The 57,671-nt window shown below is 59.2% G+C and carries 39 protein-coding genes and 3 pseudogenes (2 of these 42 cut by a window edge); 30 read left to right on the top strand and 12 right to left on the bottom strand.

Annotation, left to right across the window (positions count from 1 at the left end):
- A protein-coding gene (locus tag B5V03_RS32240) for an ABC transporter permease (RefSeq protein WP_129274425.1) crosses the window boundary here: on the bottom strand, positions 1-1,365 show its 5' portion. The gene continues 966 nt to the left of window position 1, outside the view; 1,365 of the gene's 2,331 nt are visible here — the first part of the coding sequence; the start codon lies at positions 1,363-1,365; its stop codon lies beyond the left edge, outside the window.
- Positions 1,362-2,420, bottom strand: coding sequence for an HlyD family secretion protein (locus B5V03_RS32235; protein WP_129274424.1), 1,059 nt, complete (start codon positions 2,418-2,420; stop codon positions 1,362-1,364). The genes B5V03_RS32240 and B5V03_RS32235 overlap by 4 nt, the downstream gene beginning before the upstream one ends.
- 451 nt (positions 2,421-2,871) lie before the next feature.
- Here B5V03_RS32235 and B5V03_RS32230 point away from each other — a divergent pair, with 451 nt between their 5' ends.
- The 7 genes from B5V03_RS32230 to B5V03_RS32200 all read left to right on the top strand — a co-directional run bounded on the left by B5V03_RS32230 (position 2,872) and on the right by B5V03_RS32200 (position 9,684).
- Entirely contained in the window at positions 2,872-3,795 is a 924-nt protein-coding gene (locus tag B5V03_RS32230; RefSeq protein WP_129274423.1) for a 3-hydroxyacyl-CoA dehydrogenase, read from the top strand.
- Position 3,796: 1 nt separating this feature from the next.
- Complete coding sequence (locus tag B5V03_RS32225; protein ID WP_129274422.1) at positions 3,797-4,771, top strand: 3-hydroxyacyl-CoA dehydrogenase NAD-binding domain-containing protein; 975 nt, start codon at positions 3,797-3,799, stop codon at positions 4,769-4,771.
- A gap of 85 nt (positions 4,772-4,856) precedes the next feature.
- Complete coding sequence (locus B5V03_RS32220; protein ID WP_129274421.1) at positions 4,857-6,077, top strand: acyl-CoA dehydrogenase family protein; 1,221 nt, start codon at positions 4,857-4,859, stop codon at positions 6,075-6,077.
- 55 nt (positions 6,078-6,132) lie between these two features.
- Positions 6,133-6,984, top strand: a complete 852-nt coding sequence (locus B5V03_RS32215) for an enoyl-CoA hydratase-related protein (RefSeq protein WP_129274420.1) — start codon at positions 6,133-6,135, stop codon at positions 6,982-6,984.
- A 39-nt stretch (positions 6,985-7,023) separates the two neighbouring features.
- Positions 7,024-8,250: a CaiB/BaiF CoA transferase family protein gene (locus tag B5V03_RS32210; protein WP_129274419.1), complete on the top strand. Its 1,227-nt coding sequence runs from the start codon at positions 7,024-7,026 to the stop codon at positions 8,248-8,250.
- An 82-nt stretch (positions 8,251-8,332) separates the two neighbouring features.
- Positions 8,333-9,118, top strand: coding sequence for an enoyl-CoA hydratase (locus tag B5V03_RS32205; RefSeq protein ID WP_129274418.1), 786 nt, complete (start codon positions 8,333-8,335; stop codon positions 9,116-9,118).
- Between the two features lie 2 nt (positions 9,119-9,120).
- The gene (locus tag B5V03_RS32200; protein ID WP_129274444.1) at positions 9,121-9,684 is read left to right on the top strand and encodes an NADPH-dependent FMN reductase; all 564 of its coding nucleotides are present in this window, start codon (positions 9,121-9,123) and stop codon (positions 9,682-9,684) included.
- A gap of 46 nt (positions 9,685-9,730) precedes the next feature.
- Here the strand turns inward: B5V03_RS32200 and B5V03_RS32195 are convergent, their stop codons facing one another.
- The 6 genes and pseudogenes from B5V03_RS32195 to B5V03_RS32170 all read right to left on the bottom strand — a co-directional run bounded on the left by B5V03_RS32195 (position 9,731) and on the right by B5V03_RS32170 (position 13,285).
- Positions 9,731-10,180, bottom strand: coding sequence for a hypothetical protein (locus B5V03_RS32195; protein ID WP_129274417.1), 450 nt, complete (start codon positions 10,178-10,180; stop codon positions 9,731-9,733).
- Positions 10,181-10,228: 48 nt separating this feature from the next.
- Positions 10,229-11,566: an NAD(P)/FAD-dependent oxidoreductase gene (locus tag B5V03_RS32190; RefSeq protein WP_129274416.1), complete on the bottom strand. Its 1,338-nt coding sequence runs from the start codon at positions 11,564-11,566 to the stop codon at positions 10,229-10,231.
- A 179-nt stretch (positions 11,567-11,745) separates the two neighbouring features.
- The gene (locus B5V03_RS32185) at positions 11,746-12,399 is read right to left on the bottom strand and encodes a threonine/serine exporter family protein (RefSeq protein ID WP_129274415.1); all 654 of its coding nucleotides are present in this window, start codon (positions 12,397-12,399) and stop codon (positions 11,746-11,748) included.
- Positions 12,396-12,626, bottom strand: a pseudogene (locus B5V03_RS43080) (hypothetical protein); the annotation flags it as partial. The pseudogene B5V03_RS43080 and the gene B5V03_RS32185, both read right to left, overlap by 4 nt.
- A 9-nt stretch (positions 12,627-12,635) precedes the next feature.
- Complete coding sequence (locus tag B5V03_RS32175) at positions 12,636-12,878, bottom strand: threonine/serine exporter family protein (protein WP_129274413.1); 243 nt, start codon at positions 12,876-12,878, stop codon at positions 12,636-12,638.
- A 53-nt stretch (positions 12,879-12,931) separates the two neighbouring features.
- A complete protein-coding gene (locus B5V03_RS32170) occupies positions 12,932-13,285 on the bottom strand; it encodes a hypothetical protein (protein WP_245502395.1) in 354 nt (117 codons plus the stop codon).
- A gap of 344 nt (positions 13,286-13,629) precedes the next feature.
- Between B5V03_RS32170 and B5V03_RS32165 the strand changes: the two genes are divergently transcribed.
- The 10 genes from B5V03_RS32165 to B5V03_RS32115 all read left to right on the top strand — a co-directional run bounded on the left by B5V03_RS32165 (position 13,630) and on the right by B5V03_RS32115 (position 27,950).
- Positions 13,630-14,673: a heme o synthase gene (locus B5V03_RS32165; RefSeq protein ID WP_129274412.1), complete on the top strand. Its 1,044-nt coding sequence runs from the start codon at positions 13,630-13,632 to the stop codon at positions 14,671-14,673.
- Positions 14,674-14,713: 40 nt separating this feature from the next.
- Complete coding sequence (cyoA, locus tag B5V03_RS32160; RefSeq protein WP_129274411.1) at positions 14,714-15,553, top strand: ubiquinol oxidase subunit II; 840 nt, start codon at positions 14,714-14,716, stop codon at positions 15,551-15,553.
- Positions 15,550-17,538: a cytochrome o ubiquinol oxidase subunit I gene (gene cyoB, locus B5V03_RS32155; protein WP_129274410.1), complete on the top strand. Its 1,989-nt coding sequence runs from the start codon at positions 15,550-15,552 to the stop codon at positions 17,536-17,538. Before cyoA ends, cyoB begins: the two co-directional genes overlap by 4 nt.
- Positions 17,535-18,167 (top strand): cytochrome o ubiquinol oxidase subunit III, encoded by a 633-nt coding sequence (cyoC, locus tag B5V03_RS32150; protein WP_129274409.1) that lies wholly within the window; start codon positions 17,535-17,537, stop codon positions 18,165-18,167. Before cyoB ends, cyoC begins: the two co-directional genes overlap by 4 nt.
- Entirely contained in the window at positions 18,164-18,559 is a 396-nt protein-coding gene (gene cyoD, locus B5V03_RS32145; RefSeq protein ID WP_129274408.1) for a cytochrome o ubiquinol oxidase subunit IV, read from the top strand. Before cyoC ends, cyoD begins: the two co-directional genes overlap by 4 nt.
- Positions 18,560-19,488: 929 nt before the next feature.
- Positions 19,489-20,289: an acetoacetate decarboxylase family protein gene (locus B5V03_RS32135; RefSeq protein ID WP_129274407.1), complete on the top strand. Its 801-nt coding sequence runs from the start codon at positions 19,489-19,491 to the stop codon at positions 20,287-20,289.
- 130 nt (positions 20,290-20,419) lie between these two features.
- Positions 20,420-21,229 (top strand): acetoacetate decarboxylase family protein, encoded by an 810-nt coding sequence (locus B5V03_RS32130; protein WP_129274406.1) that lies wholly within the window; start codon positions 20,420-20,422, stop codon positions 21,227-21,229.
- Between the two features lie 292 nt (positions 21,230-21,521).
- Entirely contained in the window at positions 21,522-22,109 is a 588-nt protein-coding gene (locus tag B5V03_RS32125) for a helix-turn-helix domain-containing protein (RefSeq protein WP_129274405.1), read from the top strand.
- Positions 22,106-24,955 (top strand): ATP-binding protein, encoded by a 2,850-nt coding sequence (locus tag B5V03_RS32120; protein ID WP_164988430.1) that lies wholly within the window; start codon positions 22,106-22,108, stop codon positions 24,953-24,955. The genes B5V03_RS32125 and B5V03_RS32120 overlap by 4 nt, the downstream gene beginning before the upstream one ends.
- A gap of 115 nt (positions 24,956-25,070) precedes the next feature.
- Positions 25,071-27,950: an ATP-binding protein gene (locus tag B5V03_RS32115; RefSeq protein ID WP_164988429.1), complete on the top strand. Its 2,880-nt coding sequence runs from the start codon at positions 25,071-25,073 to the stop codon at positions 27,948-27,950.
- A gap of 13 nt (positions 27,951-27,963) precedes the next feature.
- On the opposite strand, the gene B5V03_RS32110 is transcribed toward B5V03_RS32115, so the two are convergent.
- Positions 27,964-30,714, bottom strand: a complete 2,751-nt coding sequence (locus tag B5V03_RS32110; RefSeq protein WP_129274402.1) for a LuxR C-terminal-related transcriptional regulator — start codon at positions 30,712-30,714, stop codon at positions 27,964-27,966.
- A gap of 257 nt (positions 30,715-30,971) precedes the next feature.
- On the opposite strand from B5V03_RS32110, the gene B5V03_RS32105 reads away from it, so the two are divergent.
- Positions 30,972-32,486, top strand: a complete 1,515-nt coding sequence (locus tag B5V03_RS32105; protein WP_129274401.1) for an ATP-binding protein — start codon at positions 30,972-30,974, stop codon at positions 32,484-32,486.
- 961 nt (positions 32,487-33,447) lie between these two features.
- Here the strand turns inward: B5V03_RS32105 and B5V03_RS32100 are convergent.
- On the bottom strand, positions 33,448-34,023 hold the full coding sequence (locus tag B5V03_RS32100; RefSeq protein ID WP_129274400.1) for a PepSY domain-containing protein: 576 nt from the start codon (positions 34,021-34,023) through the stop codon (positions 33,448-33,450).
- Positions 34,024-35,467: 1,444 nt separating this feature from the next.
- Between B5V03_RS32100 and B5V03_RS42815 the strand changes: the two are divergent.
- From B5V03_RS42815 to B5V03_RS32095, 3 genes and pseudogenes are all read left to right on the top strand, one after another.
- Positions 35,468-35,911 (top strand): annotated as a pseudogene (locus B5V03_RS42815) (GAF domain-containing protein); the annotation flags it as partial.
- 81 nt (positions 35,912-35,992) lie between these two features.
- Positions 35,993-36,748: pseudogene (locus B5V03_RS42810) on the top strand (PAS domain-containing protein); the annotation flags it as partial.
- Positions 36,734-38,458 carry a PAS domain-containing sensor histidine kinase gene (locus tag B5V03_RS32095; protein ID WP_433995355.1) on the top strand — a complete coding sequence of 575 codons (1,725 nt, stop codon included), beginning with the start codon at positions 36,734-36,736 and terminating at the stop codon, positions 38,456-38,458. The pseudogene B5V03_RS42810 and the gene B5V03_RS32095, both read left to right, overlap by 15 nt.
- Here the strand turns inward: B5V03_RS32095 and B5V03_RS32090 are convergent.
- Positions 38,361-38,684 (bottom strand): response regulator transcription factor, encoded by a 324-nt coding sequence (locus B5V03_RS32090; protein WP_245502401.1) that lies wholly within the window; start codon positions 38,682-38,684, stop codon positions 38,361-38,363. The two genes, B5V03_RS32095 and B5V03_RS32090, sit on opposite strands and share 98 nt — an antisense overlap.
- Positions 38,685-39,120: 436 nt before the next feature.
- On the opposite strand from B5V03_RS32090, the gene B5V03_RS32085 reads away from it, so the two are divergent.
- The 7 genes from B5V03_RS32085 (at position 39,121) to B5V03_RS32050 (ending at position 47,001) form a co-directional block, all read left to right on the top strand.
- The gene (locus tag B5V03_RS32085; RefSeq protein ID WP_129274398.1) at positions 39,121-39,756 is read left to right on the top strand and encodes a response regulator transcription factor; all 636 of its coding nucleotides are present in this window, start codon (positions 39,121-39,123) and stop codon (positions 39,754-39,756) included.
- 322 nt (positions 39,757-40,078) lie between these two features.
- Positions 40,079-41,650, top strand: coding sequence for an ATP-binding protein (locus B5V03_RS32080; protein WP_129274397.1), 1,572 nt, complete (start codon positions 40,079-40,081; stop codon positions 41,648-41,650).
- Between the two features lie 210 nt (positions 41,651-41,860).
- Positions 41,861-42,223, top strand: a complete 363-nt coding sequence (locus B5V03_RS32075; protein WP_245502394.1) for a thiamine pyrophosphate-binding protein — start codon at positions 41,861-41,863, stop codon at positions 42,221-42,223.
- Between the two features lie 822 nt (positions 42,224-43,045).
- Positions 43,046-44,200, top strand: a complete 1,155-nt coding sequence (locus tag B5V03_RS32070; protein WP_129274396.1) for an OpgC domain-containing protein — start codon at positions 43,046-43,048, stop codon at positions 44,198-44,200.
- A 222-nt stretch (positions 44,201-44,422) separates the two neighbouring features.
- On the top strand, positions 44,423-45,490 hold the full coding sequence (locus tag B5V03_RS32065; RefSeq protein WP_129274395.1) for an adenylate/guanylate cyclase domain-containing protein: 1,068 nt from the start codon (positions 44,423-44,425) through the stop codon (positions 45,488-45,490).
- A gap of 1,113 nt (positions 45,491-46,603) precedes the next feature.
- Positions 46,604-46,795, top strand: a complete 192-nt coding sequence (locus B5V03_RS42545) for a hypothetical protein (protein ID WP_129274393.1) — start codon at positions 46,604-46,606, stop codon at positions 46,793-46,795.
- On the top strand, positions 46,792-47,001 hold the full coding sequence (locus tag B5V03_RS32050) for a hypothetical protein (RefSeq protein WP_129274392.1): 210 nt from the start codon (positions 46,792-46,794) through the stop codon (positions 46,999-47,001). The genes B5V03_RS42545 and B5V03_RS32050 overlap by 4 nt, the downstream gene beginning before the upstream one ends.
- Before the next feature lie 220 nt (positions 47,002-47,221).
- On the opposite strand, the gene B5V03_RS32045 is transcribed toward B5V03_RS32050, so the two are convergent.
- Positions 47,222-53,086, bottom strand: coding sequence for an AAA family ATPase (locus B5V03_RS32045; RefSeq protein WP_129274391.1), 5,865 nt, complete (start codon positions 53,084-53,086; stop codon positions 47,222-47,224).
- A 307-nt stretch (positions 53,087-53,393) separates the two neighbouring features.
- On the opposite strand from B5V03_RS32045, the gene B5V03_RS32040 reads away from it, so the two are divergent.
- Positions 53,394-54,680: a sensor histidine kinase gene (locus B5V03_RS32040; protein ID WP_206736214.1), complete on the top strand. Its 1,287-nt coding sequence runs from the start codon at positions 53,394-53,396 to the stop codon at positions 54,678-54,680.
- Between the two features lie 482 nt (positions 54,681-55,162).
- Positions 55,163-57,671 carry the 5' portion of a PAS domain S-box protein gene (locus B5V03_RS32035; protein ID WP_245502393.1) on the top strand. The gene runs 863 nt beyond the window's last position, so only the first 2,509 of its 3,372 coding nucleotides appear in the window; it begins with the start codon at positions 55,163-55,165; its stop codon lies beyond the right edge, outside the window.

The following is a 57,671-nucleotide window of genomic DNA, read 5'->3' as shown; positions in this document are numbered from 1 at the left end:
GAGATCATTGTCAACCACCGCGATCGGAAGCTTGCGCAGGATCTGGTTCAGATAGGGCTGCGGGTAATAGACGCCATAAACCAGCGGAGCCAGGAACAGCACGCTGAAGGCGCTCCGCGTTCCCAGCACGCGCCGCCACTCTGCCATGAAGACGCCGCCGATGCCGCGCGGCGTGCGCTCGGTCGCGCGGGGCTCCGCAGGTTGCGCCGTCTCGAACCAGCCCCTTCGCGTGAGGCTCGCCATGCGCAGCGATGCCAGACCAGCAAACAGCAGCGCCAGCCCTGCGAGCGCGGCGAAGGGGACGGCAGAGTCAGCAACCGGCAATCCCCGCGCCGCCTGTCCCAGCAGGACGGCCATGTACCAGCGCAGCGGAAGGATCGCGCTCCAGGCATGCGCAAACGCATTCATGCCGACCGTCGGGAAGCCGACGCCGGCATAGCCGAACGCGGGCGAGGCAAACAGGCCTGCAAGTCCGAGCCCGGTTGCGAGGTCGCGAACCAGGAGCTGGAGCAGGGCGCCGAGCGAAAGATAGGCAATGATCAGGACCGAGCCTGCGGCAACCACTAGCGGCAGGTCTCCCTTGAACGGGACTTGCAGCACACCCTCGAGGACAAGCGGCTCTGCCAGCATGATCAGGAAGAAGATGCAAAAGAGCGGCGCGAGCTTGCCGGCGAGCGCTGTGACCGGATCGCCTCCGGCGCTCGCGAGCCAAGCCCGCGCATCGCGGCGGCGGAATTCGGAGCCGACCGAATAGCCGGCGGCGAGCGTGATCACGACATGGATAATCGTCGGCAGCAGCGCCCGCAGCAGGAACTGCGCATAGTTCTTCTGCGGATTGACCAGCGCGATGGTCTCGGCGGAGAGCGTCCCGACCGATGCCGCAGCGGGGGCGGCGCGCTTGGCGGGAGCGGCCACAGCCGCCGCGGCGGACAGCGCATCGCTCAGACCCGAGGAGGCGATGCCGGCTGCCGTCAGAAACTGCTGGTTATAGAACCCGACCACCTGTGGGCGGCGTTGGGCTTCGAGGTCGCGCTCGAAATCAGGCGGGATGTGAATTGCTGAAATTGCCTTGCCCGAGCGTATGTCCTGGACCGCCGTGGACAGGGTACCGGAGCGGTCGACGATTTCGAGGCTCGGCGACGCCGCGACGTATTCCACCAGCGCACGCGAAGCATCCGATTTGTCCTCATCGACCACCGTGACGCCGAGCCCACGGATGACTGGATGGCTGAAGACCGTGGTCAGCACCACGAATGCAAACAGGGGAACGCCGAAGATCAGGAGCAGCGCCACGCGATCATGAAGCAGCCAGCGGCACTCCCGCCGCGCGACCAGCAGAAACCCCGGCTTGGGCGGGGACCTCATGGCCGCGACCGCCAGTCCAGATAGGCGCTCATTCCAGGTCGCAGCTCGGGCACCGGCTGGACCGGATAGGCGCGGATGGAAAATGTCCTCAGATCGAAATCGCCGGTGGCGCGCGTGGCTCGCCAGCTCGCATATTCCCCTTTGGTGGCGATGAGCTTGACCGCGACCGTGATGGAGCGGTCCCCGAGCGCCGGAATGCGGACATCGAAGCGATCGCCAACCTTGAGGCCTTTGACCAGATCCTCGCGAAGATCGAAATGCACCCAAAGGTCGGCTAGATCGATCAAGGTCACGAGGGGGACGCCCGGCGACACGTATTCGCCAGGCTCCACGTTGCGCCGGTAGACCTGCGAGGCGACGGGCGCATAGACCACGAGCTGATCGAGGGTCGATTGGACGCTCTGGATGTCGGCGCTGGCCTTTTCGACGTTGGTCCCGGCGATGGCCCGCTCCTCCTTGGTGTAGCCGTTGACCGCCTGATCGTAGGCCGATTTGGCCTGATCGACGCCACGCTCGCTTTCATGCAGCGCATCGGTCGCCTGGTCGAGGCGAGCCTGCGGCGCGTTCCCCTGTTCGGTCAGGGTGTGGGTGCGGTCGAACGTCTTCTGCGCCAGAACCAGCGCTGCCTGCGCCCGCTCCATTTCCGCCTTGCGTGCAGCAATCACTTCCACCCGCGTGCCGACCAGCACGTTGGCAAGCTGCGCATCCGCAACGGCCTTGGCCGCCTTCATCTGCGCGTGCTTGGCTAACGTTTCGGGGTTGTCGATCTGGACTAGCACCGCGCCCGCGGCAACGTTCTGACCACGTTCGACCGAGATTTCCTTTACCCGCCCGTCAACACGCGCCGCTATATCGAGGCGCGTCGCGTCGACTTCGCCCTGTACGAGAAGCGGTTCCGGTCGCAAGAGGTAGAAGATAGACAACCCCACGACAACGGATGCAACGATGCCGACGATAATGGAGGGAGCACGTGCCGCCCTGGGCGTCTTGTTCTGTCCGTCAATCGGTGCGTCGGACGTATTGTGAACTTCCTCATCAGAGGTCGGGATGTCCATGCCTGCCTCCACTTGGTTCACGACATATTGGGTTTCAGGCGTCTCGCCGGACCTGCATGCGCCCTGTCGGTTTTGGCGGTACTTTGACTTAGCCAGCACGTGCATTTCGCCGATTGTCTCGACGCGCTTCGATTTGAATGTTCGTGCGGTGTCAATTGCACACCCGCAAATGAGCAGTCCGGGAGACTCCGCGGGAGCGAATCAGTGGGGCTCTTCCGGTTCGCCGTCGGCGCTCAGCTCCCCTATGTACCGGTCGTCGGCTCCTCCGGAAATGTCATGCGCCGACGAATGCACGTGCACAGCAGAGAGGAAACGAGCGGTGCGGGTGAGCGATTGAGAAGCACATCCATTCCAGCGACGATCGTCCTATTCAATATCGTGGCAAGTATTCGCGGCACGGTCGCGGTCAAGCACTGACCAAGTTCACGTCAGATCGCCATACAGGTGCCACATGTCTGAAGCCGTCAAGAAGAACAATCAAAGTGCTGCCGCTGCTGTCGCTCGTCTGTTTGTCCTTGAACTGAATGCCGGCCACATACACTCAATGAGTCTCGACGGCTCCGACCGCAAGACCATCGTGTCGGATTGTCATTTGCCCGACGGTATCGTTGTCGACGCCGAGGCTGGCCATATCTATTGGACCAACATGGGCATCCCAAACCTGAATGACGGATCTATCGAGCGCGCCGATACCGATGGCAAAAATCGCAAGACGATCGTCGCACGAGGGCAGACCCACACTCCGAAGCAAATCATCCTCGATAAGAGGGGCGGTAAACTCTATTGGTGTGACCGAGAAGGCATGCGCGTCATGCGCTGCAATTTCGATGGCTCGAAGCTGGAGACGCTCATTGAGTCGGGGCACGGCGATGCCGATAGCCAAGATGCGACGCGATGGTGCGTTGGACTAACGATCGATCCGAAATTTGGAAAAATCTACTGGACGCAAAAAGGTCCAGACAACGCCGGGCTCGGTCGCATCTTCCGCGCCAACCTCGAGATTCCGGCCGGCCAAACTGCAGCGGCCAGGTCCGACATCGAGATCTTCTACGATGGTCTGCCGGAGCCGATCGATATCGAGTTCGATCACGAGAACCGTGTTCTCTACTGGACCGACCGCGGCGATCCTCCGCGCGGCAACACGGTGAATCGGGCGTCGATCGACAATAAGCCCCCCGAGCCGGAGATCGTGGTCACTCATCTCATGGAAGGGATCGGTATCGCGCTCGACGTTCCAAACAACCGCATGTTCGTGACCGATTTCGCGGGTTCGATTTACTCCGCCAGGCTCGATGGATCCGGTGAACGAAATTTCCTCTTCGCCCAAGGCAATCTCACCGGCATCGCCTACGCTGAAATCCCGCAGGAGAAGTGACATGTCGCACAACAAACCCATTCGGCGTATCGCCATCATTGGCACGGGCGTTATTGGCGCAAGCTGGGCCTCGCTCTTCCTTGCTAATGGCCTGGATGTGGTGGCGACAGACGTTGCGCCAGGCGCGGAAACTGCGCTGAAGCGCTTTGTTGCAGCGGCCTGGCCCGCGTTGCAACGGCTTGGGCTCGCATCCGGTGCGTCCCAGAACAGGCTGTCATTCACCGCGACTCTGACGGATGCCGTCAAGGACGTAGATCTGGTCCAGGAAAACGGGCCCGAGAAGATCGAGTTCAAAAAGACGCTTTATCGCCAACTGGACGAACTGCTGCATCCCAGCGTCATCATCGCCTCAAGCTCGTCGGGCTTGACCATGAGCGAAATCCAGTCCGCGTGCGAAATGCATCCTGAACGTTGCGTGATCGGCCACCCGTTCAATCCACCGCATCTGATCCCGCTGGTCGAGATTGTCGGCGGAGCGAAGACGTCGAGGAATACCATCGAGCGCGCCGACGAATTCTATACATCGATCGGGCAGCGGACAGTGCGCGTCAACAAGGAAATGCCGGGCCATGTCGCCAACCGTCTCCAGGCGGCGCTGAGCCGGGAGGTCTACTACCTTGTCTCCGAGGGCGTGGTGAGCGCCGCCGATGTCGACACCGCCCTGAGCTGGGGCCCGGGTCTGCGCTGGGGAGTGATGGGCAGCATGATGCTCAACCATCTCGGCGGCGGTCCGGGCGGCATCGAGCACTTCTTCCAGCAGTTTACCGGCCCGATGACGGCCTGGTGGAAGACCCTCGGCTCGCCGGTATTAACGCCGGAAGTGCAGAAGAAGCTTATCGATAGCGTCCATGCCGAGGCCGGATCGCGCAGCATCGTGGAGCTGGAGGCGGAGCGCGATGAAGTGCTGCTCGGGCTGATCGAGCTGCGCAACAAGGTTGCCAATTCAAGCCAAACGAAATCGACGGAGCCGGCCTGAGATTAGGCGCAGCCGGCGCGATCGATCATCCAACACGTTTTTCAATCTCTTCCGGCTTTCGAGCCGCAGCACTAGGAGTCCAACAATGCCCACTGCAACCGCGGCAAGCAAGGTCGCTTCACCGAAGCCGGCGCCCGTCCCCGACGGCGATTTCTATCAGCTGGTCGATCTTCTCACCCCTGACGAGAAAGCGGTGGTCAAAAAGGTGCGGACCTATATGGAGGCCAAGGTCCAGCCGATCATCAACAAGTATTGGTCCGATGACGCGTTTCCGTTCGAATTGCTGCCATCGTTCAAGGAGCTCGGCCTTGGTGGGCTCGGCTTCGAGGGGTATGGCTGCGCCGGCGGCAGCCAGAAGCTGTTCGGCTTCGTGGCGATGGAGCTGGCGCGCACCGATGCATCGTTCTGCACGTTCTTTGGCGTGCACAGCGGCTTAGCGATGGGGTCGATCTACCTCGATGGCTCCGAGGAGCAGAAGCAGAAATGGCTGCCGCCGATGGCGCGGCTGGAGAAGGTCGGCTGCTTCGGCCTCACCGAGCCGCTGGTCGGATCCGGAACGAGCGGCGGCCTGACCACGACGGCCAAGCGTGAAGGCGATACCTGGGTTCTCAACGGACAGAAGCGGTGGATCGGCAACGCCCCGTGGTGCGACCTCTCTATCATCTGGGCGCGCGATCTTGCCGACAATCAGGTCAAGGGCTTCATTGTCGAGAATAAGTCGACGCCCGGCTTCAGCGTCGAGAAGATCGAGCACAAGATCGCGCTCAAGGTGGTCCAGAACGGCCAGATCACGCTGAAGGACGTGCGGGTGCCTGAAGCGAACCGTCTGCAGGGCGGAAATTCCTTCCGCGATACCGCACGCGTGCTGCGGATGACGCGATACATGGTAGGCTGGGCGTCAACCGGCATCCAGATGGGCGCATACGAAGCAACCCTCAAATACGCCCAGGAGCGCCTGCAATTCGGCAAGCCGATCGCTTCGTTCCAGATGATCCAGGATCTGCTCGCCAAGATGCTGGCCAATCTGACAGCGTGCCAGTGCATGATGCTTCGTCTGGCGCAGCTCGATGACGAAGGCAAGCTTGGCGACCATCACGCGGCCCTGGCGAAGGCGTTCTGCACTGCGAAATCGCGCGAGACGGTCTCCTGGGGCCGCGAGGTACTGGGCGGCAACGGTATCGTCGCCGACTACAACGTCGCGCGGTTCTTTGCCGATGCCGAAGCTCTCTACTCTTACGAAGGCACTTATCAGATGCAGAATCTGATCGTGGGCAAGGCCATCACCGGTCACGGCGCTTTCCTCTGACATCGCAGCGGCGCCGGCGCACCAGCGCCGGCTGCCTCACCCAGGAGACATGACTATGGTTTCGCAAGCTGCACCTTTAAGCGCTTCGCCTGCAACATTACCCAACTCCCTGCCCAGAGCGGCGCTAGCGCTGGCGAATGTCCAATACGAGAAAAAGGGCTCGATCGCCTACGTCACGGTCAACCGGCCCAAGGTGCTCAACGCGCTCAACACGCCCACCTGGACCGATCTGCACGCCGCATTCGAGGACGCAAAAGCAGATGCCTCCGTGCACGGCGTGATTCTCACCGGCGCGGGCGACAAGGCCTTTATCGCCGGTGCCGACATCAGTGAACTTGCACATGTAGATGCCTATGAAGCGGAGGAGTCCAGCCGGTTCGGGCAGGGTGTGCTGGACCTCATCGAAAATCTCGGCAAACCGGTGATCGCGGCTATCAATGGTTTTGCGCTGGGCGGCGGCTGCGAGACCGCGATGGCCTGCACCATCAGGATAGCAGCGGAGCACGCCAAGTTCGGGCAGCCGGAAGTGAAATTGGGACTGCTGCCTGGCGGCGGCGGCACGCAGCGGTTGCCGCGGCTGGTCGGAAAGGGCCGAGCGTTGCAGCTTATCCTAACCGGCGAAACGATTTCAGCACAGGAAGCGTTTCGCATTGGCCTCGTCAACGAGGTCGTTTCAGCATCGAGCCTGATTGACCGTGCGGAGGCGATTCTGAAGCAGATCGCCGCTAACGCTCCGATTGCTGTGAAGTTCTCTCTGGAGGCGGCTAACAAGGGGCTGGATGCCAGCCAAGGCGAAGGCCTTGCATTGGAGGCCTCTTATTTCGGCATTTGCGCCGCCACTGAAGACAAGAAGGAAGGCACCGCCGCCTTCCTCGAGAAGCGCGCGCCGCAGTTTCGCGGACGCTGAGACGAGGTCGCTCCCGACGAGGATTTGGAAAGCACACCCATGGCAAACGACAACATCTTCTCCGGACTGAAAGTGGTGGACCTCGCGAGCTTCATCGCAGGCCCCAGTGCCGCCGTGATCCTGTCCGATTTTGGTGCGGACGTGATCAAGGTCGAGCCGCCGAGCGGCGAACTGTGGCGACACGCGAATCACCTCCCGCCGCAGCCGGTTGCTGACGATGCCTATCCCTGGCATTTGGCCAACCGCAACAAGCGCGGCATGGCGCTTGATCTGAAATCTCCAAGTGCCCATCAGGTTCTCGAAAAGCTCGTCAAATGGGCCGACGTTCTCATCGTCAACACGCCGCACCCGGCACGCAAGAAATTGAAGATCGAATATGAAGATGTGACGGCGTGGAATCCGCGGCTGATTTACGCCGATATTACCGGTTTCGGCGATAAGGGGCCGGATGCGAACCTTCCCGGATTCGACATTACGTCGTACTGGGCTCGGAGTGGATTGCTATCGATGACGCGCGACGCCGGTGCGCCGCCGACCTGGCCGGTTGCTGGCAGCGGAGACAATGCTACCGCCGTCGGGCTCTATTCGGCAATCGTCACGGCGCTGTATCGTCGTGAACGTACAGGGGAGGGGGCGCATGTCACAACCTCGCTTCTCGCCGAGGGCGTGTGGTCCGCCAGCGTCTCGATCCAGGCCGCGCTGTGCGATGCGAAATTCTTCGGTCCGCATGATCGTATGCACCCGGCGAATGCAGCCATGAACGTGTATCGCGCCAAGGATGATACCTGGTTCGTCCTCCTCATCACGCCAGACAAGGTGGACGCCGTGGCGAAGGCGATTGGCCGCCCCGATCTTCTGACTGATCCACGGTTCTCCGACCCGGCGAAGCTGATGGCAAACATGACGGAGCTCACGGCGATTCTCGACCAGACCTTCTGCGCCGAGCCGATGTCACATTGGTACGAAGTGTTCAACGGCGTTCATGTAACGTTTGGTGCGGTGCGTGGGCCCCAGGAGGTAATCAACGATCCCCAGCTCCGGGCCAACGACATCATCGTCCCGCTCGACGGTGCAGGTGGCAAGCTGACGTCGACCATCAGTAGCCCGCTTCAGGTGCATGGCGTCACGAAAGTGCCCGCGAAGCGCGCCCCAAAGATCGGAGAGCACAACGAGGAGGTTCTCCGGCAGCTCGGATTCACCGCAACCGAAATCGATGTTTTGCATGAAAGCGGTGCCATCCCGAAAGCAAAGGAAAGTGCGGCCTAGGACGACGACCAGTCGGCGCCGCGGAGCCGCTCCCGGCGTCTCACGTGCAGCCAAATTCACCAGACGCAGCAGGAGTGCGATAATGGAAGATATTGTTACCGAACACGCAGGAAGCATCCTGCGGGTTCAGTTGAACCGCCCGACCAAGCGGAACGCGATGACATCGGCCATGTACGTGGCTCTGGCAGGCATCTTCAACGAGGCGGCAAATGACGAGAACACGCGTGTCGTCCTCTGGCACGGTGCTGGAGAATCGTTCTGCGCGGGCAACGATATCGAAGATTTCATCAGGAATCCTCCCGGGCCTGGAGACTCTCCGCAAGCCGGACTGATGGAGGCGCTTGTCAATTTCGACAAACCGATCGTCGTCGCGCTCCACGGCAGCGCGATCGGTGGCGGCACCACCATGCTGACGCACTGCGACTTCATATATGCGGGCGAGAGCGCGAAATTGCAGCTGCCCTTCATCAATCTTGCAGTCGTGCCGGAATTCGGATCGAGCTGCTCGGTGCCAGCGCGGATCGGTCACGTCCGTGCGGCGGAGCTGATTTTGTTGGGGTCTCCCTTCGATGCCAAACGCGCTGCGGAATTGGGCCTCGTTACACAGGTCGTACCCGACAACGACGTCCTGGCGAGAGCGACCGAAACGGCCCGGAATTTGTCAGCAAAGCCAGCAGGAGCACTGCAAGCGAGCAAGAGGCTCATGAAGCGGCCATTTCGGGAACAGATCAAGGCTGCGATGAAGGCTGAGAATGAAGAGTTCAGTGCGCAAGTCCGCTCCGAAGACGCAAAAGAGGCGCTTACGGCCTTCATGGAGAAGCGCAAGCCTGACTTCACCAGGACCGTCAAATCTCAGGCGAACGCATGACAATGGATAAGCCGATGAACGTGTGTGTGCTGGTTGGAAGCCTGCGGAAGGCGTCGTTTAACCGGACGTTGGCGAATGCGTTAATCTCGCTCGCGCCATCGTCGCTTAAGCTCGAGATCGTCGAAATCGGGCAACTGCCTCTCTACAACGAGGATCTCGACATCGATCCACCGGCGGATTGGACCGCATTCCGGCAGCGCGTCAAGGGCGCCGACGCAGTGCTGTTCGTCACGCCCGAATATAATCGCTCGGTGCCAGCCGCTCTCAAGAACGCACTGGACGTTGGTTCGAGGCCATATGGGAGTAGCGTCTGGGACCGCAAGCCTGGAGCGATCGTCAGCGGCTCGCCGGGTGCGATCGGCGCCTTTGGCGCCAATCATCATCTCAGGCAATCGCTGGTGTTCTTGAACGTACCGGCCATGCAGCAGCCCGAGGCTTACGTTGGTCGCCTCGACAAGCTCTTCGATGAACACGGCAACATCGCCAGCGAAGGAACCGGCAAATTCCTCCAGGGGTTTATGCAGGCCTTCGCGAGTTGGATCGAGGCGGTACGATCCCGGGAATAGCGCATTCGAGGCTGGCGACAGCGCGAGCTGAAATGATGGGGGGCGGTCAGAAATCTACTGGCCGCATCTTCTCGAATTCGTCGCGGCACGCATGACTGAAGCCAAGCAATAGATCGATCGTGCCATCAATGGCCATTTCGCGCAGTTGGACGAAGTTCTTATCAGGCTCCAGATAGCTGTCGAGAATTTTTCGGGCGACGTCTTCGGCTTGATGGACTACCTGCTTTGACGCCACCGCCCGCATCGCGCTCAACTTAGCGTAAAGACTGACCAGGTTTGGAATGTCGGCCTTGTCGTGCTGGAGCGCATCGATGTAGCACTTAGCGGCGTCCTCGATGAAATCCCTGTAGAGGGTCTGGCGGCGGGTCTCCTCGTGGAGAATCCATTGGGCGCGGACCTGGCTTCGTTGGCTCCGCCAATTTGCAATCCCGCTCGTCAAACCGCCGACGGCTGCCCCGGTGAGGGCGGCGAGGGCGGAGATGATGGAGGCATCCACAGGTGCAGTCCTCAACTAATTGCCGAAAAACGTGACTACCGAGTCTAATCACTGCTGAGACGAGGACGACCGCGGCCCCTCGGAAATCAGTCGTGAGCTTCGCTGTCCCGACAGATATGACCAGAACCATTGCGTCTGAACGCGAAATCGGTTCTGAAGCTGCGGCAGCGCGAGCACGTGCAGCGCGGCCCACACCCACCAGGTTACAAAGCCGCTGCTGCGCAAATAGCCGGCCTCGAGGATGGCAAAGTTTTTGCCGACCACCGCCATATTGCCTTTGTTGCGGTACCGAAACGGTCGACCGTCGTTGCGTCCCCTGACCCGGTTGGCGATGACATGCCCAACAAATCGTCCCTGTTGAATGGCTGCCTGCGCCACTCCGGGCACCGGGTGACCATCCTGGGTCATCGTGGCTGCGTCTCCTGCAACAAAGACGTTGGGCGCCTCGGGAATGTCCATGAATGCACCAACGAATGCGCGCCCGGCGCGGTCTGTCTGGGTCCCGAGCATTTTAACAACCGGGGAGGCGCTGACGCCTGCCGTCCAAAGCACGGTAGCAGCAGGAATCCGGTTGCCGGCCGCTATCACGCCTTGGTCGTCGACCTTCTCGACCTTTACCCCCGTCGACACCTCGACGCCCAGTTTCGTAAGCCGGTTGGCTGCCTTTCGCGCCAGCGATTCCGCAAAGGTCGGCAGAATACGAGTGCCCCCATCCAGCAAAACAATTCGGCTCTTGGCAGGGTCGATCTTGCGGAAATTGTTGCGCAGGGTCACCGAGACCAGCTGAGCGATCGAAGCGGCAAGCTCGACGCCGGTCGGACCGGCTCCCACCAAGACGAAGGTCATTTGGCGTGCGCGTTCCTTCTCGTCATCGGTCGATTCTGCCAATTCGAACGCGCTCAGGATCTTGGCTCGGATCGTTTCGGCATCGTTGAGGCTCTTGAGGCCTGGTGCGAACCGCGCGAATTCGTCATGACCGAAATAACTCGGACGCATTCCGGTCGCGATCACGAGGAAGTCGTACTCAAGCTTTCGACTGCCAATCCCCGGACAAGCAACCTCGACAATGCGCGTTGCCAGATTGATGCCCCTGATCTCCGCCAGCAACACGCTGAGGTTCTTCTGTTTCGCCTCAAGCTGCCGGATCGGCGCCGCTATTTCGGATGGCGCCAAAACAGCGGTGGCGACCTGGTACAGCAGCGGCTGAAAGATGTGGTGATTGCGCCGGTCGATTAGCCTGATTTCGACATCGGTCCGCTTTAGGGCTCGCGCCGCCGCGATACCCGCAAAGCCACCGCCGACGATCAAAACGCGCTTTTTGCCCGGCGCCGGCTTTGTCAGTGGCTGTTTGTCTTGTGGGAACGATTTGGTCAGAATTGTCGTCATGGGTGTACCGACTCTCTAGGGCCAGCCGGCCCGATAGGATCAGATACAGGGAAGCTCCGGATCGATCTTGGACGGCGCTGCGGTGCATTGAACGCGCGTGCCTCATCATTCGGGGCAGGGCCTGAGGCGCTCGTACAGCATGCGAGGCAGGATCAGCCCGAAGACCATGGCCAAGATGATTAAAAAGTGCTGTGGAACCGCTTGCGCCGATACTGGTCAGCAGAGCTGCCGGTGCGCCCGGGCCAATTGAGACCAATTCGGCAAGGCCCGCCGCCGTGTTGAACAGGAAGAAACCCGGCATCAACGAGACCACGGCCGAGAATGCGACAGCCGCAAAGGAGGCGATCGACGATTGGCGCCGTGAGGATGCTGGTGAGAGTGCAGGCGACGAGCGTCCCGGCCGGAGCACCTCCGCCGGCGGAGATCACCGCCCACCGTGCGGCATGCGCAAGCATACCCACCGCGATTGGGAAAGGCAGCAAACGCCCCGGCATTGAGAAGAAGGTGCCGAAGGAGGCGGCGGCGCAGCATGCCGCAACCACGTCAATGACCAAGGACACCGGCGGAGATGATCCAGCTATCGCGAGTTTGACGCCGGCGACCGTGAACCCGAACAGGCCGCCGATGCAGATCAGGAACACTATGATGCGGGCATATGCCAGGCGCGCAATTCCCAGCACGCTGCGCGTACGAGCGAGGTCGATTGCACCGTTGAGGATATGTGGACCGGGGACCAGCACCGTGGAGGGATAGAAGCCGACCAGAATGTTGTATTCGATAGCTGGAAATATCCCGCTGCAGCCGCTACGATTCCCGCGACAAATGCGGCGCAAAGTGGCTGTGCCAGTGGGTTATGGCTGAAGTCGGACAGCCAACGCCGGACGAGCGCACCGATGGCAGCGCTCGCCGCGATCAATAGGAGGCTTGGGGTGTCGAGCGCGTGCCGAACTTGACCAAGCGAAGCCGCGCCAGCCGCTGCGAACAAGGTGAAGCGTAGCGTAGAAGCTGGCGGTAAACGGCCGGCCGACTCAAGCGCGCATTGCGCGGCCCCGGCCGACAATGTGCCGTCTCAGATCTGATCGATCACCGCCGTAACGGCGAGTACCCTGCCCATGTCCACGCCGCGCGGCTTGGCGGGCACGATTTGTGAGACGGGCGCACCGTCGAGTTCTACGATCAGCTCATCCCAGTGCGGCAGCACCCTCACTGTCGCGCCGCGCGCGCACCCAAGGCGCCCGGCAGAGACAACCGTCCGTTCCGTGGTCTGACCGTGAGCAAACAGGAGCGAGGCCGCCAGCGCGATCGTGTTCAACGCCGTCTCGCAAGTCGGCGACTCGGAGCACGAGCTCTCCCGCCTTTGCCCGGTCAATTGCGTTGCGCAGTCCAGTAGCCAGAGCATCGCGAACGTCCCGCGTAACCGCTCCAATGTCCGCGACCCGAGCTACCGGAAAGTTTGCCCGTGCCGGACGCGAATTTATCGTGGACCGTCACGGACGCGCGAACCGAACCGGATCTCGCGACGTATCCCCTGAATTTCACAAGATTGGGATGAGTGACGACTCCGTCGGAGATATTGACCGTGAAGTTGTAGCTTGGGTCGCACGCGCCGCCTTGCGTCACGAAGGCGAGGTCCCAGGAGCCGTCATAGGCCGATCGCGCCTGCGCGGCGGAGGTCACAAGGCAGGCGGCTACGATCGTCCAGAGCAAAAGCGTTTTCATCGATAGTTCTCCGTGGGCTCGGCGATCGATCCCTAGCAAACGTAACGAATCTCGCCGACGTTTAAACTAGGGACCGCGCGTTGCAGCGATCCCGATGATGATCTGCTCTAGGAGACGTAGACGCAGAGCGCTTGTTGAAACGTGCTCAGATTGTTCTGAATCGTGCGTTCGCGATTGGGCCGTTTGACTGAATACGGCGGGCCGGCGTTTTGAGCAGGATTGGCACCAATCGAGCAGCCATGTCCAATCGCGGGCAGGGGAGGGAAGACATACTGCATGCACACACTGCGGCTGTTCGGACCGAACACGACAGCTCTCATTCCGAATGAACCTGGAGCGGCAAGATGAACGTCAAATCCATTGCTGGCCAGCTTGGGAAAAGACGAGCTCGCTCTGCCTATCGGCGGGTTGACTATCGGCGTGTGTCCGACTTCGTCACCCTCACAAAGCCGCGCGTGATGATGCTTGCCGTCTTCACGGCGCTCGTCGGATTGAGCTCCGCTCCGGTTCGACTTGATCCGCTGACGACTCTTGTGGCGGTTATTGCCATTGCAGCGGGAGCCGGATCCGCCGGCGTGCTCAACATGTGGTACGACGCCGATATCGATGCGATCATGAGCCGCACTGCCATGCGGCCAATTCCCCTGGGCAAGGTCTCTCGGTTCGACGCGCTTGTCCTTGGAGCCGTTCTTGGCGGCATTGCTGTGGTGGCTCTCGCTTTGGCGACGAACCTCATGGCAGCCGCATTGTTGGCCGGAGCAATCCTCTTTTACGTCGTCGTGTACACGACGTGGCTGAAGCGGTCCACGCGGCAGAACATCGTCGTCGGCGGCGCCGCCGGCGCGCTGCCGCCCGTGATCGGATGGGCCGCGGCAACCGGAGAAGTCGGGTTCGAGCCGCTTGCGTTGTTCCTCATTATCCTCTTGTGGACGCCGCCGCATTTCTGGGCGTTGGCGCTAAATCGTATTGACGACTATTCGCGTGCGGGCGTGCCGATGCTGCCGGTTGTCGCGGGACGGGCCGCAACAACGCGCCAGATCCTGATCTACAGCGGCCTCCTGGCTCTCGCATCAGAGCTGCCCTGCGCACTGGGGTTTGCAGGTATGATCTATGGCGTGACCGTTGCGATCTGCGGGGCGCTCTTCCTTATGCTCGCCTTCCAGCTGGACAGAAGCATTGGACCTGATCGTCGCCCTGCTCACAGGCTGTTCGTGTTTTCCATATTCTACCTGTTCGTGCTGTTCGCGGCGCTCCTGGTCGACCATGACGGCAATACATCTTCGCTCATGCGTACCAAGCATGGCGACCTCGGTATTACGGTGCATGACGAACTCCTGCCGAAGGCCGTCCGCACCGCATGGCGCTCCATCAACCTCAGCGAGGTCTAACATGCGATACGGCTTACTAGCTGTCCTCCTGATCGGGGCCATGACACTCGGTGGCTGCACTGAGGGCGTGCTCGATCCGAAAGGGCCGATTGCGCAGGCCGAACGGCAGATTTTGTTCAACGCGTTAGGCATCATGCTGGCGATCGTGATCCCCGTGATCCTTGCGACACTTGGCTTTGCCTTTTGGTTTCGCGCATCGAATGAGCGTGCGCGCTATCGGCCAGATTTCACATATTCCGGACGTCTTGAGTTGCTCGTCTGGTCAATCCCCGGGATGACAGTGCTCCTGGTCGGCGGCGTCGCATGGATCGGCGCACACGACCTTGATCCGGGCAAGCCGATCAACTCAGCGGTCAAGCCTGTCAACGTTCAGGTCGTCTCACTCGACTGGAAATGGCTGTTCATCTATCCAGAACAGGGGATCGCCAGCGTCAACAAACTGGTCGTCCCGGTTGGCACGCCGATCAGCTTCGAACTGACCTCATCGAGCGTCATGAACAGCTTCTTCGTGCCTCAGCTCGGGAGCCAGATCTACACCATGTCCGGAATGGCGACGCGCCTCCACCTGCAGGCGGACCATCTCGGAACCTATGCGGGGATATCCGCCATGTTCAGCGGTGACGGCTTTCCCGATATGCACTTCACGGTCGATGCAGTGACCGACGACGGATTTGCGCAATGGGTTCGGCAGACCGGCCTGACTGGTTCGGCACTCGATAAGCCCGCTTACGCCGATCTGGTCAAGCCGAGCAAGGCGGTCGCGCCGTTCACCTATCGTAGCGTCGTCCCCGATATGTTCAGCAGCATCGTAAGCGCTGGCATGGGCCCCCAAGACTCTTCTCTATCAATTTGTTCAACCTCGCAGAGGGCAGAGCGATGAATCTCCTTGGCAAGCTCGATTGGAACGCGATCCCCCTTCATGAGCCGATCATCATGGGCGCAACGGGCTTCATGGTCCTGGTCGTGGTGGTTGTTCTAGGGTTCGTCACCGCGAAGGGAGCCTGGCTCTATCTGTGGCGCGAATGGCTGACCTCGGTCGACCACAAGCGGATAGGCGCCATGTATTGCATATTGGCGCTCGTCATGATGCTGCGCGGTTTTAGCGATGCAATCATGATCCGAGCGCAGCAGGCGCTGGCAGCAGGCGGTGCACAAGGGTATCTGCCGCCGGAGCATTTCAATCAGATTTTCTCTGCCCACGGCACGATCATGATTTTGTTCATGGCAATGCCGTTCGTGGTGGGGCTCATGAACTTCGCGGTCCCGTTGCAACTGGGTGTTCGCGACGTCGCGTTCCCTACGCTCAACTCCGTCAGCTTCTGGCTGACTGCTTCGGGCGCGTTGTTGGTTAACATTTCACTGGCAGTGGGCGAGTTCTCAAAAGCCACCTGGTGGGGCTATCCCCCCCTGAGCGAAATGCAATATTCGCCCGGCGTCGGCGTCGACTACTATCTTTGGTCGCTGCAAATCTCCGGTATCGGCACCTTGCTGGCGGGTATTAACTTCGTCACGACAATCCTCAAACTGCGCGCGCCAGGGATGAGCTATATGCGCATGCCGGTCTTCTGCTGGACCGCGCTTGCCGCGAACCTGCTCATTGTTGCGGCTTTTCCGGTCCTGACCGCGACGCTCGCGATGCTGGCGCTCGATCGCTATCTCGGCTTTCACTTCTTCACGCTCGGAGGCCAAGGCAATCAGATGCTGTACTCCAACCTGTTCTGGGTATGGGGGCACCCCGAAGTCTACATCCTGATCCTGCCAGCGTTCGGCGTATTCTCGGAAGTGATGGCGACCTTCTCCGGCAAGCCGTTGTTCGGCTATCGCTCGATGGTAGCCGCGACGATGACCATCTGTATCCTCTCCTTCTTGGTCTGGCTGCATCACTTTTTCACAATGGGTGCCAGCGCAAACGTCAACGGCTTCTTCGGCGTCATGAGCATGATCATCGCTTTGCCGACGGGCGCGAAGGTGTTCAACTGGCTGTTCACGATGTACGGCGGCCGGGTCCGGCTTTCGGTGCCAGTGCTGTGGTCGATTGGCTTCATGGTGACTTTCGTCATCGGCGGCATGACCGGCGTGCTCATGGCGGTGCCTCCGGCTGACTTCCAGTTGCACAACAGCGTGTTCCTGGTCGCGCACTTCCACAACGTCGCTATCGGCGGCGTCGTGTTCGGCGTGATGGCGGGGTACAATTATTGGTTCCCCAAGGCATTCGGGTTCAAGCTCGACGAACGTTGGGGCAAAGCCTCGTTCTGGTGCTGGCTGGTCGGCTTCTATGTCGCTTTCATGCCACTCTACGTGCTGGGCCTGATGGGCATGACCCGGCGCATGCAACATTACGACAATTTGTCCTGGCAGCCGTGGTTGATAGCGGCGGCGTTCGGTACCGCTATCATCCTGGTCGGCGTCGTTTGCCAAGTCGTGCAACTCGTTGTGTCGATCCGCAATCGCGAGGAGCTAAGCGACGTGACCGGTGATCCGTGGAACGGTCGTACGCTAGAGTGGGCGACGGCGTCGCCGCCGCCGGCGTGGAACTTTGCGTTCCAACCCAAGGTCGCCGGACTCGACGCATTCTGGAGCAGCAAGTACCGCGCGCAAGCGACAAAGGACGAGCCAACGCCGACGTGCAAGTACGAGCCGGTCGAAATGCCGAAGAACAGCGCCACCGGCTTTGTTACTGCCTTCTTCGCGGTCGTCATCGGCTTCGCGCTCATCTGGCACATTTGGTGGCTGGCCAGCGTCGGAGTGTTCGGCGCATTCCTGACGTTGCTTGCCTTCTCATTCCGCCGCCACAACGAAATTGAGGTGCCAGCCGAGGAGATCGCCCGGTTCGTACGATCCCATCAGGCAGGAGTTGCAGCATGAATATCGCCGTCGCAATTGATCAGATTCCGCAAGACGCACTGCCAAATGCGAGCGAAGCGGGACCTGCTCCAAAGAGGATCGTGGTCGCCTATGGCTTCTGGATCTTCCTGCTGAGTGATATCATCATGTTTGCCGCGCTGTTCGCGAGCTACGCGGTCCTCGTGCGCTCCACAGCCGGCGGGCCGACCGGCGCCCAGTTGTTCAATCAGACTACGGTCGCGATTGAAACTGTTTGCCTTCTCGTTTCGAGCTACACTTGCGGATTGATGTCCTTGGCCACCAATTCGCGCCGCTACCTCAGGACCTATTTAGGGGCTCTGATCACTTTCGCACTCGGAGTCACGTTTCTTAGTCTCGAGATCCGCGAATTCTCAAGCATGATCTCCATCGGCGCGGCGCCGCAGCGGAGCGCGTTTCTGTCCGCATTCTTCACGCTTGTCGGATGCCACGGGCTGCACGTCGCGCTCGGCCTGATCTGGCTGATCGTTATGATGGTGCAGGTGGCGGTATTCGGATTTGCTGCAAGGGTGGAGCATCGCCTGCTCTGCTTCTCGTTGTTCTGGCACGCGCTTGACATCGTTTGGGTCGGGGTATTCACGGTGGTTTATTTGATGGGAGTGAGTTCATGACCGAAGCCCGACAGGAACGCGCACCCGGAGACAGGCCGAGCCGCGAGATGCACGCATCGGCTCCATCCGAGTTTCTCGTCTACACGATCGGCCTTGTTGTGGCGGTTCTTCTCACGGCCACGTCGTTTTGGACTGCAAATACGACGCTGCTCTGGCCGGGCGGCGTATTCCTCGGGCTCGCCGTCCTCGCCATTGCCCAGATGGGCATTCACCTGGTGTTTTTCCTGCATATCAGTAGCGGGCCGGAAAGCACCAACAACGTGCTCGCGCTCGCCTTTGGCGCCCTCATTGTATTCGTCGTGATCGCCGGCACGATGTGGATCGTGGCAGATATGAATATCAACATGATGATGCCGTCGGGTGCGCCGATGAGCATGCAGATGCAACAATGAAGTGCGCAGGATACGGGCCGCCAGCGAGCCTCTCTACGCAGTGCATTTACGATAATGTTGGTGGCGCCGTCGATCAGGAGGGGGCGCTCGGCGGCGCGACCGCCGTTTCAGGCCAATTCAGGTGGAATACGTCTCACGCGTCAGACGCGATCGTTGTCGAACAGCGCTGAGGCGGCGGTGTCTCAGCATTGGCAAGGAGATCGCGAGCTCGAACGGGTTCATTGGAGTAATTGATCCGACGGTGCCGCTCATCATTCGTCCAGGATAGCACTGGATCCCGCAATAGCGCTTTGAGCTGGAAAGATCGTGCAAATAGCCCAGTTCCAGCAGCCGCGAACACGTCGCGCAGACAGTGGAAGATGCGCGGCGCCATGTTGTTCACCATCACAATTCAAATGGGACTGGACGTCTAACGATCAGTCTGTCGTGTGGTGCGTTTGCGAGCGCTATTAGTATCTCTAGCGCCGGACATTTGCGTGACGTCCACCTGGATCACCTGCCTGCAAGCATCGCTGAGTTCGGAGCTGCGCTCTCTGAGACAAGCCGTTATGTCGTCCGCATTGCAGATGAACGCACTGCAAAGTATCAACCCGTCGGGCGTGCATGCCAAACGCTGTTCCGGTGTCCCCTGTGAGAACGAAGGGGCAGGCCAAGCAATTGCGAGCGCAAGCACAGGGACGCACACGACCGCGGTCGCAAGACATCAGAGTTTGTAGTTTTCGACCCCGCTGCGGCCCTCCGTCTTCCTGGAAGCGACTTGCGCAGGATTTGGCAATACGTGGTTGTTCGGTTCAACTGGTTTGTATCGACATCGGGTAAGCACGAATCATCAAGCTATTACACGTTTGTCCAAGCTTTGGAGTCGACGCCAACGCTAACCTTGGGTACGAAATGATGCGCTTAATGCGGATTGCTGGCGGGGCGAGGACATGCTCAAGGGATTCACGGCTCCGAGGTCCCCGCGGGGCGCTGCTGCATTGGTCCCGTCGCCCCCGTGGCATTTCGCTGGTGACGTTCTGGCGGTTGAGTTCTGGAATGATCCCGATGTATCGGTCGACATCCTTCCGACTGGCGTCCAACTCGACGAGAAATGTCCAGGTCACTCAGTCGCGCTCTTCACAGACTACCAGTTCACCGCGCAGGGCGATGAATATCTCGATCCTGCCAGATACCAATGTCGCGGATTCAGCGTCCTCCTAGACGCGATGTGGCAGGGCACACGAATAGCGTGGTGTCCATATTGTTATGTCGACAACGACGCTGCCTTGATGAGAGGTTGGATCCAGGGCTATCCAAGAAAGTTCGGCGCCGTACACCAGACCCGCTCGTTTCCCACGATGGGCGTGGCGTCGGCGCCGCTCGCCCACGATAGCAGGTTCTCAGCCTGCATGTCGGCTCATGGTCGGTTGTTGGTGCAAGCCCGTGTTACCTTGCGTGAAAGAGCGGAGCGTCTTGTTGGCTTGCTCGATCGCAGAATTGTCGGACGACGATATCTCCCACGGGTCTCAGCGGGCATGCATGATAGGCCAGCCGTGGATGAACTTGTTCGATCCGTTTCGGACCATTTGCTGACCACAAACATCTGGATTGGCGAGGGTGAGCTCGATTTCCCGGAAGCGTATGGCGAGGAATTGGAAGTGCTGGGGCCAGTCAGGGTAGGACGCGGATATCGGTTCTCGTTCTCCTATTCCGTCACCGATATCGAGATTCTGGCAGATCTGACTCCCTAGCAATCGTAATGATCGCACTAAGTTGCGTTCGGGATTGCGGCAGGAATGAACAAGCCGACACACTTCAATCAAATCAGTTATGGGCGGTTTCGGTAACCTCCCTGACGAAAGTGACGCGCAGGACACGGGAATGCTCAAGGGCTTTACAGTTCCGAAGTCGCCATTCGGCCAAGCCGCTCTAACCCCGCCACCACCCTGGCACTATGCCGGCGATGCCGTTGGTGTCGAATTCTGGACGGACGGAGACGCGACGGCCGCGACTTTGCCGAATGGTCTTTCCCCGGATCCGAACTCAAGCGGTCACGCCGTCATGATGTTCCTGGATTGGCAATTCACCGCCCAGGACGATGAATATCTTGAGCCCGCCCGTTATCAATATCGCGAGGCATTTGTTTTGGTTGACGCCATGTATCGCGACGTGCGGGTTATGTGGTGTCCATACATTTATGTCGACAATGACGCCGCGCTGGCGCGCGGTTGGACGCAGGGCTTTCCAAAGAAGATGGGTAGCATTTTTCAGACGCGCTCCTTTGCGGCCTTAGGCCCTGCCGCGGCCCCCGTCACGTCGGGCAGCCGCTTTGGCGCCAGCCTTTCGGCGCATGGTGAGCGTCTTGCGGAAGCCTGCGTTACCTTGCACCGGCCGGCTGAAAACGGACTGTCTCTCTTCCGTCGCCCCACGGTCTTGCTGCGATACTTCCCGAGACTGGCGGCCGGCTACCAGGACAAGCCTGCGGTCAACGAGCTGGCGATGTCGATCACCGATAATCTTACCGTTGCCGGCGCTTGGATCGGGAAGGGCGAACTTAACTTTCCGAAAGCGAACGGCGAAGAACTCGACGCGCTCGCGCCGAAGAGGATCGGGTCCGGGTTTCGTTACTCACTTTCTTACTCGGTTAGCGATCTGGAGATATTAGAGGATCGGGGGCTCGTAGGTGACTGAAACCATTTCGGCCCTAAACGGGGAAGCGCCAAGTCCCTCGCTCGCGGAGAGGTCTCCACGGTACCTCCGTCGCGCAGAGAGCCTCGGCCGGAGCGTCTTGCGGTGAGGCGGTGTTCTGAATGCTGCGAAGTCAGGTTCGATGAGATGTAAGTATCTCATATAGAATGACAAATCCGTTTCGTGGTACGAAGCAAGATTAACCTTCCATAACGCTGATTAACGAGCCAAGAGGCGCTCCTTACTGCACTCTTCCCGTCGATCCGAAGGCTCGGATAGACGTTGAGGAGTGTCCATGGAAGGACTTCAAACCGCCGCAACAGAGTATTCCCTTGCAGACGGTCAGCAATTCCACCTCATTGCGAATAGCGTGGCCAAGCTGCTTGAAACTGCAAGGAGAGAGTTGGGGCGCGATCAGGAGGCTGCCAAGGCGTCGCTGGTCACGGCATCCCACATCCTGCAAGCAGAGATCGACCGTTGTTCAGGCGCTAACGGCGCCAGCAGGGGCGGTCTGGCGGCTTGGCAGATCGTCCGCGTGCGAGCTTACATTGATAGCAACTTACACCGTACGATTCACATCGGGGATCTCAGTGGGATCGCGCGACGAAGCAAGGCGCACTTCTCTCGAAAATTCAAACTGGCCGTCGGCGAATCGCCACATGCCTACGTAGTGAGAAGGCGTCTGGAAAGAGCTTGCCACCTGATGATGACCAGCGCGGCACCACTCAGTGAGATAGCCTTGAGCGTAGGATTTTCGGATCAGGCACATCTATGCAGGCTCTTCAGACAGGCCTTTGGTCAAAGTCCGGCCAACTGGCGACGGGAGCGCGGCGTTCCTGGCGAGGGCGGCTCAAGAACCGGCTTGGACGGAAATATCCCATGAGCGACCAGCAAGACAAAATGCTGAGCTTCGGCCCTTTCGAACTGTCGGTCGGAGGCCGGATTTTGACGAATGGCGCAAATGTCGTGCCGCTCGGCGCGCGCGCCATGGACCTCCTCATTGTCCTGGCGGAGCAAGCAAACAAGGTCGTCGGTAGGAGAACCCTGATCGAGCGGGTTTGGCCGAAGGGCGGAGTTGAACAGGTCAGCCTGCGCGTTCATATCTCGGCGCTACGCAAGGCGCTCAATCGGAGCGATCCAGGCAGGCGCTATATCGCGAACGTGCCAGGGCGGGGATACAGCTTCGTCGTACCGGTAACGTCACTTTCCTCGCCAATGTCCGGGGATATAAGTCCATCTTCGAGGTCCCGATTGCCTGCGCGCCTGGTCCGGATGCTCGGACGAAGAGAGGCGCTCGCCGCGATCCAAATGAAGCTGGCCGAGCAGAAATTTGTGACGATCGTCGGTCCCGGCGGGATCGGCAAGACCACGGTAGCGGTGGCGGTTGCTCACGAAATGAGCGCCACTTTCCCTAGCCAAATCTATTTTGTCGACCTGAGTGCTCTCGGTGGCGCCTCGTTCGTCGCTCCAGCAATGGCCGCAGCACTAGGCGTTTCGGTGCAAACAAACAATGTCGTACCGGCTCTGATCGATCGGCTGCAGGGAAGGCCAACGCTCATCCTTCTAGACTGTTGCGAACACCTTATCGACGAAGTGTCGGCTGTGGCGGAAGAACTGATTTGCCGCGTCCCGACACTTCATTTGCTCGCGACGAGTCGGGAGGCGATGCGAGTTGAAGGTGAACATGTCTATGAACTCTGCGCGCTCGCATGCCCTGGGGAAGACAGCACTTTGTCGGCACATGACGTCCTGCAATATCCCGCGGTCCAACTGCTGATCGATCGCGCGCGGGCCGTACGTGGTGACTTCGAGCTAACAGATGCCGATGCGCCGATTGCAGCAAGAATCTGCCGGCGGCTCGATGGAATTCCATTGGCAATCGAACTGGCAGCCGGAAGAATTGACATATTTGGCCTCAGTAAGACCGCAAGCTTGCTCGACGACCGGCTAAATCTGTCATGGGTGGGGCGTAGAACGGCGCCGCCCAAGCACCAGACCTTGAACGCCGCGCTGGAATGGAGCTATGACCTGCTTGGCTTGAGAGAAAAGCGCATACTAAGCCGGCTCAGTGTTTTCGCTGGTGGGTTTACGTTCGAAGCGGCGGTCGCTGTTGTCGCCGACGGAACGATAGATGAAGCAAACGTCTCGGATTGCATCTGGGAGCTCCGCTCGAAATCGATGATTGCCGCACAGGGACAGGGCGCAAGGCTGCGCTTACTCGACACCACTCATGCCTTTGCATCACAACGGTTCGCGGAAAGCGGCGAGGAAGTTGGTTGGCGCCGGCGGCACGCGCTCTACTTCATTGAATTGTTCAAACAAGGCGTTTCAATGGACATTCCTGAGAGGCTCCAGGCGCTTGAGGACGAGGTCGGCAATGTCAGAGCGGCTCTGAACTGGGCTTTCTCGGTCCAAGGCGATTCGAAAATTGGCATTGAACTTGCCGCCGCTTCGGCAAGCACCTGGATGGCAATGGCCCTACTTACCGAATGTCGGGAGTGGATGACGAAAGCCATCAGTCGGCTCGACGATGCGAGTACCGGCTCGCGTCAAGAAATGGTCATTCAGTCCGCACTCGCCAGTTGCATGATGTTCACCGATGGTATGACAGAAGAGTCATATGCAAGCTGGGCGAAAGCGCGCGTTCTTGCCGAGTGTCTTAACGACACAGAATGCCAGCTCGATTCTCTGCTTGTTCTGTGGGCCCACCAAATACGGCTTCCTCGTTATTCCGAGGCAAAAGAATTGGCAGATCGCTGCGGCGATGTCGCTGATATGAGCGACGATCGTGGCGCGATCGCAACGGCCAATTACATGCGGGGCGTGACCTACCATCACACTGGACGAATATTGCAGGCCGAAGCTTACTTTGAATCGTCTCTGCATCGCGATGATGAAGCGTCTCGGCGGTCTCTCATCAAGCGGTTTGGCTACGATCGGAAAGTCGACGCCTTGGCCGTATTGGCCAACCTGACCTGGCTCCGGGGATGTCCTGATCAGGCGCGGCGCCTTAAACTGACGTCGATAGCTGAGGCTCGCCAACTAGACCACGCGGTACCGCTCTGCGTGGCGCTGGCCTGGGCAAGCTTTAACACGTATCTGACTAGTCCGGACGATCCCGAGACAGAATCGCTTGCGAACGAACTCGTCGACCACGCCGGCAAATACGCGGTGGAGAGCTATCACGGCTTCGGCCTCAGCATGCAGGCTCTCTGCAGCGTCAGACGGGGTGGGGGCGATACAGCTTCGGCGACGCTGTACCGCGGTTTGGAGAAGTTGTCTGCGGCGCGATACGGAGTGTTCAATTGGATCCTGCAAGCAGAGTTTGCAAGATGTACGGCCGCCGCGGGTCACCCACGGCTGGGATTTGCTGTCTTCGAACGGGCCAAGATCGATCTTGACGAGGCGCAGTGGTCCGCTGCTGAATTGCGCCGCATCAGAGGCGAACTGGCCCTTCATAACGACGAGGGGCTTGCAGTTGCCAGGCAGTATTTTTTGTCTGCGCTCGAACTATCAGCTAGCCAAGCCAGCTTGTCGTGGGAGCTTAGGGCCGCGACCAGCTTGGCTATTGCGGAAAATTCGGCCGAGCGAAAGGAACGCGCACGGCAGGCCCTGCAACTCACGCACGCAAAATTCCGAGAAGGCCTTGAGACCGTCGATCTACGGTTGGCCAAGCAGGTATTGACCGTTTCACATTTGCACGATGGCGCCGCCAATTCGATGCACTGAGCTTGTTGCTGGAGGAGGTTTCGGGTAACCCTTGATGGGCTGGGGGTATATTTGCTCAAGACCGAGGACGAACGGTGCAACGACCGAATCGTCGAGGCTCTTGGCGGAATGGGTTATGTCGGTTCAACAAATTGGCTCACCGGGTGCAATCCGGCTTCGGTTTGGTCCATTCGAGCTGAATGTCGCCGAGCGCTCTCTCAGCAAGGCGAACGAGGTCATTCCCCTGGGTGGAAGGGCCTATGACATCCTGATTGCTCTTCTCGAAAAGGCCGGCGAAGTTGTTGGAAAGGCCGAACTGATCGCGAGGGCATGGCCTGATGTATCGGTCGACGAAGGTAGTCTTCGCGTTCATCTGGCGGCACTGCGCAAGACGCTGCGCGACGGTCAGTTCGGTGACAAGTACATCGCAAATATCCAGGGCCACGGCTATAGCTTTATCGCACCGGTCAAGCGCCTTCCGGCGGACCATGGCAGAGGTGAGGCATCTTCGGGATTGTCCAACCTGCCGCCCGCGCTGGGCCGCATGGTCGGCCGTGAAAATGTTGTTCGTGAGATGCAGGCTTGGCTCCAGACGGACCAGCGCCTGATTACAATTGTGGGTGCCGGCGGAACAGGCAAGACAACGGTTGCTCTGGCAACTGGACACGGGGCGTTGGCCGACTTTTTTGACGCCGTTGTCTTTATCGACCTTTCAACCGTAAGCAACGAGCAGCATGTCATTGGCGCCATCGCTTCCGTGGTCGGGCTCGATTCGCAGTTGGTCGATCCAAGGGAGGCATTGGTGACCTTTCTGCGCCCTCGCAGAATGCTTATCATTCTCGATAGTTGCGAGCATCTGATCGCGAAGGCCGCGGAGATATCGGACCATATTCTACAGAATACCCGCGGCATCTACGTACTCGCGACCAGCAGGGAGGCGTTGCGCGTTTCTGGCGAACGCGTACTTCGTCTTTGTCCACTGGAGTGCCCACCAGAGCAGCCGGGGCTGACTGCATTGGAAGTGCTTGCCTATCCGGCAGCACGATTGTTCGCCGAGCGCGTCAGTGCTCGCCGGGGCAACTTTACGCTCAGTGACGACGAAGCCCCCATGGTTGCCGAAATTTGCCGCAAGCTCGACGGCATTGCGCTCGCCATCGAGCTCGCCGCCGGAAGAGCGGCCGTCTTTGGCGTCAGCAATACCGTGGCAAGATTGGGTTCGCGTCTCGATCTTCTGAAGTTCGGCCGCCGAACGGCCAATCCACGGCATCAGACACTCGCAGCGACGCTGGACTGGAGCCACGATCACTTGTCCGAGGCGGAACGAGTTGTACTGCGACGTGTCGCGATCTTCGTCGGGCACTTTTCATTGGAAGCGTTGGTTGCGGTTGCGGAGCAGGGAGGAATTGACAGGTCCGAAATTGCAAGCGCGGTGGAGAATCTTGTCAACAAATCGCTCATAGTGGCGTGGCCCAGCTACCGGCGGATGCTCTACCGATTGCTCGGTACGACGCGCTCCTATGCATTGGAGAAACTCGCTGCGAGCGGCGAACATAATTCCATGGCGGCGCATCACGCGGGCTATTTGAGCCGGTCATTGGAAGACAACCGGGGCAATGTTTTCGATCTGGAGCCCGGACAATCCCTGGCAGGCGCGATGCAGCACTATCTTGGAGATGTCCGTGCCGCGCTTGAATGGAGCTTTGGCCCCGATGGAAGCGATGGCGCGGCTATACGAATGGCGGCCGCGGCCGCGCAGTCGTTTCTGGCCAGGTCGCTTTTCGTGGAGTGCCGGGATTGGATGGAGAAGGCGATCGGTAGGATTGCCGCGGACTGCGACCCGCAGGACCAGATGGAAATCCACGCTTCGCTTGCGTTGTCGCTGATGTTCACTACCGGGAACAGTGAAAGGGTTCGCGATGCCTTCAACACAGCGCTGGCGTTCGCAAAGCGTCGCGAGGATGCCTACCAGCAACTGCGTCTTCTCAGCGGGCTGTCGATGTATCTTCATCGTACGATGGACGTGGCGGGCAGTCTTGAAGTTGCGCTACGCGCGGAATCTGTCGCGAACAAGACAGGAAATCCGGAAGATGCAGCGCTTGCCGATTCGATGCTGGGAGCCGCCTATTATATGCGGGCGGACCACGTCCGCGCGCCAAAATACCTCGAGCGAGCCCTGCGGGGGTCATCGGCGTCCCGGCGGTTCAACGCAACTCAATATCTGTTTGATCTGCGCACCACGTCGCTATTCAACCTTACCCGGTCGCATTGGTTTGCTGGCAATCTCGATAGGGCCGCCGGTTATGCTGAAAGAACCATCGAGGAAGCAGAGAGAGCGGATCATCCGATCGCTCTGTGTCGAGCCCTTATTTTGACGATGCCTCTCCATTTCTGGATCGACGAGTTAGAGCAGGTCGAACGGAGGCTCTCCGCGCTCGAGGTCACTGCGGAGAAGTATTCGTTGGAGCCATTTCGTGCGGTCGCCGCGGGACTTAGGGGACGCTATCTGATTCGCATCGGCCGATCGGCGGACGGCATATGGCATCTGCGGAACGGTTTGGAGAAGCTGCGGACTCAACGATACGAAATGCTTGTGACAGATTTTGTATCCGAACTGGCGGTCTGTCTGGCAAAACAAAACGAGCGCCCGGAAGCGTTGGCTCTCATCGACGGCTCGATAGCAACGCAGCTTAGATTGAAGAGGCCTCTTCACCTTCCAGCCCTGTTTTTGGCGAAAGGCGTGGCTTTGATGTGTGGGGAATCCGAACAGAGTGATCGGGCGCTGGAGTGTTTCGAGGAGGCGATGACTCTGGCACGGCAACAATCCGCCCTTTCGTTCGAACTGCGGGCAGGATTGGAGCTTGCGCGGCTTTGGATTGATCGGGGTCAAACCGGAAGAGCCCATGATCTCATTGGCCTCATTTACGGGCGCTTTGCTGAAGGTTTCGGAACGCCGGATCTTGTGTTGGCGAGGCGAATGCTCGAACAGGCGAGCGTTCGTGAGCTGCAAGCCGGTTGAAGGAGGCGAAACTTCACTGCGTGGTGACAATGCCCAGGGTCTGTGCACGGGATACGGCCTGCGCGCGTCTTTCCACACCCAGCTTGGTGAAAACGCTCTTGAGGTGCGACTTCACGGTCTCGGGACCGATAACAAGGCTCCGGGCGATTTCCTTGTTGGACAATCCATCCGCGACCAGCGTGAGAATGTCAGTCTCGCGATGACTCAATGAGGCGAGAATTCGGGCACTTGAGCTCGGTGCCGAACGATCTTGTCGTACTCGCTGCAGACCCGCCGCGAGGCGATCGACGTAGGGGATCATATCCGCTTTGACGTTTCCTGCCTCCCGGGTTGCCCGGAGAAGCTCGGAAATGACGGGCCCTTCGTCTAGAACGGTCTGGTAAAGACCGGCCTGCGCGCACGCGGCAAGCACACGGCGAAAGCGGCTTACCGCCTCCGCGGCCTTGCCCGCACTGAGCTGAACTGCCGACAGGTGGATCGCAATGCACATCAGGAATTGACGGTGCTGCATTGCTTCGGCTTCTCGTCGCAACTGTTGCAGGATCGAAATGGCTTCGTCTGGACGATCCTGCTGGCCCAGCAAATGAGCGCCGGCCAATTTGTGGTACCACTCAATCTCCGACCAGGCGCTAGGCCTCGGTGCGGGGTATTTCCGCGCAAGGCGTTCCAGGCGATCAACGCATGCGGCGGCTTCATCCAGCCGGCCATCGTTAAGGTAGAGCCGCGCCTGCTCCGCGATCACGCCGGCCGAGAGCCTGCCCCAATCCCGCGCGACGCCCAGATTTTCAGCTCGCTCCAGCAGAGTGCGGGCCCGTTCAAAGTTCATCCGCGCGGCGGCGACCCGGGAGATCACGAAATAGGTGCTCCACACGCAATCGAGCATGGTCCCCGAGTTGATCAGCGGGACGCGATCGATGACCCAGGCTTCCGCCTCATCGAGCTGGCCTTGCTCGTATTTGATTCGCGCGATCAGGCTTGCCGGCAAGGCCGCGGCAATCGAATTCGGCCCGACATCCTGCTCGGCTATCCGCAAGCCTTCGCGGTAGTGCTCGTCTGCCGCTGCGAGACGTATCTGCCGCTCCTCTGCAAGCCCGTTCAGGCAGTGTCGATACACCGAGGCAAATACGTTCCTGCGATCCTCCTCGACCGAATAGGGTATCCATGGTGTCGCATGGAATTGCTTGAGGTTGCCCGTCTTCATATAGCTGAAGCGAACGACGTTTGAAGCAACATTCGCGGTCCAGGGATCGGATGATCGGTTCATGCAATCCTGTGCCAGAGGCAGCGCGCCTTCGCTGTCATCCTTCAGCGCGATAGCAACAGAGCGGATCGCCTGGCATTCGCACAGCAGATTGCCATCCGGCAGAGGCGTTGCGGCGATATCGCCTTCGATGTCGGTTGCGAGATTTAGGGCCTCGTCAAAACGAAGCGCGAGCGCCAATCCCCAGGCGATCGCCAACCGGACCTCGCACTGACCTCGCATGAGCTCGTCAGGAAATTGGCGCTGCCATTCCAGCAAGGTGAAGAGATCGCCTCTCTTGATCAAAGCCATCGCGCAATTGTTGATCCAGCCGATCGCGCGGTGCGGAGCGCCGGCTGCAATCGCGTGCTGGACCGCTTCAGTCCACAATTCGTGGGAGGCATACCAAAGCGCCGCACGCCCGTGCAGTTCAGGAACTTCAATGCCACGGTCCGCCTCTAGCCGCTGTCTCAGATATTCGGCAAGCAGCGTGTGATAGCGAAACCAGACTCCATCATTGTCAAGCGGCGTGAGCAGCATTTGGCGCTGCGCAATCGATGCCAGGATTGTGCGGCTCGCGCTCAGACCTGTCACAGCCTCGCAGAGTGGACCGGAGAGCCGATCAAGAACTGCCGTACGCAGCATGAAGTCGACCAATTCGACCGGAAGCCCATCCAGCATCTCCGTCAGGTAGGCGGCAATTGGACGCTGCGAACCGGAGAGCTTGTGAACATACTCCTTCAGGCCGGATCCGGACTGCGACGGCATGGCTGAGATAATTCGCAGGGCGGCGGGCCACCCTTCGGTCTTGCGCTGTAAGAGTTGCACATCGGGGAATTCCAGAATACCAGGTTTGGTGCCGTCCAGAAACGCCTGTGTCTCCTGCATATCGAACCGCAGGGCCTCGGCATCAATCTCGATCAATTGGTTCTGGGCTCGCAAGGTCGCGAGCGGCAGGGGAGGTTCGGTGCGTGTCGTAAGCACCACATGACAATGGGACGGTGCGTGCTTCAGAAAATAGGCGACGGTCTGATGGATGCGAGACGCGCTGACCCAGTGATAGTCCTCGAGAAACAGATAAACGTCGTCTTCTATCTCTGCCAGATCGTTGATTAGGCTCGACAGGATCGCCGTTGGGTCGATCAGGTTGTTTTCCAGGATCAGCCCGATCGCGCTGGCACCGACGTCCGGACAGGCCCGGTGCAGGGCGTGAGAGACGTAAAATAGAAACCGCGTGGCCTCGTCGTCGTCTGGATCTATCGTCAGCCACCCAACGGCATTACCGTCTTGCTCGAGCGTCTCGGCCCAACTGGCTGCTAGTGAGCTCTTGCCGAAGCCCGCCGGCGCCTTGATGACGCCAAGTCGCTTGGCCGGGAGCTCGGACAAGATGACGTTGAGCCGGGAACGTGCGACCAGCCCGACAAATCGTGCCGGCAGGATCTTTGTCGCGAGGAATGGCAGCTGTGCTCCGCCGGGCAAGGTGCCCGTTCCATGAGACAGATGGCTGGAGTGCGGCTGGATCAAGGACTCCCCCTAACCACGTCGGTCCTCCCCCCATTCGGGGGATGCAAGCAACGGTGAAAGTGTACGATCTCTGTTAGCGAGAGGGAAGCGCCATGCATCGTCGGTTGTATGCAGCTCGCATGCCGACCGCCGCGTGCTGATCCCTTCAGGTCCGCGCGTGAAGCCGAAAAGCAAGCATGTCTAACAAGAACGCACGCTTGGGTTTCTCGCGGATCGTTGAACATCCAGCAAAAGCGCCCTAGCCCGTGCCAAAAACCATGGCTGACGATGAGCTTCGTGGAGATCTGCTGTTTGGCCCCTTTGAGCTTTCGAGCAAAGAGAGGGTGCTTCAGCGCGACGGCGTGGCGCTACCCCTCGGCAGCAGGGCCCTCGACATCCTGATCTACCTTGTCGAACGTCCGGGTAAGGTGATCGCAAAGCAGGAGTTGATCGACCACGTCTGGCCGGGCGTGACCGTGGAGGAGGGGAACCTCCGGGTCCATGTGGCCGCGATCCGCAAAGCGCTTGGTGACGGCCAGTTCGGCAACCGATACATCACGAACGTAAAGGGGCGGGGCTACTCGTTCGTCGGCGCAGTGGTCGCCCTCGGAGGCGCCAGGGAAAGCCGGAATGCCAAGTCCAACTACCAAGGCAGGCTTCCGGTGCGACCGATCATGATGATCGGACGCGATACCGTGGTCAGCGAGGTTAGCAGCAAGCTTCGAAATGAGCGTTTCGTAACGCTGCTCGGCCCCGGCGGCATCGGCAAGACGACGATTGCCTTGGCCGTTGGCCGCGCCGTGACGGAGGAATTTGGCAGCGAGATCTATTTCGTTGATCTGGAAAGCCTCACCGATCCGCACCAGGTTGCGGGGGCTGTCGCGACGTCTCTGGGAATCTCACTTAAATCGACCGATCCTGTTTTGGAGCTGGTCGACCTGGTTCGGTCTCGAAAGCTTCTTATTATTCTCGACAGCTGTGAGCATGTGATCGAGGCGGTCGCCTTGATTGCCGAACAGCTCTACCAAGAAACGCAGCAGGTCTATCTTTTGACCACAAGTCGCGAGTTGCTGAAAGTCGAGGGCGAGAATTGTTGCCGGGTGCTTCCCCTTGATTCTCCAACAGACGGCTCAGAGCTGACGGCAAATGCCTTGCTTCGATATCCGGCAGTGCAGTTGTTTGTACGGCGAGTGGCGGCAAGGGCAGGAGGTGTCGTTCTCACCGACGAAGAGGCGCCGCTTGTTGCAGAAATGTGCCGAAAGCTGGATGGCATGCCGTTGGCAATTGAGTTGGCAGCGGGTCAGGTTGCTGCACTCGGCCTCAAAGACACCGTTTCCCGCTTGGTGTCTCAGCCGGAATTGCTGAAACTAAGCCATCGGACGGCAGTTCCCAGGCATCGGACTCTTAGGGCGACACTGGATTGGAGCTACGATCTGCTGTCCGACGCAGAGAGGATTGTTCTGCGACGCATTGCTCCTTTCGTCGGCCATTTCACCCTGGAGGGCGCACGGCACGTCGCGGGCGAACCTGGCGAAGACGCCGGAGAAATTTTTGACGCAATCGCCGGCTTGGTCGAGAAGTCCTTGATAGCAACTCGGGTCGACGAAGCGCAGGCACATTACCGGTTGCTGGACACGACCCGGGCGTATGCACTCGAAAAGCTGGAGGAGCATGCTGAGGTCGACGTGGTCGTCCGTCGGCATGCGGAATACATTGCCGGACATCTGGCGACGCCTAATCGCATTCGGGCTGAGCGAATGCTCGATAAGCGAACGCTCCGGCGCGCGGGCTGAATGAGAGGCGCAATCGCGAAGCAGAGAGGACGCTTCGTAAGATGACATCTTGAGCGTTGGCAAGCACGGCGACTGCAGCCTGCACTGTGCAAAGAAAAACAGGGGCTGAGCACAACGAGCCTCAGGGTCTGCGCCAGCGACAGGCCTGCACTGGTCCCCTCAGACAATTGTGGATCCGATGTCGCTTGAGGTGGAAATGCCGTCGCTCTTGCGAAGACCGATGACTTTGGCCTTCAAGGTCAACTGATAGTTGGTCTTGGCCATACGGTTTTCCCATGCTTGTCGAAGGTGCGGGAGCAGGCATGGCGGCTGGGTTGAGGATTGCAATCTTTGCTGGCGCGGAATTGCTGCGGACGTGGCGGCATACACCAAAAGGGAAGGCCGCCTGCGTTGCCACAAGCGGCCCAAGTCTAGGGAGGAAACGCCCAAGGGGGCAGCGATAGCGGGAGCACTACCGCATACCCGAGCTAAGACGATCGCGATCAGCAGCGCAATTGGACGTAGGTAAACGTCGGGCAACTAAAGCGGTCACGGAACGATACGAAGGTTTATAGCGCTCGTCCTTCCGACCAGTTCCGCACTGAGTAGACGAAAGCCTCGCCACATGGGGGGGCTTGTCGCTTTCAATGGCCGCGTCGAATTCGGCGGCGGGACGTTGGCGACGCGACCGCTTGTCGCTATCAGCCGCTTCATTCGGGGAGGGAGGGTGCCCTCCTTATGCTGATTGTTGCCCTTTCTTGAGCAACTCGCCCATGCTGCCCAAACGCGCGAGCTTGAACGCGATCAGCGAGTTGCCGATCCACATTCCGGGCGGCTCACTTGTGCCCCGCTGCATGATCGTCCATAGCCTGTAAGACTTGCCGAGCGAACATCGTAGGAACCGGAAGCTGCGAAGCAGTCGAAGACGGGATGGCCAGCATTCAGTACAAATTGTCGGTACTTAAATTGATCGGCCGCGGGGTCATCGGTCTCGAGGCGGCTCTAAAAGCACCTGCTTTAGACCCTCGGCAGTATCCACAACAATCACAAAATACAGTGTCCCGTCCTCATCCATTAAACCTCCGCTGATTGCCTTTCCGCGCGCCGATCGTTCCGCGACGACGACGGCATCCGACAGGTTCTGCCGAACGGATTTCAACGCCAATAAGTTGCGTCGATCCAGTGGTTCAAGGCCCTTAACCGACAGCGCCCGTTTGTCACCTGCAATGCTGCTTCCTGTCCTAGCGTCAATAGAATGCTCCCAAATTTGCTCTTTGTGAATGTTCTTCACTCTATAGACCGGCGGGTTCGCCCCGCCATCGAAGCTGATGTCAACAACTCTCGATCCGGTGTGTAATCTCTCGGCAATCAGCATTGCCTGCTGCAGGGATACTTGCGCGTTGCGGAACATCTCCAGCTCACGATCAATAGTCCCTTCAAGTTCGGAATTCTGTCCGTCTAGCGCATGCGGTGTTTCATTCGATTTGGCAGTCGCCTCCGGCGAAGCGAAGACCAAGGCCGACAAAATCACAGACGCGATGAGTCTCGTTTTCAACATCAGCTAGCTCCCGCGAAAGTCAACTTTCGCAATTTCATAGTTGTGCCTACGGTTCGGTCGAACGCCATCCACGATGACGGGCGTTGTTTCTGCCGCACGTGGTGACACATCGGCTCTTTCCCACGTGGAACGACAACGGCTTAGGAGGCTGGTTCATATTGCGATACTCAACATGGGCTTTCTATGCCACGAGGGCACTGGCCGATTACCCGGGTTACGGAAGCCGAATTACCGGGGACCGAACCCGCTACCCATGCGGAACCAGCGCCGAACAGAGGTCGTTGCATTCCATCGAATCTATGGGAGGCTTCAGATGAGAATGCTTGTCGAAATGTGCTCTCAACGGCACGATTCCTCTGGATTTCCCGTTTGTTCGTTATCTCGATGCAACACCTCGATCACCAAAAACCCCGTGCAATAACCCATCGCGAGGTCGGATTGATCATCGAGGAACACTCGCGGCAGGTGTTGCTGGTTTAAGTTGCTAGTTCGGGGTGGTCCGGCGGCATGTGTCGCGCGCCACATACGTTCAAATCCGAACAGCTACGTACAAGAGCGGGTCTCGTTGAAGATGCATAGTGGGATGCATTAACGAACTCTGGATTTCGCTGCTTGAACTATAGCTGCGAGGACCGAAGGGATCGAACGTTTGAGTGCGATAGCTACCCGAGCTGATCGCCGCCTCGTAGTCGTGAAATGAGACCGCAGACAAGCCCTACCACAAGCGGTGGCATTGTAGCTGGAGAGCAGCGGGGTGAAGGAACTTGCTAGTCTCGGTATGGTTGTGGTCTGGGTCCTATTGTTCTTGGTGTTCTTAACGATCTTAAGACCGAGCGCGATCGTGGCGGTGCAGGGTGACAAGGTGATAGACGTCGTCTCACGGGTAGGGATCTCAAAAAGCCCGGACTGAATGGACAGCTGAAATAAGTGCCCGCGGTCCACGACCAAATGTCGAAACATTTTCCTTATCAGATAGAAGCGGCATCCGTTGGAGGGCGGCCCGTTCACGCCCATCCGTGCCGGTCAGCCAATGGCGAGCAGCAGCGCGCCGCTGGCCGGCCGTATAGTAAGGCACAACCATCGTGCGGCCGGCGCGGTTCGATCGAATTAGTCAACATCTCGCCGATCATCAAGATCGGGCAAATCGGTATCAATGACGCGACGCAGCTCTCAGCTCTGGCGATCCTACAACTAGGCGTCCAGCAAAGGCCGCCCCAGTTGGCGGCCTCGTTGAATTCGAGTGGGCACAAAGCGTCAGTTATTGCGGTGTAGCAACATGCGCATATCCCGGAAGTGATCGGCACAGAGCCAAACTGTCGATTTCGACCCACAGCGGGCGTTGGATGTTTGGCCGCATCCTTGGTTTGGACGGACAAGTGAGCTGTCGCGAACTGCGGCAGTAGCTGTTATACTGCCTCACCGTCTAAGCCCAGGAACGCTCCACATGACCGGGAGTATTCATCGAGGGATGGCTTCCGAGCTGCAAGATCGCAGTTCGAGTGCGGCACATTCGATCGCAGTGCCACCTGAAATCGTCCGAAAATGGCAAGAGTTTGTGGATCTCCTTGCCGAAATCATGCACGTTCCGTCTGCCTCCATAATGCGAGTCGAGCCCCCTCACATCAAAGTTTTCGTCTCAAGTACGTCCAAGGGGAATCCTTGCGAACCGGGCGCTCTTGATGCGGGACCTTACTGTGAGACCGTCATGAAGACTGGTCAGCCGCTGCTCGTCCCTGACGCTCGCGAGAACGAAGCATGGAAAGTGAACCCGCATGTCAGGCAGGGGATGATCTCTTACCTGGGCGTCCCGATCGCCTGGCCTGATGGCCGCTTGTTCGGTACGATTTGCGTTCGCGACAATAAAAGGAACGAATATAGTGCGGCTTATCTCAAGCTAGTGCTGCACTTCCGGGACATGTTGCAGGCTGACTTGAAGTCGTTCGCAACACTGCAAGGCCAGCTCGAACAGCACGAGGTAAAGATCCGGCGCCTGATGGACGCGAACATCATCGGAATCATCATCTGGGATGCCGAAGGCCGCATTCTTGAGGCTAATGACGCCTTTCTCCGGATGGGCGGGTTCAATCGAGAGGATCTTATCTCGGGTCGCCTGACCCGAACGGACCTGACGCCGCCGGAATGGCGGGAGCGCGACGCGCGGACTGATACGGAGCTGAAAATGAATGGGGCAGTCCAACCATTCGAGAAAGAATACTTTCGGAAAGATGGGGGCCGCGTGCCCGTGTTGATCGGTTTGGCTGCCTTCGGCGACCAACGAAACGAGGGCGTCGCATTCGTGCTCGATCTAACGGAGCGCAAGCGGGCCGAGGAGGCATTGCGGGAGCGCGAGGCGAAGATTCGGCGCCTAGTCGACGCAAACATCATTGGAATTTTCATCACGGGCTTGGAAGGTCGGGTTCTTGAGGCCAATGACGCGTTTCTTCGTCTCGTAGGACATGACCGGGAGGATCTTGTTTCAGGTCGTGTACGCTGGACGGACCTGACCCCACCGGAATGGCGGGAGCACGACAAGCGTGCCCTACGAGAGCTATACTTCAATACTGTTGCTCAGCCCTATGAGAAAGAGTTTTTCCGAATAGACGGCAGCCGCGTACCTGTGCTGATTGGAGGCGCGCTGTTCGAAAAGGGCGACGACGAGGGCGTCGCGTTCGTCCTCGATTTGACGGAGCGCAAGCGCGGGGAAGATGCGCTGCGCGAGAGAGAGGCTCAACTCGCCGAGGCGCGGCGAGAACTGCGGCAGATGATCGATACCATCCCAATTCCGGTGGCGAGCTATTCGGCAGATGCCAGGCGCGACTTCGTCAACGCCGCCTGGAAAAAATACACGGGCCTTTCCGACGAGGCTGCGCTCGGCACGGAATGGTCCGTCGTGGCGCATCCCGACGACGTCACCACCGGTGAGAAAATGTGGCGTGACGCCCTTGCCACCGGCGAGCCGTGGCATACGGAGGAGCGCGTCCGACGTGCCGACGGACAGTATCGCTGGTTCGCTATCGACCGTGTCACTGCGCGAAACGAGAACGGCAAGATTATCAAGTGGTACGGTACCGCCTACGATATCGAGGATCGCAAGCGCGCCGAGGAACGCCTCCGCGTGCAGCACACGGTCGCGCAGATTTTAACGGAAGCTGCCACGATCGAAGAGGCCACGCCGAGAATCCTGTGGGCTATGGGCGAGTGTCTGGGATGGGACGTGGGCGCGCTTTGGCGCGTGGATCGGGAGGCCGAGGCGCTGCGCTGTGTCGAGCTCTGGCATAAGGCCACGATAGAAGTCCCGGAGTTTGAAAGAGTCAGCCGGGAATTCACTTTCCTGCCGGGCTTGGGACTACCGGGCCGAGTGTGGTCCAGCCTCCAGCCCGAATACGTTCCCGATGTCGTTCCTGATGAGAACTTCCCGCGCGGCCCGATAGCCGAGCGAGAAGGGCTACATGCAGCCTTCGGCTTTCCGATCTTGCTCGGGGGCGAGGCCCTGGGCGTGATTGAGTTTTTCAGTTGCGAGATCAGGCAGCCCGATCAGGAATTGCTCAATGCGCTGGCCACCATCGGCAGCCAGATCGGTCAGTTTATCGAGCGTAAGCGCGCCGAAGAGGCCTTGCGCAAGGTGCAGATGCAGCTGGCGCACGCCAACCGCGTCGACACCATGGGACAGCTCACGGCTTCGATCGCTCACGAAGTGAAGCAACCGATCGCTACGGCACGCAACAACGCCCGTGCGGCTCTGAATTTCTTGGATAAGCAGCCGCCAGAACTTGACGAGGTCAGGGAAGCCCTGGGCTGCATCGTAGGCGATGCCGATCGAGCCGGAGGCATCATTGACCGCATCAGAGATCACATCAAGAAAGCGCCACCACGCAACGATTGCTTTGATCTCAATAGGGCTATCGACGAGGTAATTGAACTAGCCCAGAGCGCAATCGCCGAAACAGGCGTCTCCGTCAAGACTCGCCTAAGGGAGCGGATGTATCCCATTCAAGGTGATCGCATCCAAGTGCAGCAAGTCGTCCTGAACTTGATTTTGAACGCGATCGAAGCCATGGGTTCGATCGAGGCGGGGGCACGAGAGTTGTTGATTAGTACCGAGCAAAGTCGGACAAATGACATTATCGTCGCAGTGCACGATACTGGGCCTGGCATTGACCCAGAATGTCTCGATCGCGTTTTCGAGGCCTTTTACACCACGAAGTCAGGCGGAATGGGAATGGGGTTGTCGATCTGCCAGACCATCATCGACGCACATGGGGGCCGGCTGTGGGCAGAAGCGAACGAACCCAGGGGAACCGTATTTCAGTTTACCGTCCCTAGCCCGGTAGAAGAATTCACGAATCATCCTCAGTCGGCTCCCGAGAATGGAGAGCCGCATGAAGACAGGCTAGTAGCCGCTTCTCGTCGACCGGCTTCGGAAGGTAGCAAATGATCCCATCCTTCAAAGCGCGAGCCCGGACTTGATCATCAGCATAGGCCGTCACGAGGATAGTCGGAATCTCATACCCTGAAGCGATGAGATGTCGGTAAAGGTCCGGTCCGGTCATTGCAGGCATATGAACGTCTGCAATCAAGCAAGCGGCTTCGCTGAGATAGGGAGAAGCGAGGAAATCGGCTGCCGACGGAAACGCCTCGACGCGGTAGCCCCGCGATCTCATAAGCCTCCTCATGGAGTCGAGAAAGAAACGGTCATCTTCGACGACCACGACCAAAGTCGGTTTCGGCATACGGTTGTCCAGTTCTTCGATCGAACCCGCGATACGTGTGGCGCTATTAGCTGTCGTATCCACGGGTGAAGTCGATAAACGCAACCTGCGCCCAAGAGTGCTACTGGGCAATGCTAATGCCCTATAAATTTTGGTTTAGCCGCCGCCCTACCGAATTCTTTGACCGCGCACGAGGGATGCAGCCGAATCGCAGCGACTTAGCAGTTTGTTCGTGTAAGCTTTGGTGTATGCTGCCCAAGTCCCATGGCGTAAAACAGTGCTATTCACGCCCACAGATTGGGACTACGCTGCGAACCGCACGGCCACTCCGAACCGGCGAACGGCGACAAAGGATCATTTCCGTGGTCTTTAATCGTGAGTAGCTGCGATGCAGGAGAAAACGTCCACTGTTTTGATCATAGAGGACGATGTCGAGCTTCGCAATTCGCTCGGGCGACTGTTGCGCTCGGTTGGCCTTCATGCCCAGCTATTCGGGTCCGTTTCCGATTTTTTAAAATCCGATTCCCCGGATGGTCCGGCCTGCTTGGTGCTTGACGTGAGATTGCCGGGGCAAAGCGGTCTCAATTTTCAGCGCGAGCTCGCTGCGGCGAATAGGGAGATCCCAATCGTCTTCATCACGGCACACGGCGATATCCGGATGTCAGTGCAGGCGATGAAGGATGGTGCTATTGAATTTCTTACCAAGCCGCTCCGCGACGAAGAACTGCTCGACGCTATTCATCTCGGTCTGGCTCGCGATCGTGCGCGCCGGGAGGGTGAAATGGCTTTGGCCGAGCTCAAGGAGCGGTTTAAATCGCTCAGCCCCAGGGAGCGTGAAATCATGATTCACGTCGCACGGGGACGCCTTAGCAAACAGATTGCTTGCGATATCGGTATCAGCGAGCCGACGGTAAAGGTGCACCGCAGCCACGCAATGCGAAAGCTGAACGCCCGTTCGCTTCCCGAGTTCGGCAGAATGGCGGCCAAGCTCGGCTTGGTACCCGAGAAATCGCACCAATCTTAAGCTGACGTATCTGTCCTGCCGACGTCCGGCTGGGTTCGATCCGCGGGCGCGCGGTCAGCGGCAAACAGCCTCCATCTCTTTGGGTCCACTGGCTTGTGAAAGTGACGAACATGCAGCTTAGCGCGTGAAAGTTCCTCCCCCGAGCGGCTTCTAAACCAAAGCTTAGGCAACGCGATACCACATGCGTAACTTGCATTACTCACGTGCAATAGATCGCCCGGCCGAAAGCCATCCATGATGCTGGCTGCGCGCAACAGCAGTACGCACAAGCGCGGCATTCGCCGGCATGCAGGCCGGGAAAAACCCGTCATTTGGCTGACATATGTCTGGCACCGTAATTCATAGGAAGCTGGGGTTCGGCCCTTTCGAGCTTTCGATTGGCGAGAGGGTGATCCGGCGCGACGGTCAGGTGCTTCCCCTCGGGGGTCGTGCGCTGGATATCTTGATCTACCTTGCCGACCGCCCGGGGGCGGTCGTAGCGAAGCAGGAACTGATTGATCGCGTTTGGTCAGACGTCACCGTGGAGGAGGGGAATCTCCGGGTCCACGTCGCTGCGATCCGCAAAGCGCTTGATGACGGCCAGTTCGGCAACCGATACATCACGAACGTAAAGGGACGGGGCTACTCGTTCGTCGGCGCAGTGGTCGCCCTCGGAGGCGCCAGGGAAAGCCGGAATCCTGAGTCCCGGCACCAAGGCAGGCTTCCAGTGCGACCGATCATGATGATTGGACGCGAAATCGTGGTCAGCGAGGTTAGCAGCAAGCTTCGAAATGAGCGTTTCGTAACGCTGCTCGGCCCCGGCGGCATCGGCAAGACGACGATTGCCTTGGCCGTTGGCCGCGCCGTGACGGAGGAATTTGGCAGCGAGATCTATTTCGTTGATCTGGAAAGCCTCACCGATCCGCACCAGGTTGCGGGGGCTGTCGCGACGTCTCTGGGAATCTCACTTAAATCGACCGATCCTGTTTTGGAGCTGGTCGACCTGGTTCGGTCTCGAAAGCTCCTTATCATCCTCGATAGCTGTGAGCATGTGATCGAGGCGGTCGCCTTGATTGCCGAACAGCTCTACCAAGAAACGCAGCAGGTCTATCTCCTGACGACAAGTCGCGAATTGCTGAAAGTCGAGGGCGAACATTGTTGCCGGGTGCTTCCCCTTGATTTTCCAACAGACGGCTCAGAGCTGACGGCAAATGCCGTGCTTCGATATCCGGCCGTGCAGTTGTTTGTACGGCGGGTGGCGGCAAGGGCAGGAAGCTTCGTTCTCACCGACCAAGAAGCGCCGCTTGTTGCAGAAATGTGCCGAAAGCTGGATGGTATGCCGTTGGCAATTGAGTTGGCGGCGGGTCAGGTAGCCGCAATCGGCCTCGAGAACACTGTTTCCCGCTTGGTGTCTCATCCGGAATTGTTGAAACTAAGCCATCGGACGGCAGTTCCCAGGCATCGGACCCTTAAGGCTACACTGGACTGGAGCTACGATCTGTTATCCGACGCAGAGAGGATTGTTCTTCGACGCATCGCTCCTTTCGTCGGCCATTTCACTCTGGAGGGCGCACGGCACGTCGCAGGCGAACCCGGCGAAGACACCGGCGAAATTTTTGACGCAATCGCCGGCTTGGTCGAGAAGTCGTTGATAGCAACTCGGGTCGACGAAACGCAGGCACATTACCGGTTGTTGGACACGACCCGGGCGTATGCGCTTGAGAAACTGGAGGAGCATGCGGAGGTCAACGTGGTCTTCCGCCGGCTTGCGGAATACATCGCCGAATATCTGGCCGCGGAAAGAGTAACGCTGTTGGCTCTGGTAAAGGCCGACAGAACCGCAGCCTATTCCGATCCGTCGGGAAACGCTTGCCCGGCGCCGGCATTGAGCTTTGGGCCGCGCGGCGATAACTAGATTGCGATGGATCTTCGACCATTCAGCGCATTCCAGCCAATACGGTCACATCCGCGCGGCGCTGGAATGGAGCTTTGACCAAAAGGTGCGGCATCCGCAGCCAGGCGCTGTCTCAGCAGGCGGGTTCAAAGCCTCGCATTCCGATACAAGCCATGGGGTGCAATTGGGTGCATGTTTTGGCAGGGATGGCCTCGGCGTGGGTCGAACGCAATGGACAAGCTGGTCGCGGATATCATCGTGGAAACCTTGCAGGGTGCGGGCGTCAAACATTGTTACGGCGTGGCGGGCGACACGCTCAATCTGACTGCCCGTTCGCTCGATAAAAGCGAAATCGAGTGGGTGTCGATGAGACACGAAGAAGCAGGAGCATTCGCTGTGCAGGCGGGGGCGCAGGTCGCGGATCCCTTGACGGCGGTTGCAGGGAGAGCGCGGCTCCGCTGGTCTGCATTTCATCAACGGCTTGCACAACGTGGGAGGACACGTCCGGCAGATGATGAAAGACAATTTCCTCTAATCAAGGTTGCTTTCCCAGAGCGCGGTGAGGCACCCTGGTGGATTTTCTACACTGTGTGAACGCGGCCAAGCATTGCTGTCATGGGTCAATCGAGATCGCTCAGATTGCCTGAGCTTACCACGTTGCCTGTGGCAGGATATTTTGGGGTTTGCGGGAGCACACTCGCCGTTCTTCTGCTGATAGCCGGCTGCTCGTTGCCGGAGCTGCCGGACCGGTTTCCTGATCGACCGGCGATCATCGATAGCGCGTCCATCCGGATCGAATCCGCTCGCAAATGGCCGGAGAAGGTTGTTCTGGATACCAACCACTCCACATTCTCGCCACCATCCATCGACATGGCGTCGGCGCGAGATCTCGTCGAGCGTCTGCCCGACGAAATGACAGATCTAACGGGTGTAAACCCCGTGGCTAACCCTGTGGCGCAACCAAAACCAGATGCTCGGCCGGTTGGTGCCTATCTGCCGAACGTGCGAGCCAAGCATAGGAGGGCCAGGTCGGTAGCATCCGCTCACGTGGCAAGAGCGCGCGGTCCCAACGGGTTCCAGAAGTCGGTCGAGGTGTGCTGTTGGTTTGAGCAGACAGAGAGGCGCTCGATGTCGAGGCCCTCGCGTAATCGGGTCGTACGTCGTGACACATCGATAGGCTGGCATTCCCCGGAAGCAAATTAAAGGTCATGCTTCTGTCGGTGTCATCCTGCTCCGAATCGACTTCCCTTGAACGAGAGCTAATCAAGCATGCGCACGATTGTACAATACGCGTAGTAGTCGGGCAGCGATGCTCGGCGCGATAGCGTCGAAATGCCGGCGTAGGCTCTATGGGCGCTGCGCGGGTAAGCAAGTGGCGGACCTGATGCCGCGCGTTGGAGCTTCGGTGCATTGACGATGAAGAGTCTCGCTACGCTGCCGACGAAAGGCCGTGATCTCCGGCTGGACCTGTTCCGAGGTGTGGCAAACTGGGGAATCTTCCTCGATCATATCCCCAACAACATCGTGAACTGGGTGACAACGCGGAACTATGGCTTCAGCGATGCTGCGGATCTCTTCATCTTCATTTCCGGTTACACTGTCGCCTTTGTCTTCGCGCGGATGATGCTCGAACGCGGGTTTATCATCGGCGCATCGAGGCTTCTCAAGCGCGTCTGGCAGATCTACGTCGCTCACGTATTCCTTTTCGTGCTCTACCTCGCCGAAATCGGATATGTCGCGCAGAGTTATGGCAACTCCAGTTTTACGGACGACTTTAACATACGGGGTTTCCTGGCAAATCCCGCGCCGTTTTTGTTCGAGGGATTGATGCTTCGCTTCAAGCCTGTGAACATGGATGTGCTGCCGCTTTACATCGTTCTGATGGGCGTCTTCCCCCCGATACTATGGCTGATGCTGCGCAGACCCAATATGACGCTGGCCGCTTCGGCCTTGCTCTATTTGATGGCCAGGTACTTCGGATGGAACGTTGCAGCCTATCCAACTGGCGTCTGGTATTTCAATCCATTCGCATGGCAGTTTCTGTTTACGTTCGGGGCTTGGTTCGCGCTTGGTGGGTCGGCACAGGCGATGCCGTTCATCCGGTCGCGTACCGCGTTGGTGCTCGGCATCGGCTATCTTCTTTTCGCTCTGGTGATGACAATGGCGGCCCGGTCTGACGAACTGCGCGCACTGATCCCGCCGGATATCTATGGTGCGTTCAATCCGAACGACAAGACCAACCTCGCGCCTTATCGCCTGCTGCACTTTGTTGTGTTCGCGTTCTTTGTCGTTCGTTTGCTGCCACGCGATTGGCCAGGGCTCGAATGGCGGATGTTTCGGCCCGCGATCAAATGCGGTCAGCAGTCGCTTGAAGTGTTTTGCGCCGGGATATTCCTGTCCTTTGCTGCACATGTCGTTCTGGTCGAGAGTTCCGGCGCGACCTGGATCCAGATCGTGGTCAGCATTGTCGGGATCCTGATGATGACCGCGCTGGCGTACTACCGGTCCTGGTCGAAGAACGCGGATAAAGCACCGGCGAAGAGTAAGCCGATTGTCGCAGTGGCGGGTTGAGAGGTGCCTAGGCCGCGTTGGGAAGCACTATACTCGGGCGGACGGCATTGGTTTCAAGTCTCGTCCGACCGGCGAATGGCCTAGGATGGGCGGTAATGAGCCATGCACGTCTCGACGGTCCGAGTTCTTGCCTTAGCGTACGGCTCCGAAGCCGAGCGGCCACTTCGGAGGTCGGCGGCGGCCCGTAGTTAGCCGATCCGTCGAAGGGAAAGCGATGATTCGATGCTGCGTTGTCTTGCCGGGCTCCGTTCTCTTTCCGTGGCGGTCGCGCTCGCGGCCGGCATTTTTCTTATCGATACGCTGACGTCCCTCCACTTTGCAGTGGCGTCCCTGTACGTGATCGTTGTCTTGGTTTCCGCTCATGACCTACATCGCCGCGGCATCGTGACCACGGGCGTCACCTGTGCACTCCTTACGGTCCTCAGCTACGCGCTCATGCACGGATTTGAGGCGGATGGAGTCGCCCCGTTGCGGTTTGGCGTGAGCCTGATTTCGATCCTGATTGCCACCATCCTGGTGCTCCGGAACGTCTCGGCAAATCTGCGCGTCGAGGAAGTTGAGCGGCAGCGAGCAAACCTCACTCGCTTCTTCTCGCCGAAGATTGTCGACCAGCTTGTCGACATTCGTGCTCCATTTTCCTTTGCACGTCGCCAACCCGCCACGGTGCTTTTTGTCGATATGATAGGTTTTACCGCGTATTCGTCCGGAAAGTCTCCGGACGTTGTCATCAGCATGCTGCGCGATCTGCTTCAATTGTTGAGCGAGGCGGTTTTCTCGAATCATGGATCGGTTGACAAATATCTGGGCGACGGGCTGATGGCATTTTTTGGCCCGCCCCTGACGAGTCGGCGAGATGCGACAAATGCGGCTCTGTGTGCTCTGGAAATCGTGAACTCAATCGAATGCTGGAACCAGCGGCGCGTCCGCTGCAACAAGGCTGCCGTCCGCATCGCCGTCGGCATTCACTGCGGCGAGGTCGTCCAGGGAGATGTCGGCAGCGAAAGGCGGCTCGAGCTCACCTTGGTCGGCGACACCGTGAATATCGCGAGCCGCGTTGAAGCGCATTGCCGAATTATCGATGCTCCGGTGCTGGTTACCGAAAATTTCGTGGAGGCGTTGTTGGTAGAGGGCAGTCCAGAGATCGCAAAAGCGTTTGTCGACGAGGGTGTCCACCTATTGCGCGGCTGCAAGGAGCCAATCCGTCTCTTCAGCATGAGACAAGAGCCAAGGTCCGCCAGACGACCCGACGATTGGTTAGTCGGCAGCCGTCCGGGGGGCGAAGTCGGGTGAAAGATGGACGTACGGACTTATGAGCGCCGGGCCGCGTAAGGAAATGCGTTCCTCCGGAGCTAACGCCGTAGCGAGCATTCGCTGAATTGCTGCGATCCCGGAGAATGGCGGACGATATGACTTGCCTCTGTCGAGGGGAAAGAGCGAAACCACATTGTTCCGCTAAACGGGTCACGAGTGATCAAAGAGTCCCCAGGTGTGTACGATACGCTAGAGACCACGACAGGAGCATGATCCCCATACCGCCGGCAAATCGAAGTGCCGCATCGACAGATGTGACCGGCCTAAGCCTAAGTATCATTCGAAGATGACTTAGGCTCCACGACGAGTACCCACGTTCAATTGAATCGAGGCTCGCGATCATCTTAAGTGGGATTTGGCGGAAAAGCGAACACCGAAAGAGATGCGGTGGATGCAAGAAGAATGATCGACGAGCCACGACGATAACACCAAGAGGAGTCGACAATGCCGAACTGCTCCGACAGTCTCACATGTGGCAGAGCCGCGCGATGCGCGGTCTGTGATGGCAGGTTTGGTCTCGTTCGGTACTACTCGTGCCGAGCCCCTCTTTGTTCCAAGAAGTGCGTCGATCGATTCAGAGATCGCCGGGCAAGTGACCGAAATTGGCTGCCCTGGCGCCAACCCGCTTCAGACCAAGCGACACGGAACCGTGCGAGAGCCTTATGACGATTCAGCAGATCTCGCAACGAGGCAAGGAATACCTGAAAAACAGCAGAGACTTTGCTTCGCGCTGCCCAGGCCATGACCGACCGAGCGATTGCGGGTCAGCTTAAGGGCCTTGCCGACGACTACCAGCGGCGAGCTGAGAACGCCTCGCATGTTGATGCGACCAAAGTAGCCGCTCGATCGGCTGCTAACGCTGAAGGCGATTGACTTATGTGGCCTGATCGGCAGCACCACGGCTCAACTGCGGAAAAATGCGTGGCGAAGGTAGGGATATGCTGGGCGCGGTCCAGACTTTGCCGTTCGCGATCGCCTGCAGAGCGTCAAAGTCGGGATTGCTGTCTCTAAATCGAAGATGAGTGACATCAGTTTATGGCGGACGTGTTCTCTAATTGCGGATTACTCGTGTAACCGGTGTGTGGAGCGGATATGGACGAAACTGTTCGATTTGTCCCGAAGTCTGAGCGCGAGCGCGCCCGTCTCATTCGAGGGGCCCGCGCGATATATGACAGCATATTTCCGGCAATTGATTTGTTCAACGAACATCGGGACAGGGCACCGATCAATTATACGGTCAGCGACGCCGACGTCCATCGTAGCAACGGGATTCTCCTGCCGTGATCAAGATCATCGCCGTGCTTTGCAGTCTCTCTTCGCCGACAAACTGCCACGAGAAGACCGTCACCACCTCGGACTCCGCTAACGTGTCGATGCAGTCCTGCCTTATGGGCGCGCCGCAGCTCGCCGAGTGGATGAAGCAACATCCTGGCGAGCGCCTGGCAGCATGGCGATGTGTGATCGGCAATTCGGATAGCAGGAGCGCTTAGGAGGGGAAGCCGCGACTAGCGTAGCCTCGTTCGAGGCTCCGTCTGGTCGCGTGATACACTTCCAAACCGACGCCCTCAACAGGCAAAACCGTAGAACCGGTACTTCCGAGATTACCCCCGTAGTAGATCTATTTCGGATTGTCCAAAATCGACGCGAATGATCTACAGCAGAGCTCGCCGTCGAGTTGCCTGTTCTTTGGGACGGCTCGCGAGTGCAGCATTACGACGCGGTGTCCGCGATCGCTGGCAGGGCGAATTGAAAGCTGGCGCCGCGGGGCAGGTTCGCGCTCGCCCATAATCGGCCGCCGTGCGCTTCGATGATCGAACGGCAGATCGATAGGCCCATCCCCAAACCGCCAGGCTTCGTCGTGTAGAAGGCTTCGAAAACGTGATCGAGAGTCTCCGGCGCCAGTCCCGGACCCGAATCTCGCACCGTTACGAGCACGTCTCCCGGGTCAGCCTTCCGGCTGCTGACGAGCAACTCTCGCGTCCCGTCGCCGGCGTCGCTCATAGCCTCGACGGCATTCACGATCAGATTGAGGATCACTTGTTGCAGCTGTACCCGGTCGCCCTCAATGAGCGGCAAGCCGTCCGCAAGGTCTGCCTGCATTGAGATGCCGTTTTTCACCCATTCGTCGCGGGTGAGCTCAATCATATCGCGGATACCCGCGTTGATATCCAGGCACTCTCTCCGGGGCGGCGCCTTCTCGATGTGATCTCGGATGCGGTCGATGATGTCTCCCGCTCGATCGGCATCGTCCACCACACAGCCGAGCGCTTCCGTGACCTCGCCCAGATCTGGCGGAATTTTGTCCATAAAATTCAGGGCGGCACGCGCGTTGTTACGTGCTGCGCCGATCGGCTGTTTCACTTCGTGGGTGATCGAGGCCAAAAGCTGGCCCATGGTGGAGACGCGGTTCGCGTGCGCCAGCTTCATTTGCATGTCCCGCAGCGCCTCTTCTGCTCGTTTGCGCTCGGTGATGTGCCGCGCGACGCCTCGGTAGCCGATGAAGCGCCCCGCCTTATCAAACACCGGCAGGCCCGAAACGGATATGTAGCGCTTGCCGCCGTCGTCGGCGGGTCGCGCGAGCTCAAAGTCGCGGAAAGGCAGGTGGGCCTCGAGGGTCTCCCGGTGCTTGCGCCAGGCCTCCGCGTCAGGCTCCAAGTAGGGCACCTCCCACCTTGTCTTGCCGATTTCAGAGCCCGGCGCCGGCGGGTCTGCAAGGCCTTTCGCGAAATCCTGACGGATGAAGCGATGCTGCGCATCCGATTCCCAGTACACGTCGAAGGAGAATTGTACGAGCGTGCGAAAGCGCTCCTCGCTCTCCCGCAGACTTAGTTCAGCCTGCTTGCGGTCGGTAAGATCGACGACGAAAGATACTCCATGATCCTTACGTTCTTCGAAGCTCGCTACACCGACCAGCACGGGAACACGGCTGCCATCTTTCCGGAGGTACTCCTTCTCGAACGGCTGTCCGCTCCCCATCATCTTTTGCTCCGGGATCCACCATCGCTCATGGCTGCCGGGCCATTCCGACGGTGTGAAGTCGGTCCAGCGCAGGCGGCGTGAAACGAGATCCGCCCGATCGTATCCCACGATGCGGAGAAACGCGTCATTGGCTTCCAGAATCCGGCCGCCACGCTCCCAGATGATGATCCCGATGATGTTGGCGTCGACCAGGCGTCGGATCTTCGCTTCGCGTTCGCTGAGATCGCGGTACAAACTCGCATTTTCCAGCGCGATGGCGGCCTGCGAGGCGAGCAGCTTCAGTGCCGCGATCCGGGCTGGCGCGAAGACTCTGGGGGCTAGGTTGTTTTCAAGGTAGAGCACGCCGATGAGATTGCTCTGATTGATTAAAGGAACGCAGAGAATGGACCGGCATTGGTGCTGCCGAATGTAGGGATCGGCGGCAAAGGCGGGTTCAACCGCGGCATCGTCGAGTATCAAGGCCTCCCGCTTGCGAAGGACGGTCCGAACGAGCGCTTCCGGCAGCGCCGTTGCGGTCACAGGCTGGTCAGGCAGGCGCACGATAATCGTATCACCACTCGTTACGGCTTCCGCTGCGATCCGTTGCTCGTTTTCCTGTGAAACAATCAGCAAACCTCGCTCGGCACCCGCTTGCTCAATCGCGGTGCGCATGAGCGTGTCGAGCAGTTTTTCGAGAACGATCTCGCTCGAGACGGCTTGCGACACCTTGATCACCGTCGTGAGGTCGAGGTGTTCAACCGGCGCACCAATGGTGCTCATCGAGCCGGGAAGTGAGTCTTCCTGTCTGAGGTCTGGATACGTCTCGTCAAGTTGTCGCACCTTCCCGATGGCCCCCCAACGGAGATAACCGTAGCGGGCGTTCTGCAGATACAGCTCCGCGATCTGCTTGAACCCCCGCGCCGCGTAAAAGCGTGCGGCCAGTTCGTAAGCGAGCGCCTCATTGTGAATAAAGCCATTTGCGCGGGCCGAGCCGATCGCTTGCTCGTAGAGACTAGCAGCATCGAACTCACGGCCTTCGATCCGGGCGATCTCTGCGCCGACAAGTGCAACGCGGCTCCCGAAATTCTCCGGACAATTTTCCGCCCAAACAGCCATCTGCCTGTAATGATCCGCCAGCGCCGCCAAATGCTGGGATCGCTCCTCGGCCGGAGCTTCATCATACCGTGCCGCCCGCGCAAGGGCGCCATAGAATTGATATTCAGACTGCTCCACTTGCGTGGGCGCTGTCCACAGCAGCGGCGCGAGCTTCGTTGCCGCCGTGATCGCACGTACGGAGTCGCTGCCGTAGACGCCGGCTTGCAGCTTGCGAATCCAATACCAGCACGCGCAAATGCTCAGCCCGCGATTGTTTTCAAATCGCTGTACGAAGCGGCTTTCGTCGAACTTTGCGTCATTGAAGGAACCAAAGTCCAGTGTCAGTCCACGCAACATTCGGACCAGCCTAAATTGTACAGTAAGATTGTTGCCGGCAAGACCAAAGCCCACGTCCTGCGCGAATTTCATCCCTATTTCGGCCTCTCGTTCGACTTGGTCGAGTGGAGCACCGGAGGCGAAGAGGTTTGCCGTCAGGTCAATGCAACTGTAAGCGGCATAAGAAAGATCGCCCGCTTCCTGTGCGGCCTCGAAAGCGCGCCGCAGGAAGGCGCGGCTCGTGGCCAAGGGCTGCGTCCAGTGCGCGACATGGACTGCGAAAACCAGGTAGACGCGAGCTCGGAACCGATCAAGACCACGCTTCTCAACCAGATCCAGGCCAAGCTTCCCGAAGCGGAAACCTGCCTGGTAATCGCAGAAGTGTGTCCCGAGCACACCACCCAACCATGCATACGCAAGGGACGATCCGTCGCTGTTGCCATACTCCAGGCTGAGGCTCGCCATCCGGCCGACAACGAGGCGGAAAAGATTCAAATCGGTGAACAAGGCGGGCGATGTTAGTACCGTAAGCACGTCCATGGTTGCGCGCCGGTCGGGATCGGTCATCAGCGGCAGGTCGAGCAGCCCCTCGATCGAGCCGGAGCCGAGCCGTTGCCGCAGCCAATCATGCTCCTGCTGGACGTCCTGGGCTGTCGCGTGCTGCGGCCATCTGGCGTCAACCCGGCGGAGATATTCCAGCCCTACCTCGACGGCCCTATTGCTCCGGTCGAGGGTCGTATACAGATTGATGCGCACGCAAGCGCCTGCGGCGGCGTGAACAATGGTCCGCGCCTGCGTCGACAGTTGCGAGAGCCGTTCTTCCGCTGCCGCCAATTCCCCGGTCAGGTATTCGCACTCGCCCCTGTTGAGTTCGAGGTCGAAGGTGAGCTGGTAGCACCGCTCCCAACCATTCTCCCCCAGCAGCAGGCTTCCGACGACAAAATACCGCAGGGCTGCGGCGTAGGCGGTTGCCGCCTTGGCGCGCTTACCTGCCATTAGATTGAATGTGGCGACCTGCTCGCGCTCCCGCTCTGTGCTGATCAGCGCCGCGCCACGGCCGAACTGGTGCACGATGTCGAAGATGTTCTCTTTGAGGTGCTCCGGTGGGGTGCGCGCGGCAAGTAATCGGCCAATGCGAAGATGCGCCATGGCCCGCTCCTCCTCGGCGACGAGCGTATAGGCCGCCTCTTGGACGCGATCGTGGAGGAATGCGTACGTGCCGCCGGAACGAAGGACGAGGCCGACCCGAACAGCTTCCCACAGTGCTACGTTTGTCGCTTCGTAGTTCGCCTCGTGAACCAGCGCTATCGTTTCCGACTCGGCAGCATGCCCCAGGCAGACTAACTTGCCGAGAACCTTCTGAGTCGCTGGCGGCAGGCGGCTCAGCTTCGCCGCCATGAGATCAGCGACGTTGTCGGTATAACCCTTGGCACGAATGCTGTTCAGGTCCCAGGACCATCGCCCTTCACCATAATCGAATGTGAGCAGACCCTCCTCGACAAGTACGGAGATCAACTGAATGGCGAAGAATGGATTGCCCGCCGTCTTCTCATGAATCAGTTCTGCCAGCGCGATGACGCGTTCGGGTTCGCAGTGAAGAGCATCGCCAATCAACCGTTCCAGGTCTTCACAGGCGAGAGGCGCAAGGATGATTTCGTGCACGACCGCACCCGCCTTGCGGATCGCTTCGAGCTTGCGGATCAGAGGATGGGCGGAATTGACCTCGTTGTCCCGGTAAGCCCCGATCAACATCAGATGCTGCGCGTCCGGCTGGGTCAACAAATCCTCCAGCAGGTCGAGCGTTGCCGAGTCGAGCCATTGCAAATCGTCGAGGAACAGCGCCAGCGGGTGCTCCGGCCGGGCGAACACTGCGAGAAAGCGCCGGAAAACCAGCTGAAAGCGGCGTTGAGCGTCACGGGGTGGCAGCTCAGGGACCGGCGGCTGGTCGCCGACGATGACCTTCAGCTCCGGAACCAGGTCTATGATAAGCTGCCCGTTCGGGCCTAATGCTTCGCGAAGGACCTGGCGCCATCCAGCCAACTCTGAATCGCTCTTGCCAAGCAGTGGCCGGACCAAGCTCTGAAATGCTTGCGCCAGAGTGGAATAGGGGATGTCACGCTTGTACTGGTCGAATTTGCCTGATGCGAAGAGCCCGTGCAGGTCAACAAGCACTCTATGAAGTTCGTTGACGACCGAGGATTTTCCGATGCCGGAATATCCGGAGACCAGCACAAGCTCTGCCGCACCGCTGTTTACTATGCGGTCGAAGCAGGCGAGCAAGGTCTCTATCTCGCGCGCCCTTCCGTACAATTTCTCGGGAAGTAACAGCCGATCGGGCGCGTCGTGTTCGCCAAGCGCAAACGGGGCGATGCACCCTTTACGCTCCCGTTCGACAAGACAGTGCCGAAGATCAGCCTCGACTCCCGCGGCAGTCTGGTAGCGTTCCTCGGCGATCTTCGCGAGGAGCTTCATAATGATTTCGGATACCGGAGCGGGAATATTCTCCAACCGTTCACCGGGCGGCAGCGGTTTTCTAGCGATATGGCAGTGCACCCACTCCATCGGATCGGCCGCGGTGAACGGCAGGGAGCCAGTGAGCATCTGGTAGAACGTGACGCCGAGCGCGTAGAGGTCGCTTCGGGAGTCGACCGAGCGGTTCATCCGGCCAGTCTGCTCCGGCGCCATGTAGGCGAGGGTGCCCGCGATCACCTCTGGTGGGGCGGGGGCTTGGCGCTCACGCGGCAGACGCGAAGCGATGCCGAACCCCGTCAGCCACACGTCGCTGCTTGCCGATTCCACGAGGATATTTGCCGGCTTGATGTCCTTGTGGATGAGGCCACGCTCATGTACATGGCGGAGCGCGCCGGCGAGCGGGATCGCGATGCGCAGGAAATGCGATACGTCCAGGGGCCGGCCAAGCAGTCGATCGAGCGGCGTACCGCCGGGATCCTCAAGCACCAGTCTCATACGGCCGTTATCGTGCGTAAGCGAAACGGGTCGCGCCGCCCAGTCGGCGTCAAGTTCGGACTTGAGCGCATATTCGTGTTCAAGTCGCTCGACGGAACCGGGCGAGGTTTCTTCTGCGGCAACAAGCAGGATCGGCGTCAAGCCGTTGCCGGAGCCCCGGTATAGAGCGATGTCGCCCTCCCGCAGCGGCGAGAATACGTAGCCCGAGAGCTCGTTCATGAAGGCCTCCTGCCAGGAGGACTACTTTAAGGCATTGATTAGGTTACATTTGCTTTTGCCCGTCAACCCAAAAACAGGCACCCAAAAATGCGATCGGTGCCATATTGTGGCTAGACGAGAGCCTCTTGCATATAGAGCTGAGATGTTCGGGCAAGGAAGAACGGTTTGCGTGACCAAGTCTCTTCATGGCTCAGATCAGACGCCAATTGTTTGGCCGCATCTTCGGTTTGGACGCCCCTGAGAGCTATCGCGAACTGCGGCTGGAGCTGTTATGCTGCCCTCACCGTTTAAGCTGAGGCTGCTCCGCATGAACGAGGGTGTCCGCGCTGAAATGACCGCTTCAGGGCCGCAAGATCTGGTGACCGAACTCATCGAGCAGCAGGCGGCAATTTCGGAAGTGCTGCGCGCTATTGCGAGCTCGCCGCACGACTTGCAGCCCATCTTCGATGCCATCCTCGACAGCGCCAAGCGTCTCTGTCGAGCAGACATGGGCAGCTTGCGTCTCTTTGAAGAAAGCGGCCTTCGTCTCGTTGCGGTGCGAGGGGACTCCTCTTTGGTTAGTCAGGTGACGTTATCATTCCCAGTGCTCGACAAGGAGAGTTTTCTGGGTCGATTAGCCACAAGCAGGTTACCCACGCACATCCCAGACTTGACAGCACTTGAAGGCGATTATCGGGCTGACCTTTGGGTCACGGCGGCGAGGGCTCGTTATCGAACGGCCCTGTTTCTGCCGTTGCTCAAAGACAATGAGATAGTTGGGGTAATTAGTCTGGGCCGCACGCGGGTACAGCCGTTCACCGACAAACAGATTTGCTTATTCATGGACTTCGCTGCGCAAGCCAGCATTGCCTTGGAGAGCACCCGTCGCGAGCGGCAATATCGCGAGATTCAGAGCGAGCTGGCGCATGCCAACCGCGTCGCCACCATAGGCCAGCTCACCGCCTCGATTGCTCATGAAATCAAGCAGCCCATCGCGACGGCACGCAACAACGCCCGTGCGGCTCTGAATTTTTTGGATAAGCAGCCGCCAGATCTGGGTGAAATTAGGGAAGCGTTGGCCTGTATTGTAGGCGATGCCGACCGAGCCAACAACGTTGTCGACCGGATCGGGTCTCTCATCAAAAAAGCGCCACCCCGGAAGGAAGCCGTCGACCTCAATGCAGCGATCCTGGAGGTGACCGCCCTAACCCGCAGCGAAGCGGTCAAGACCGGCGTCACGGCCAGCACGCAGCTGGCTGCCGGGTTGCCACGTATCCAATGCGATCGGGTGCAACTGCAACAAGTGATGTTGAACCTAATCCTCAACGGCATCCAGTCGATGAGTAGCGTTGATGAAGCTAACCGCGAATTACACATCAGCACCGTGAGTATCGAGCCGGGGGGAGTGTGCGTCGCGGTGCGGGATACCGGCCATGGGCTGCGCCCGGAGAGCCTGCCGCGTCTCTTTGAACCCTTCTACACGACGAAGCCCGACGGCATGGGCATGGGCCTCTCAATCTGCCGCTCGATAATCGAAGCCCACGGTGGGCGGCTGTGGGCGACCGGGTGCGAGCCAAGGGGGACGCTCTTTCAGTTCACGATCCCCGCTGACTGAGCCGCCATCCTTGAGCGATGTCGCTTGTCAGCCCTAGCGGAACCATCAGCAGCGGCGCCGGATGTCGCCTTTTGAGGGGGAAACCGGACGCATATCCAACTTGGCGTCCACCGCTGCTTTTGACCGCAAAACAGACCTCACTGCTCCTTTGCTCAATAGCGCGCTTTCCATTTCCCATAGACGCGCCGCTGACAGCGGTCCGGCCCAAGGGCTGGTCGATCAGTTCTTCAAAGGGGCAGCAGGCAACGCACGACTTGGAATTTTCAGATGCGCTGCCACGCGTTACAATCCACCAGATTTGCTCACGTTGATATCTTCGCATTTTGACCCATTAGCGGCCAATGTGCTGACCCGCGCCGGGATGCTATTCTCCCCGCAGGCCCGTCCCGGCTGTAACGGTCGGCATTGGGGCTAGTCCGGCGAGGGAGGTTACCATGTCTCGCAAAGGGCCGAAGAGCCGAACCCGAGGTCGCAAGCCTCACTTGACCGAAGCGAAGGCGCAGGTTGGTCGAGTACGCCAGACCCGCGCCGATCTCGAGCGACAGCTTAAAGCATGCAAGCGGGAGATCGCCAACGCACGGGAGCGCCTGATCGAGGCTACGAAGCAGCAAACTGCCACCTCCGAGATGCTGCGCATCATCTCCGAGTCGCCGCTTCAGTCGGTGCTGGACGTGGTGGCCGAACATGCCGCACGCCTGTGCGACTCGAACAATGCGGAGATCTACCGCCTGGAGAACAACCTTCTTCGCCTGGTGGCTTCATACGGGGAACTTCCGGTGCATATTCAAGCCCGTGAGGGATTTCCCGTAAATCGCGACAGGGTGTTAGGACGAGCCATATGTGATCGGCGGTCGGTTCATGTCCACGATCTCGCCGCAGAGGATAGCGAGTACCCGTCGGGCAGCAGTGACGCAAAACGCCAGGGCCATCGCACCACGCTCGGAACACCATTGCTGCGCGAGCGGACCCCGATTGGAGTAATTCTGTTCCGGCGATGGGAGGTCCGACCATTCTCCGACAACCAGATCGCGCTTCTCGAATCCTTCGCCGACCAGGCGGCGATTGCGATCGAAAACGTGCGCCTCTTCGAAGCCGAGAAGCAACGCACGTTGGCGCTTGCGCAGGCGAACCGCGATCTCGCAGAACGCGAAGCGAAGATTCGGCGCCTGTTCGACTCCAACATCATCGGTATTTTCTTTTCGGGCTTGGAGGGTCGAGTTCTTGAGACCAATGACGCGTTTCTTCATCTCGTAGGACATGAACGGGCCGATCTGGTTTCAGGTCGCATACGCTGGACGGACCTGACCCCTCCGGAATGGCGCGAGCGTGACAGGCGCGCCTTGGCGGAACTGACCTCAAATACGACGGCGCAGCCGTACGAGAAGGAGTTTTTCCGAAAAGATGGCAGCCGCGTACCCGTGCTGATTGGAGGAGCGCTGGTCGAGGAGGGCGGCAACGAGGGCGTCGCGTTCGTCCTTGATTTGACGGAGCACAAGCGCGCCGAGCAAGCCCTACGGGAAAGCGAACACAAGCTCCGTCAAATCATCGATACTATACCGGCTCATGTCGTGCGTTACCGGCCAGACGGCATCGCCGATTTCATGAATCAGACGTTTAGCGAATTCGTCGGTCCAGAGGTCGGGTTCGACAAGCTGAGAAGCGTGGTGCATCCGGAAGATTACCCGGAACGCTCGCGCGTTTGGTTCGCACATCTCGCGACGGGCGAGCCGTACGACCAGGAATGGCGACTGCGTCGAGCCGATGGCGTCTATCGCTGGCACCGCAGCAGGCGCGTGCCGCTGCGCGACGCGAACGGCGTGATTGTGAACTGGTATGGCGCCGGTCACGACATCGATGACCAGAAGCGGACCGAGCAAGCGTTACGCCGCAGCGAAGCCCATCTAGCTGAAGCACAGAGGCTGAGTCACACCGGCGCATCGGCATATAATGCGACGGCAATTCTCTATTGGTCAGAGGAGACCTATCGAATTTTTGAGTTTGATCCCCGCGATGGCCTCCCGAGGCCCGAAGCCGTATGGCAACGGATCCACCCGGATGACCGAAACCGGGTGCGCGCCGAGGTTGAGGACTCGCTGAACGGAAAAGGAGGCTTTTCGACCGAATTCAGAATCGTACTGCCCGAAGGAACGGTCAAATACCTCGAATCGATCCGCCAACCCGTGTTCTCGACAAATGGGGAACTGGTCGAGGTGGTCGCTACACAGATCGACGTGACGGAACGCAAGCGGGCCGAAGTAGCATTGCGGGAGAGTGAGGCGAAATTCCGCGACTACGCCGAGACCGCCTCGGATTGGTTTTGGGAAATCGGTCCGGACTACAAATTCACGCTGCTGACCGAGAATGCGTTTGGCGCACCCGCCGCCGATCGAATCGGCACGGCGTACTGGGATCACGCTCTCGACCTTGAAACGGAACCCGAGAAGTGGCGGCTTGTCCGGGCAGCCCTCGGTTCACGTGAACCGTTCCGTGACTTCGTATATCGCGGGTTGAGCGGCAACGGCTCTCCGATGTACGTGAAGGCCAGCGGCAAGCCGGTGTTTGACGCCAACGGAGAATTCCAGGGCTATCGCGGCACCGGCACCGATGTGACGGCACTCATGCGCGCGCAGGAGCAACAGACGGCCATGTCGGAAGTGCTGCACGCCATTGCGAACTCGCCGCACGACTTGCAGCCCATCTTCGACGCCATCCTCGACAGCGCCACACGTCTCTGTCGAGCAGACTCAGGCGCCTTACGTCTCTCCGAAGAATGCGGCCTTCGTCTCGTGGCGGTGCGAGGGGATCCCTTTTTGGTTAGTCAGGTGTGGTCATCAATCCCGGTTCTCGCAGAAAAGGGGAGCCTTCCGGATCGATTAGCGGCAAGCAGGTTACCCACCCACATCCCCGACTTCACAGCAGTTGAAGGCGATCATCGGGATGATTTTTTGATCACGGTGGTGAACGCAGGTATTCGAACGGGCCTGTTTGTGC

This window comes from Bradyrhizobium betae (genome assembly GCF_004123905.1).
Classification (GTDB): Bacteria; Pseudomonadota; Alphaproteobacteria; order Rhizobiales; family Xanthobacteraceae; genus Bradyrhizobium; species Bradyrhizobium betae_A.
Note: the sequence above shows the minus strand (reverse complement) of the source record. Positions and strands in the feature narration are given on the sequence as shown.

Bases quoted from the DNA above. Each gene is read 5' to 3' on its own strand.
- B5V03_RS32070 (WP_129274396.1), top strand. From the start codon at position 43,046: ATGAAGAGTCTCGCTACGCTGCCGACGAAAGGCCGTGATCTCCGGCTG.
- B5V03_RS32090 (WP_245502401.1), bottom strand. From the start codon at position 38,684: ATGAGATCGCGGGGCTACCGCGTCGAGGCGTTTCCGTCGGCAGCCGAT.
- B5V03_RS32040 (WP_206736214.1), top strand. From the start codon at position 53,394: ATGAACGAGGGTGTCCGCGCTGAAATGACCGCTTCAGGGCCGCAAGAT.
- B5V03_RS32190 (WP_129274416.1), bottom strand. From the start codon at position 11,566: ATGACGACAATTCTGACCAAATCGTTCCCACAAGACAAACAGCCACTG.
- B5V03_RS32065 (WP_129274395.1), top strand. From the start codon at position 44,423: ATGCTGCGTTGTCTTGCCGGGCTCCGTTCTCTTTCCGTGGCGGTCGCG.
- B5V03_RS32210 (WP_129274419.1), top strand. From the start codon at position 7,024: ATGGCAAACGACAACATCTTCTCCGGACTGAAAGTGGTGGACCTCGCG.
- B5V03_RS32045 (WP_129274391.1), bottom strand. From the start codon at position 53,086: ATGAACGAGCTCTCGGGCTACGTATTCTCGCCGCTGCGGGAGGGCGAC.
- B5V03_RS32100 (WP_129274400.1), bottom strand. From the start codon at position 34,023: ATGTTGAAAACGAGACTCATCGCGTCTGTGATTTTGTCGGCCTTGGTC.
- B5V03_RS32225 (WP_129274422.1), top strand. From the start codon at position 3,797: ATGTCGCACAACAAACCCATTCGGCGTATCGCCATCATTGGCACGGGC.
- B5V03_RS32170 (WP_245502395.1), bottom strand. From the start codon at position 13,285: ATGAAAACGCTTTTGCTCTGGACGATCGTAGCCGCCTGCCTTGTGACC.
- B5V03_RS32130 (WP_129274406.1), top strand. From the start codon at position 20,420: ATGCTCAAGGGCTTTACAGTTCCGAAGTCGCCATTCGGCCAAGCCGCT.
- B5V03_RS32075 (WP_245502394.1), top strand. From the start codon at position 41,861: ATGGACAAGCTGGTCGCGGATATCATCGTGGAAACCTTGCAGGGTGCG.
- B5V03_RS32085 (WP_129274398.1), top strand. From the start codon at position 39,121: ATGCAGGAGAAAACGTCCACTGTTTTGATCATAGAGGACGATGTCGAG.
- B5V03_RS32135 (WP_129274407.1), top strand. From the start codon at position 19,489: ATGCTCAAGGGATTCACGGCTCCGAGGTCCCCGCGGGGCGCTGCTGCA.
- B5V03_RS42545 (WP_129274393.1), top strand. From the start codon at position 46,604: ATGGACGAAACTGTTCGATTTGTCCCGAAGTCTGAGCGCGAGCGCGCC.
- B5V03_RS32205 (WP_129274418.1), top strand. From the start codon at position 8,333: ATGGAAGATATTGTTACCGAACACGCAGGAAGCATCCTGCGGGTTCAG.
- B5V03_RS32200 (WP_129274444.1), top strand. From the start codon at position 9,121: ATGGATAAGCCGATGAACGTGTGTGTGCTGGTTGGAAGCCTGCGGAAG.
- B5V03_RS32125 (WP_129274405.1), top strand. From the start codon at position 21,522: ATGGAAGGACTTCAAACCGCCGCAACAGAGTATTCCCTTGCAGACGGT.
- B5V03_RS32215 (WP_129274420.1), top strand. From the start codon at position 6,133: ATGGTTTCGCAAGCTGCACCTTTAAGCGCTTCGCCTGCAACATTACCC.
- B5V03_RS32120 (WP_164988430.1), top strand. From the start codon at position 22,106: ATGAGCGACCAGCAAGACAAAATGCTGAGCTTCGGCCCTTTCGAACTG.
- B5V03_RS32105 (WP_129274401.1), top strand. From the start codon at position 30,972: ATGGCTGACGATGAGCTTCGTGGAGATCTGCTGTTTGGCCCCTTTGAG.
- B5V03_RS32165 (WP_129274412.1), top strand. From the start codon at position 13,630: ATGAACGTCAAATCCATTGCTGGCCAGCTTGGGAAAAGACGAGCTCGC.
- B5V03_RS32235 (WP_129274424.1), bottom strand. From the start codon at position 2,420: ATGGACATCCCGACCTCTGATGAGGAAGTTCACAATACGTCCGACGCA.
- B5V03_RS32220 (WP_129274421.1), top strand. From the start codon at position 4,857: ATGCCCACTGCAACCGCGGCAAGCAAGGTCGCTTCACCGAAGCCGGCG.
- cyoB (WP_129274410.1), top strand. From the start codon at position 15,550: ATGAATCTCCTTGGCAAGCTCGATTGGAACGCGATCCCCCTTCATGAG.
- cyoC (WP_129274409.1), top strand. From the start codon at position 17,535: ATGAATATCGCCGTCGCAATTGATCAGATTCCGCAAGACGCACTGCCA.
- B5V03_RS32115 (WP_164988429.1), top strand. From the start codon at position 25,071: ATGTCGGTTCAACAAATTGGCTCACCGGGTGCAATCCGGCTTCGGTTT.
- cyoD (WP_129274408.1), top strand. From the start codon at position 18,164: ATGACCGAAGCCCGACAGGAACGCGCACCCGGAGACAGGCCGAGCCGC.
- cyoA (WP_129274411.1), top strand. From the start codon at position 14,714: ATGACACTCGGTGGCTGCACTGAGGGCGTGCTCGATCCGAAAGGGCCG.
- B5V03_RS32230 (WP_129274423.1), top strand. From the start codon at position 2,872: ATGTCTGAAGCCGTCAAGAAGAACAATCAAAGTGCTGCCGCTGCTGTC.
- B5V03_RS32080 (WP_129274397.1), top strand. From the start codon at position 40,079: ATGTCTGGCACCGTAATTCATAGGAAGCTGGGGTTCGGCCCTTTCGAG.